The 55,645-nt window shown below is 69.4% G+C and carries 58 protein-coding genes (2 of these 58 only partly in view); 42 read left to right on the top strand and 16 right to left on the bottom strand.

What is annotated here, in order from left to right:
- Positions 1-190, bottom strand: the beginning of a protein-coding gene (locus NBT67_RS12655) for a 23S rRNA (uridine(2552)-2'-O)-methyltransferase (RefSeq protein ID WP_251342098.1). Its footprint begins 575 nt before the window's first position; only the first 190 of its 765 coding nucleotides appear in the window; it begins with the start codon at positions 188-190; the stop codon falls past the left edge of the window.
- A gap of 168 nt (positions 191-358) precedes the next feature.
- On the opposite strand from NBT67_RS12655, the gene NBT67_RS12650 reads away from it, so the two are divergent.
- The 6 genes from NBT67_RS12650 to NBT67_RS12625 all read left to right on the top strand — a co-directional run bounded on the left by NBT67_RS12650 (position 359) and on the right by NBT67_RS12625 (position 4,073).
- A complete protein-coding gene (locus NBT67_RS12650; protein ID WP_251342096.1) occupies positions 359-610 on the top strand; it encodes an NUDIX domain-containing protein in 252 nt (83 codons plus the stop codon).
- Between the two features lie 682 nt (positions 611-1,292).
- Positions 1,293-1,760 (top strand): hypothetical protein, encoded by a 468-nt coding sequence (locus tag NBT67_RS12645; protein WP_251342094.1) that lies wholly within the window; start codon positions 1,293-1,295, stop codon positions 1,758-1,760.
- A 462-nt stretch (positions 1,761-2,222) separates the two neighbouring features.
- On the top strand, positions 2,223-2,516 hold the full coding sequence (locus tag NBT67_RS12640) for a UPF0175 family protein (protein WP_251342093.1): 294 nt from the start codon (positions 2,223-2,225) through the stop codon (positions 2,514-2,516).
- Positions 2,516-3,004 carry a PIN domain-containing protein gene (locus tag NBT67_RS12635; protein ID WP_251342091.1) on the top strand — a complete coding sequence of 163 codons (489 nt, stop codon included), beginning with the start codon at positions 2,516-2,518 and terminating at the stop codon, positions 3,002-3,004. The genes NBT67_RS12640 and NBT67_RS12635 overlap by 1 nt, the downstream gene beginning before the upstream one ends.
- Before the next feature lie 336 nt (positions 3,005-3,340).
- Positions 3,341-3,619, top strand: a complete 279-nt coding sequence (locus tag NBT67_RS12630) for an AbrB/MazE/SpoVT family DNA-binding domain-containing protein (RefSeq protein WP_251342090.1) — start codon at positions 3,341-3,343, stop codon at positions 3,617-3,619.
- Entirely contained in the window at positions 3,612-4,073 is a 462-nt protein-coding gene (locus tag NBT67_RS12625; protein WP_251342088.1) for a type II toxin-antitoxin system VapC family toxin, read from the top strand. The genes NBT67_RS12630 and NBT67_RS12625 overlap by 8 nt, the downstream gene beginning before the upstream one ends.
- 238 nt (positions 4,074-4,311) lie before the next feature.
- Here NBT67_RS12625 and NBT67_RS12620 read toward each other — a convergent pair whose 3' ends face one another.
- Together NBT67_RS12620 and NBT67_RS12615 are read right to left on the bottom strand one after the other, a co-directional pair.
- Positions 4,312-4,677: a DUF7344 domain-containing protein gene (locus NBT67_RS12620; protein ID WP_251342087.1), complete on the bottom strand. Its 366-nt coding sequence runs from the start codon at positions 4,675-4,677 to the stop codon at positions 4,312-4,314.
- A gap of 82 nt (positions 4,678-4,759) precedes the next feature.
- Positions 4,760-5,413 (bottom strand): helix-turn-helix domain-containing protein, encoded by a 654-nt coding sequence (locus NBT67_RS12615; protein ID WP_251342085.1) that lies wholly within the window; start codon positions 5,411-5,413, stop codon positions 4,760-4,762.
- A 221-nt stretch (positions 5,414-5,634) separates the two neighbouring features.
- Here NBT67_RS12615 and NBT67_RS12610 point away from each other — a divergent pair, with 221 nt between their 5' ends.
- The 3 genes from NBT67_RS12610 (at position 5,635) to sufU (ending at position 8,125) form a co-directional block, all read left to right on the top strand.
- Positions 5,635-6,378: a DNA polymerase sliding clamp gene (locus NBT67_RS12610; protein ID WP_251342083.1), complete on the top strand. Its 744-nt coding sequence runs from the start codon at positions 5,635-5,637 to the stop codon at positions 6,376-6,378.
- Between the two features lie 278 nt (positions 6,379-6,656).
- Positions 6,657-7,643, top strand: a complete 987-nt coding sequence (locus NBT67_RS12605; protein ID WP_251342081.1) for a transcription initiation factor IIB — start codon at positions 6,657-6,659, stop codon at positions 7,641-7,643.
- A 62-nt stretch (positions 7,644-7,705) separates the two neighbouring features.
- Positions 7,706-8,125, top strand: coding sequence for a Fe-S cluster assembly sulfur transfer protein SufU (gene sufU / locus NBT67_RS12600; RefSeq protein ID WP_251342080.1), 420 nt, complete (start codon positions 7,706-7,708; stop codon positions 8,123-8,125).
- On the opposite strand, the gene radA is transcribed toward sufU, so the two are convergent.
- From radA to htpX, 3 genes are all read right to left on the bottom strand, one after another.
- Positions 8,126-9,157, bottom strand: a complete 1,032-nt coding sequence (radA, locus tag NBT67_RS12595; protein WP_251342079.1) for a DNA repair and recombination protein RadA — start codon at positions 9,155-9,157, stop codon at positions 8,126-8,128.
- 136 nt (positions 9,158-9,293) lie between these two features.
- Positions 9,294-9,905 carry a PspA-associated protein PspAB gene (gene pspAB / locus NBT67_RS12590; RefSeq protein ID WP_251342077.1) on the bottom strand — a complete coding sequence of 204 codons (612 nt, stop codon included), beginning with the start codon at positions 9,903-9,905 and terminating at the stop codon, positions 9,294-9,296.
- Positions 9,906-10,778, bottom strand: coding sequence for a zinc metalloprotease HtpX (gene htpX, locus NBT67_RS12585; protein WP_251342076.1), 873 nt, complete (start codon positions 10,776-10,778; stop codon positions 9,906-9,908).
- 179 nt (positions 10,779-10,957) lie between these two features.
- On the opposite strand from htpX, the gene NBT67_RS12580 reads away from it, so the two are divergent.
- Positions 10,958-12,106, top strand: coding sequence for a 60S ribosomal export protein NMD3 (locus tag NBT67_RS12580; protein WP_251342074.1), 1,149 nt, complete (start codon positions 10,958-10,960; stop codon positions 12,104-12,106).
- Here the strand turns inward: NBT67_RS12580 and NBT67_RS12575 are convergent.
- The 4 genes from NBT67_RS12575 to NBT67_RS12560 form a co-directional block, all read right to left on the bottom strand.
- Positions 12,103-12,294 carry a DUF7317 family protein gene (locus tag NBT67_RS12575; RefSeq protein WP_251342073.1) on the bottom strand — a complete coding sequence of 64 codons (192 nt, stop codon included), beginning with the start codon at positions 12,292-12,294 and terminating at the stop codon, positions 12,103-12,105. The genes NBT67_RS12580 and NBT67_RS12575 overlap by 4 nt on opposite strands.
- 122 nt (positions 12,295-12,416) lie before the next feature.
- A complete protein-coding gene (locus NBT67_RS12570) occupies positions 12,417-14,261 on the bottom strand; it encodes a helicase C-terminal domain-containing protein (RefSeq protein WP_251342072.1) in 1,845 nt (614 codons plus the stop codon).
- Positions 14,262-14,348: 87 nt separating this feature from the next.
- Positions 14,349-14,558 (bottom strand): DUF7561 family protein, encoded by a 210-nt coding sequence (locus NBT67_RS12565; protein WP_251342071.1) that lies wholly within the window; start codon positions 14,556-14,558, stop codon positions 14,349-14,351.
- 56 nt (positions 14,559-14,614) lie between these two features.
- Entirely contained in the window at positions 14,615-15,469 is an 855-nt protein-coding gene (locus NBT67_RS12560) for a hypothetical protein (protein ID WP_251342070.1), read from the bottom strand.
- A 212-nt stretch (positions 15,470-15,681) separates the two neighbouring features.
- Here NBT67_RS12560 and NBT67_RS12555 point away from each other — a divergent pair, with 212 nt between their 5' ends.
- Together NBT67_RS12555 and NBT67_RS12550 are read left to right on the top strand one after the other, a co-directional pair.
- Entirely contained in the window at positions 15,682-16,590 is a 909-nt protein-coding gene (locus tag NBT67_RS12555) for an NAD(P)H-binding protein (RefSeq protein ID WP_251342069.1), read from the top strand.
- Positions 16,587-17,339, top strand: a complete 753-nt coding sequence (locus tag NBT67_RS12550; protein WP_425498850.1) for a DUF7530 family protein — start codon at positions 16,587-16,589, stop codon at positions 17,337-17,339. The genes NBT67_RS12555 and NBT67_RS12550 overlap by 4 nt, the downstream gene beginning before the upstream one ends.
- 3 nt (positions 17,340-17,342) lie before the next feature.
- Here the strand turns inward: NBT67_RS12550 and NBT67_RS12545 are convergent, their stop codons facing one another.
- Positions 17,343-17,516, bottom strand: a complete 174-nt coding sequence (locus tag NBT67_RS12545) for a DUF5786 family protein (RefSeq protein WP_345780655.1) — start codon at positions 17,514-17,516, stop codon at positions 17,343-17,345.
- A gap of 98 nt (positions 17,517-17,614) precedes the next feature.
- Between NBT67_RS12545 and NBT67_RS12540 the strand changes: the two genes are divergently transcribed.
- Entirely contained in the window at positions 17,615-18,607 is a 993-nt protein-coding gene (locus NBT67_RS12540) for a DUF5784 family protein (RefSeq protein WP_251342067.1), read from the top strand.
- On the opposite strand, the gene NBT67_RS12535 is transcribed toward NBT67_RS12540, so the two are convergent.
- Positions 18,602-18,886, bottom strand: a complete 285-nt coding sequence (locus tag NBT67_RS12535) for a DUF5789 family protein (protein ID WP_251342065.1) — start codon at positions 18,884-18,886, stop codon at positions 18,602-18,604. The genes NBT67_RS12540 and NBT67_RS12535 overlap by 6 nt on opposite strands.
- A 165-nt stretch (positions 18,887-19,051) precedes the next feature.
- On the opposite strand from NBT67_RS12535, the gene NBT67_RS12530 reads away from it, so the two are divergent.
- Both NBT67_RS12530 and NBT67_RS12525 read left to right on the top strand, forming a co-directional pair.
- Positions 19,052-19,843 carry a PHP domain-containing protein gene (locus tag NBT67_RS12530; protein ID WP_251342064.1) on the top strand — a complete coding sequence of 264 codons (792 nt, stop codon included), beginning with the start codon at positions 19,052-19,054 and terminating at the stop codon, positions 19,841-19,843.
- Between the two features lie 25 nt (positions 19,844-19,868).
- Entirely contained in the window at positions 19,869-20,033 is a 165-nt protein-coding gene (locus tag NBT67_RS12525; RefSeq protein ID WP_251342063.1) for a DUF6757 family protein, read from the top strand.
- 20 nt (positions 20,034-20,053) lie between these two features.
- Here the strand turns inward: NBT67_RS12525 and NBT67_RS12520 are convergent, their stop codons facing one another.
- On the bottom strand, positions 20,054-20,602 hold the full coding sequence (locus tag NBT67_RS12520; protein WP_251342061.1) for a DedA family protein: 549 nt from the start codon (positions 20,600-20,602) through the stop codon (positions 20,054-20,056).
- A 67-nt stretch (positions 20,603-20,669) separates the two neighbouring features.
- Between NBT67_RS12520 and hemB the strand changes: the two genes are divergently transcribed.
- The 11 genes from hemB (at position 20,670) to NBT67_RS12465 (ending at position 35,820) form a co-directional block, all read left to right on the top strand.
- A complete protein-coding gene (hemB, locus tag NBT67_RS12515) occupies positions 20,670-21,653 on the top strand; it encodes a porphobilinogen synthase (protein ID WP_251342060.1) in 984 nt (327 codons plus the stop codon).
- Between the two features lie 298 nt (positions 21,654-21,951).
- Complete coding sequence (locus tag NBT67_RS12510; protein ID WP_251342059.1) at positions 21,952-23,625, top strand: ammonium transporter; 1,674 nt, start codon at positions 21,952-21,954, stop codon at positions 23,623-23,625.
- Between the two features lie 95 nt (positions 23,626-23,720).
- Positions 23,721-25,055, top strand: a complete 1,335-nt coding sequence (gene hemL, locus NBT67_RS12505; protein ID WP_251342058.1) for a glutamate-1-semialdehyde 2,1-aminomutase — start codon at positions 23,721-23,723, stop codon at positions 25,053-25,055.
- Positions 25,056-25,090: 35 nt separating this feature from the next.
- Positions 25,091-26,185 (top strand): hydroxymethylbilane synthase, encoded by a 1,095-nt coding sequence (gene hemC / locus NBT67_RS12500; protein WP_251342056.1) that lies wholly within the window; start codon positions 25,091-25,093, stop codon positions 26,183-26,185.
- Entirely contained in the window at positions 26,182-26,931 is a 750-nt protein-coding gene (locus tag NBT67_RS12495; RefSeq protein WP_251342054.1) for a uroporphyrinogen-III synthase, read from the top strand. The genes hemC and NBT67_RS12495 overlap by 4 nt, the downstream gene beginning before the upstream one ends.
- A gap of 16 nt (positions 26,932-26,947) precedes the next feature.
- Positions 26,948-28,444 (top strand): RecJ family nuclease, encoded by a 1,497-nt coding sequence (gene recJ / locus NBT67_RS12490; RefSeq protein WP_251342053.1) that lies wholly within the window; start codon positions 26,948-26,950, stop codon positions 28,442-28,444.
- A 50-nt stretch (positions 28,445-28,494) separates the two neighbouring features.
- The gene (gene cysK, locus NBT67_RS12485) at positions 28,495-29,427 is read left to right on the top strand and encodes a cysteine synthase A (RefSeq protein ID WP_251342052.1); all 933 of its coding nucleotides are present in this window, start codon (positions 28,495-28,497) and stop codon (positions 29,425-29,427) included.
- A gap of 43 nt (positions 29,428-29,470) precedes the next feature.
- Entirely contained in the window at positions 29,471-29,806 is a 336-nt protein-coding gene (locus tag NBT67_RS12480) for a DUF5783 family protein (protein WP_251342050.1), read from the top strand.
- 25 nt (positions 29,807-29,831) lie between these two features.
- Positions 29,832-30,209, top strand: a complete 378-nt coding sequence (locus NBT67_RS12475) for a NifU family protein (protein WP_251342048.1) — start codon at positions 29,832-29,834, stop codon at positions 30,207-30,209.
- Positions 30,210-30,319: 110 nt separating this feature from the next.
- Positions 30,320-30,715, top strand: coding sequence for a PPC domain-containing DNA-binding protein (locus NBT67_RS12470; RefSeq protein WP_251342046.1), 396 nt, complete (start codon positions 30,320-30,322; stop codon positions 30,713-30,715).
- On the top strand, positions 30,712-35,820 hold the full coding sequence (locus tag NBT67_RS12465; RefSeq protein ID WP_251342044.1) for a DNA polymerase II large subunit: 5,109 nt from the start codon (positions 30,712-30,714) through the stop codon (positions 35,818-35,820). The genes NBT67_RS12470 and NBT67_RS12465 overlap by 4 nt, the downstream gene beginning before the upstream one ends.
- A gap of 15 nt (positions 35,821-35,835) precedes the next feature.
- On the opposite strand, the gene NBT67_RS12460 is transcribed toward NBT67_RS12465, so the two are convergent.
- Positions 35,836-36,789: an NAD-dependent epimerase/dehydratase family protein gene (locus tag NBT67_RS12460; RefSeq protein WP_251342043.1), complete on the bottom strand. Its 954-nt coding sequence runs from the start codon at positions 36,787-36,789 to the stop codon at positions 35,836-35,838.
- A gap of 140 nt (positions 36,790-36,929) precedes the next feature.
- Here NBT67_RS12460 and NBT67_RS12455 point away from each other — a divergent pair, with 140 nt between their 5' ends.
- Both NBT67_RS12455 and NBT67_RS12450 read left to right on the top strand, forming a co-directional pair.
- A complete protein-coding gene (locus NBT67_RS12455) occupies positions 36,930-37,217 on the top strand; it encodes a DUF7130 family rubredoxin-like protein (protein ID WP_251342042.1) in 288 nt (95 codons plus the stop codon).
- 74 nt (positions 37,218-37,291) lie between these two features.
- Positions 37,292-39,472, top strand: a complete 2,181-nt coding sequence (locus NBT67_RS12450; RefSeq protein WP_251342040.1) for a hypothetical protein — start codon at positions 37,292-37,294, stop codon at positions 39,470-39,472.
- 39 nt (positions 39,473-39,511) lie between these two features.
- Here NBT67_RS12450 and NBT67_RS12445 read toward each other — a convergent pair whose 3' ends face one another.
- Both NBT67_RS12445 and NBT67_RS12440 read right to left on the bottom strand, forming a co-directional pair.
- Positions 39,512-41,059, bottom strand: coding sequence for a sulfatase (locus tag NBT67_RS12445; protein WP_251342039.1), 1,548 nt, complete (start codon positions 41,057-41,059; stop codon positions 39,512-39,514).
- Positions 41,060-41,117: 58 nt separating this feature from the next.
- Positions 41,118-41,282 (bottom strand): DUF7556 family protein, encoded by a 165-nt coding sequence (locus NBT67_RS12440; protein ID WP_251342037.1) that lies wholly within the window; start codon positions 41,280-41,282, stop codon positions 41,118-41,120.
- A 145-nt stretch (positions 41,283-41,427) separates the two neighbouring features.
- Between NBT67_RS12440 and NBT67_RS12435 the strand changes: the two genes are divergently transcribed.
- From NBT67_RS12435 to NBT67_RS12370, 14 genes are all read left to right on the top strand, one after another.
- Entirely contained in the window at positions 41,428-42,276 is an 849-nt protein-coding gene (locus NBT67_RS12435) for a CBS domain-containing protein (protein WP_251342036.1), read from the top strand.
- Entirely contained in the window at positions 42,273-44,090 is a 1,818-nt protein-coding gene (gene glyS, locus NBT67_RS12430) for a glycine--tRNA ligase (RefSeq protein ID WP_251342035.1), read from the top strand. The genes NBT67_RS12435 and glyS overlap by 4 nt, the downstream gene beginning before the upstream one ends.
- A 2-nt stretch (positions 44,091-44,092) precedes the next feature.
- A complete protein-coding gene (locus tag NBT67_RS12425) occupies positions 44,093-44,683 on the top strand; it encodes a diacylglycerol/polyprenol kinase family protein (protein ID WP_251342033.1) in 591 nt (196 codons plus the stop codon).
- A gap of 215 nt (positions 44,684-44,898) precedes the next feature.
- Positions 44,899-45,726: a formate/nitrite transporter family protein gene (locus NBT67_RS12420; RefSeq protein ID WP_251342031.1), complete on the top strand. Its 828-nt coding sequence runs from the start codon at positions 44,899-44,901 to the stop codon at positions 45,724-45,726.
- 296 nt (positions 45,727-46,022) lie between these two features.
- The gene (locus tag NBT67_RS12415) at positions 46,023-47,789 is read left to right on the top strand and encodes a nitrite/sulfite reductase (RefSeq protein WP_251344380.1); all 1,767 of its coding nucleotides are present in this window, start codon (positions 46,023-46,025) and stop codon (positions 47,787-47,789) included.
- A 3-nt stretch (positions 47,790-47,792) separates the two neighbouring features.
- Complete coding sequence (locus tag NBT67_RS12410) at positions 47,793-48,095, top strand: DUF6360 family protein (protein WP_251342030.1); 303 nt, start codon at positions 47,793-47,795, stop codon at positions 48,093-48,095.
- 32 nt (positions 48,096-48,127) lie between these two features.
- A complete protein-coding gene (gene cobA, locus NBT67_RS12405) occupies positions 48,128-48,949 on the top strand; it encodes a uroporphyrinogen-III C-methyltransferase (protein WP_251342029.1) in 822 nt (273 codons plus the stop codon).
- 114 nt (positions 48,950-49,063) lie between these two features.
- Positions 49,064-49,675, top strand: coding sequence for a hypothetical protein (locus NBT67_RS12400; protein ID WP_251342027.1), 612 nt, complete (start codon positions 49,064-49,066; stop codon positions 49,673-49,675).
- 443 nt (positions 49,676-50,118) lie between these two features.
- A complete protein-coding gene (locus tag NBT67_RS12395; protein WP_251342026.1) occupies positions 50,119-51,351 on the top strand; it encodes an argininosuccinate synthase in 1,233 nt (410 codons plus the stop codon).
- The gene (gene lysX, locus NBT67_RS12390; protein WP_251342024.1) at positions 51,351-52,211 is read left to right on the top strand and encodes a lysine biosynthesis protein LysX; all 861 of its coding nucleotides are present in this window, start codon (positions 51,351-51,353) and stop codon (positions 52,209-52,211) included. Before NBT67_RS12395 ends, lysX begins: the two co-directional genes overlap by 1 nt.
- The gene (gene argC / locus NBT67_RS12385; protein ID WP_251342023.1) at positions 52,208-53,245 is read left to right on the top strand and encodes an N-acetyl-gamma-glutamyl-phosphate reductase; all 1,038 of its coding nucleotides are present in this window, start codon (positions 52,208-52,210) and stop codon (positions 53,243-53,245) included. The genes lysX and argC overlap by 4 nt, the downstream gene beginning before the upstream one ends.
- Entirely contained in the window at positions 53,245-54,069 is an 825-nt protein-coding gene (locus NBT67_RS12380) for an acetylglutamate/acetylaminoadipate kinase (RefSeq protein WP_251342022.1), read from the top strand. Before argC ends, NBT67_RS12380 begins: the two co-directional genes overlap by 1 nt.
- Positions 54,066-55,187, top strand: coding sequence for an aspartate aminotransferase family protein (locus tag NBT67_RS12375; protein WP_251342021.1), 1,122 nt, complete (start codon positions 54,066-54,068; stop codon positions 55,185-55,187). The genes NBT67_RS12380 and NBT67_RS12375 overlap by 4 nt, the downstream gene beginning before the upstream one ends.
- A gap of 2 nt (positions 55,188-55,189) precedes the next feature.
- Positions 55,190-55,645 carry the start of a [LysW]-lysine hydrolase gene (locus tag NBT67_RS12370; RefSeq protein WP_425498922.1) on the top strand. The gene runs 609 nt beyond the window's last position, so 456 of the gene's 1,065 nt are visible here — the first part of the coding sequence; its start codon is at positions 55,190-55,192; the stop codon falls past the right edge of the window.

Here is a 55,645-nt window from a genome sequence, read left to right as displayed (position 1 = left end):
CGGTCCCACCCTCGCCGACGGCCTCGGCGGCGACCTGGAGCCACCCGCCGGGGGCCGCGCCCAGGTCGACGACGACGTCCCCGGGGGCGAACAGCCCCGCGGCCTCGTCGAGTTGCTTGAGTTTGTAGGCCGACCGGGCGCGATACCCCTCCTGTTTCGAGCGGTTGTAGTACTCGTCCCGGTCCGTCATACGTCCCTCACCAAATTCCGTGATACGTTCCGCGGGGGAACTGCCGGCGAATTCGCGTTCATACGGGGGGAAACGCCGTCGAAGCGGAAAGGGACATCGGATGGTGTCGGCAGCGTCACGGTTCGAGCACTCGCGACCGACGCGGTGATCGTGCCCGGCGGGGAGGTGATGCTCCTCGAACGGACACACTCACCCTTCGAGGGTAGTCGGGTGCTTCCGGGCGGTCTTGTCGACCCCGACGAAACCGCACGAGAGGCCCGTGTCCGCGAGGTGAGTGAGGAAGCCGGCAGGTGGGACCGTTCGACCCGGCCGATCTGCCAAAGATGGGCTTCGACCACGAGCGGATCGTCACTGACGCGCTCCTCGACTGACAGGCGCATCGACGAGTCAAACCGAGAACTCGCTGTTCGGCCTCGTTGAAACCATCGATAGGTGACAGAGATCAGCAGTCCTGCCGAATAGAGGGCGCGTATCTCGTACAAAATCAGTTTCCCATTCGGTCAGATCAGATCGGTCGATACAAGCGAGCCACGAACCACTCGGTGAACTTAGTTCGCCGAGTCTTGGTTCGCACTTGGTCGAAGCATTGTGTAAAAGAAAAGCACAACTCCTGCAAGTACGACTACACCTCCGATTGAGCGAGCAGCAGTCGATATCCCTGTCGTGTAACCACGTACCGCAACAGCGATATCACCGAGTGCCGCGACTCCAAGTCCGAGCAAAAATACGATTATGAGGAGCAGATGGCGAACCGATCTAAGTAGTTCATTCGTTGTGGAGGGCATCAAAACCAGTTCGAGTGGTGTTTGATATAAACTCCCCGAAACTGTAAACGGCTGACCAATTCGCAGGCACGTTCTATCGGCTGCTTCGGGATCGGGATAGAGAAAATACGGTATTTCCGGTGATGATTACACGCTATATCGGTCACGGCGTTGCTGACGGCGATCGAGTAGTTGTGTAGCCGTTGCCGTGTACACAGCACCCATCCCGTACTCACCTCGAGCAGGATTCGGCTCACCCTCTTTTTCGCTCGATAGCTATGTTCGGTCAGGTGTGTCCTAGCCCAGAATTCATATCGAATCGAGATGAGTACACGACTGTGCCCTCCACCCAGTCGCGCCGGATGCTACTGCTGTCCGCCGGAACCGCACTCTCGACTCCGCTTTCCGGGTGCTTGTCTGTCTCGGAGTTCACCCGAGAGTCGAAACTCGTCTCCATTGCGGAGGTGTGGATCAAGAATCTCGGCGATAGCCCAGTTGTCTTCGATGTCGTTATCGAAGACGTAACCGATAACGAGGTGGTGTTCTGGGAAACACATCCAACGCGACCGATGGCCGACCGAGACGATGACGGGAACGAGGAAATCGACATGCACTCGTGGAAAAATCCCGTTCAGTCACCCGGGAACTATGCGCTCCACGCTCGCGCTGAGGCGGATGACCCAGCTGGTGGGAAGCAGGTAACATCCACTCGGATACAGACCGACGTGGACTGTCCGAGTATTCTGGTCGAAATCGGTATTATGGGCGAACTCTCGATCGACGTGGATGCAGAAGACGTTTGCTGACAGAAGCAGGGATCGACTCCCAAATCGCTACTGCTCTCACACGTCGATTCTCCATATGTGCGTTCGAATCGGGAGTTCTCCAGGGAATTATCGGATCGCTCTGCTGAACTCACCACACGGCCTTCAAGTGCGACAGGCAGTACCTCCACCAGTACGAGCGCCTCTGGCCGTACCTACGCGGCCTCTACGGGACGCCCGGTGTCGCGGCGACGGTGCGGACGAGGCACATCAAGGTCAGGGCTACTATCAGGGCGAGATCACGCCCATCGGCCCGGATATCGACGTCGACGCGCCGCACGACCGCGACCGATTGTCGGCTGAGCCATCGAACAGTCCATCAGCCGAGTAGCTCACAGGCGCCTGTTCCGGGAGAGACGAAACCCACCTTCTACCTTTTGAGGAACACAGGGGCGTGACTGTCCGTTACATCTATTCTGTATCGTAACGTAGTGGATCGTAACGATGAAGACGGTCACCACGCGCATACCGGAAGACGACGAAGAGGCACTCGCTGAACTGGAGGAGGAGATGAGTGCCGACCGGTCGGAGGTGCTTCGGCGACTCATCCGACAGGGGCTGGACGATTGGCGCAGGGAGCGGGCGCTGGATCAGCTTCGCGATCACAGCACCACTCTGCGAAAGGCAGCGGAACTCGCGGACGTCTCGTACGTCGAGATGCTGACGTTGGCGGCCGAGGAAGGCATCGACATCGGGTACACGACCGACGACCTCGAGCGCGACCTCGACCGCATCTGATGGTCGTCGTCGACTCCTCCGCGCTGATTCCGCTCGCGTGGGTCGGCCGGCTCGATCTCATCCCGACCGCCTTCGACGAGGTTCGGACGACCGAAGAGATCCGAGCGGAAGTTCTCACCGAGGGGAAGCGTGGTACCGCGACTCTCGAGGGATTTCTGGCGGACGTGACCGTTCACGACACGCCGACTCGATCCGAGAACGTAGCGTCGATGGAGGGAATCGCGGTGGCCGACGCGTCGGTGATCCTGCTGGCAGAAGACGACGAGGAGATCCTCCTCGCCAACGACAAGGGGCCGATCGAGGTCGCCCGGAGCCACGGCGTCGAGTGCTGGTGGGTGACGACGCTGTTGCTCAGTTGTACCAAGAACGGTGACCTGACAGCAGACGAGGCGACCGACCTCCTGTACGATCTCGTTGACGAGGGGATGAACCTGCATCCGAAGGTCTACTCGCAGGTACAGAAGAAGCTCCGCGAACTCGGGGACTGACCGGGAGAGACAGCTCCGTCAACCCGCTGTCACCGAGAGGGCGAGAACTGAGACTACCTGTCCTCCATTCGTGATTTCGGATAGGGGTGGAGAAGTACGGACGGACGAGCAGGGGAGAGTGACGATCCCGAAGGCGGTGTGTGACCGGTACGGCGAGCGGTTTCGACTTATTCGAGCGACCGGGCGTACGACGAACCAACTGGCGTGAATCGTATCCGGCTCGAACCCGACGAGAACGAGGATTCCACGGCCTGAGTTCGACGGCGTTCAGGTAATCAGAGTGGTTGTGTTACAGGTCGGCAAAACACTCATGTGATTCCCACTAATAGTGGGAATATGGTCACGGTGGACTCCAAGGGGCGGATCGTGCTGCCACAGGAGGTGCGAGAACGCCTCGGAATCGAGCCCGGGACCGAAGTCGACATCCGCGAGGAAGGCGGGAAGGCAGTCGTCGAGCCTGAAGACGATCCCGAGACGGTTATCGAGCGGATGGAACAGCTCATCTCCGAGGCGGCGACCGACCGCGACGCCCCCGACGAGGAGATGCATCCGATTGCAGCGGATCACGCCGAGACGATCCGCCGTCAAGCGACCAGCGACGCTGCCGATGAGTGATGGCCCATATCTCTTCGACGTCGGTGTGGTCGCCCTCGCCCACGCGGGAACGCCCGTCAGCGAGACGGCACTCTCGTACGTGAAAGATGCCATCGAGGGTACCATCGACGCCGTCGTGCCGTATCCGGCCCTCTTCGGTGCTCACGTCGTTCTGACGAACTACTACGGGTTTTCGAACGCTGATGCCTCTCGTCTGATGGGGAATTTCGCGGACGCGAGCCGAGTTCACTGGTACGACGAACTGCCAGAGTCGACAGTCAGGGCAGGATTCGATCTGGCGGCAGAGTACAACATCGACGGCTGGGACGGGTATTACGCACGAGTCGCCCTCGAGGAAGGGGTACGGACGATTCTGACGCTCGACGACGACTTCGAGGACGTTGACGACGTTACCGGGGAGGTCATCCTCTCCCCAGAGGAGTTTGACACGCTGAACGAATATATCGACGGCTGATACTGCCCTTCGTCCACCAGAACCGCGGGACGATCCATTTGCTCCGTCACCGGCGAGCGAAGCGGGCGGTGAGTGCGGTCAGTTAGTAGTCACAACAGACCGGGCCGAGTAGTTGTAGTACTCGTCCCGTCGTGCGTCCCTCACCGTCGGTGTCGCGGGCCGCCACGGGGCGGCCGACGGATCCGCGTTCATGCTCCGGTCGATCCGGAACGGCCGGTCGGACCCGCCGGCGACGGGCTCAGAGTTGCGCCAGCAGTCGTTCGGCGAGCGGCGCCCCCTCGTAGCGAACCCGCGAGCGGTCGGGGGCGTAGTCGACGACCCCCGACGCGTCGAGTTTCGGCAGGTGGACGTGTCTGAGCGAGACGACGAGTCGGTCCGTCGGCGGCCGCTCGGGTTCGCGCGCCGAGAGCGCCTCGGCGAGCGCCGGGACGGTCGTCGCGTCCTCGTCGGCGTCGATCAGGACGCGGAGGATGCGTCGCCTGCGCGCGTCCGCCAGGACGTCGAAGACCGCGTCCAGCCGTTCCGCCTCGGCGTCGCGGGTTCGGTCACACCCCGATTCGTCGACCGCCGTCGCGTCGTGTGTGTTGGCGTTGGATCCGTTCATCTGCTCCCCCCCAGGAACGCGACTCCGGGTTCGACGGGAACACTCAAGAAGGTATTGGATAGAAATACTGTCACTCCGGCTGTCACTCCTCGGCGAACAGCAGGGCGTTGGTTACGAACGTCACGATGCCGCGGCGAAGCCGTTCGGTCACGGCCTGATCGGAGATGCCGAGTTCGTCGGCGAGTTCGATGGTCGTACACCGGCGGGGAATGTCGTAGTAGCCACGCTCGACGGCGAGTTCGAGCGTCCTGCGCTGACGGGGTGTCAGCCCGTACCAGGCGCCGGTGCCCGTACTCGTCGGGTTGTAGACGCGCCGGATCTCGACGGACGTGTCGAGGTCCTCGGCGGCCGACCGAAAGGTCGAGAAGTCGTCGTGGCTCGGGAACTCCGCCTCGAACGTCCACGCCTCGGAATCGCCGGTTCCGCGACGGATCGAGCCACCGTGGTCGTCGAGGAGCCGAAAGAAGGGATCGGCCTCGGGGCGCCACGAGACGAGACAGAGTTCGTGGTCGTCGGGTGCGTCCACGAATTCGAGTCGGTAGCCGTCCGCGTCCGCGAACGGATCGCCCTCTTCGAGTCGACCGTCGGCAGGCTCCGAGAACGAGAAAACCGGGACGGAAGCATCCCCCCGCGCACTCACCCGCTCGAACTCCGCCGCGTCCCCCGACTGTGTCGGGAATCGGCGCCCGAATTCGAACTGGTGAGTCGGTATCTGTAGTTCTACGATGACACCCATGGAATCCGTTAGTGGGATTATGACGGAGGTTCATAGACCGTATGCCTGGTTAACCAAGTTTCCTTCGTCGAGCGAGGAGCCGTCATAAACATTGCGAACTGCCGTGCCCCGGTCCGGGGCGTGACGTGACGACGGCGGCCGGGTCACGTGGCCGCGGCGGCGCGCGCTCGCCCGCGGCGAACAGCGGGTATTTTTAACGCCCGGGGCGTACCACTGGATACATGTTCAAGGCCATCGTGAGCGCGTCGACGCTCCGGGACGCCCTCGACTCCGTGAGCGTGTTGGTCGACGAGTGCAAGGTGCGACTCAACGAGGACGGCCTGTCGATTCGGGCGGTCGATCCGGCGAACGTCGGGATGGTCGACCTCTCGCTGGATTCGGCGGCGTTCGAATCCTACGAGGCGGACGGCGGCGTCATCGGCGTCAACCTCACTCGGCTGGAGGACATCGCGGGCATGGGGAACGCCGGCGACCTGGTCCACCTCGAACTCGACGAGGAGACCCGCAAACTCCACATCCGCATCGACGGCCTCTCCTATACGCTCGCGCTGATCGATCCGGACTCGATCCGACAGGAGCCGGACATCCCCGACCTCGACCTGCCGGCCCGGATCGTCGTCGAGGGCAACCAGCTCGACCGCGGGATCACGGCCGCCGACATGGTGTCGGATCACATCAACCTCCGCGTCGACGAGGCGGCGGAGACGTTCCACATCGAGGCCGAGGGCGACACCGACGACGTGGACTTCGAACTGGGGACCGACGACCTCATCGCGCTGGAGGCCGGTCCGGCGGACTCGCTGTTCTCGCTGGACTACCTCAAGGACATGAACAAGGCGATCCCCGGGGACGCCGAGGTGACCATCGAACTCGGCGAGGAGTTCCCGGTGAAACTCCACTACGAGTTCGCCGAGGGCCTCGGCAACGTGACGTTCATGCTCGCGCCGCGCATCCAGAGCGACTGACCGCCGCTCCGTCGCCGCTCACGACCGCCGCACTTCTCCGCTCGGCCGACCGACGACCGGCGGGACCGTCCCGCGCGCCTCGCACCCGACCCAATGATTTATCAGTGAGTTCGTTTCACAACCGATCGTGACGGATTGGCGTCGCGTCAAGAACCGACACGGTTATGACGTTCCGTGCATTTCTGCGAAATACTTATATGTTTTACTACCTAACGACTCGTTAAGGAGCTACGACGGCTGGATCCCCCGCGTCGGCCGTCCGTGGCGACCACCCCATCATGTCAGAGACACGCGCGTGGACGTCCGGGAGTACCGGCGTTCGAGAACGGGAGGAATCGACGACCGAACGGGAGGCGGAACACGTCTGTCCCGAGTGTGGCGGCGCGCTGGTGACCGACGAGGAACACGGCGAGACGGCCTGTAGCGAGTGTGGCCTCATCGTCGAGGCGGACGAGGTGGACCGCGGCCCCGAGTGGCGGGCCTTCGACGCCCGGGAGCGCGACGAGAAGGCCCGGGTCGGCTCGCCCACGACGAAGATGATGCACGACAAGGGGCTGTCGACCACCATCGACTGGCAGAACAAGGACGCCTACGGCAAGGCGCTCTCGGCCACTCAGCGCGAGAAGATGCAGCGCCTGCGCACCTGGAACCGCCGGTTCCAGACCCGCAACCACCAGGAGCGCAACCTGCGACAGGCCCTCGGCGAGATCGACCGCATGGCCTCGGCGCTGGGCCTCCCCGAGAACGTCCGCGAGACCGCCTCGGTCATCTACCGGCGCGCGCTGGAGGACGACCTGCTGCCCGGCCGCTCCATCGAGGGCGTCGCCACCAGCGCCCTCTACGCCGCCGCCCGACAGGCCGGCGTCCCGCGGACCATCGACGAGATGGCCCGCGTCAGTCGGGTCGACGAGGAGGAGTTCAAGCGCACCTACCGCTACGTGGTTCGGGAACTCGGTCTCGAAGTCGCCCCCGCCGATCCGGTGAGCTACGTCACCCGGTTCGCCTCGGAACTCGACCTGTCGGACGAGGCCGAACGGCTGGCCCGGGAGATGCTCGACGCGGCCAAGGAGCGCGGCGTCCACAGCGGCAAGAACCCGGTCGGGCTGGCGGCCGCCGCCGTCTACGCGGCGCCGCTGCTGACCAACGAGCAGATCACCCAGAAGGCGGTGAGCGAGGTGGCGGACATCAGCGAGGTCACCATCCGCAACCGGTACCGCGAACTGCTGGCGGCCTACGAGGACAGCGGCCGGACGGTCGCCGTCTGAGCGCCTACACGCCTCGTACCCCGGAATCCTTTTAGGTAAAAGCGCCCTACCCGGACGCAGTTATGGGAATGGGCTCGGACATGTACCGACAGCAGATCCTCGATCACTACAAGAACCCCCGGAATCACGGGGAACTCGAGGATCCGACGTTCTCCCACGTCGGTGAGAACCCGTCGTGTGGCGACACGATCAAGATGGACGTCCGCCTCGACGACGACGGCGAGACCATCGACTACGTCAGTTTCTCCGGCGACGGCTGCGCCATCAGTCAGGCGAGCGCGAGCATGCTCACCCAGCGACTCCCGGGCACGACGCTCGACGAACTCGCGGAGATGGACCGCGACGACGTGGTGGAGATGCTCGGCGTCGACATCAGTCCCATGCGGATCAAGTGTGCCGTCCTGGCCGAGAAGGTGGTTCAGGACGGGGCGAAGATCCACGAGGGCGAACTCGACATCGAGGAGACGACGACCGAGGAGTAGTTACTCGGGGACGAGTCCCTCGTCCTGGACGCGCATCACGGCCTCGCCGTCGGCGAGGTTCGGCGCGTCGACGAGGCGGACGATCCGCTTGTCGCCCTTCGACTTCCGGAGGTACATCCGGAACGTCGAGGTGTGACCGAGGATGTTGCCGCCGATGGGCTGGGTCGGGTCGCCGAAGTAGGAGTCGGGGTTCGAGGCGACCTGGTTGGTGACGAGGACGGCGGTGTTGTAGAGGTCGCCGATCCGCATGAGGTCGTGCAGGTGTTTGTTGAGCTTCTGCTGGCGCTCGGCGAGTTCGCCCCGGCCGACGTACTCGGCGCGGAAGTGAGCGGTGAGGGAGTCGACGTTGAGCAGGCGGACGGGCCACTCGGTGTCCTCGTGTTCGCTCGCGAGCTCCTTTGCCTTCTCCGCGAGCAGGATCTGGTGGTTGGAGTTGAACGCCTTGGCCACGTGGATCTTGTCGAGGACGTCGGTGACGAGTTCCTCCATCGCGTCCTCGTCGCCGGGCGAGCCCTCGATGCCGCGGTCGTCCATCGTCGCCTGGATGGTTTCGTCGTCGAGGCCACGGACCATGTCGTCGATGCGTTCGGGACGGAAGGTGTCCTCGCTGTCGACGAAGATGGCGCTGCCGCGGAGGCCGCCGTACTCCTCTGGAAGCTGGACGTTGACCGAGAGCTGGTGGGTGACCTGGGACTTGCCGGCGCCGAACTCGCCGTACACCTCGGTGATCGACTGCGTTTCGACGCCGCCGCCGAGCAGGTCGTCGACCTCGGGAACGTTCCAGGTCAGCTTGCCGATCTGCTCGCGGCGTTCGAGGACGGTCGCCCCCGTCTCGAAGCCGCCCACGTCCGCGGCGTCGCGGGCCGCGTTGATGATGTCGCTCGCCGTCGACTCGCCGATGTCCGCCGTGTTGGAGAGTTCCGCCGGACTGGCGACCGCGATGCTCTGGTAGCTCTCGAAGCCCGCTTCGACGAGTTTGTCCGCCGTCGCCGGCCCGACGCCCGGAAGGTTCTCGAGGTCGTCTTCTGCCATGTGCCTCGGCTTGTGCCCCTCCGCACATAAAGCCTCGTTAACACCGGAGTGGAAGTGGAAATGGGGAGCCGGCGAGGGGGCTCTCGGGGGCGTCGAGCCGGCCGTTCAAGCCCGAAGACGGGGCGTCACGCCGCGCTCACTCCCACGGGTGACCGCCCGGCCGGTCGGGCCACAGCGGGTACCAGTAGCGCTCGTCGTCCTCGACGTCGAGTTCGCCGTCGAGGACCGAGGCCAGTTTGAACTCGCTCCCGTTGTCGCGCTCGTGGTCGCCGGTGGGGACGAAGGGGTAGTACGCGCCCCGACGGAAGGAGTAGACCCAGTACGCTCGCCGGTCGTCGCGGGGGCGCTCGAACCCGAAGACCGCCGCGAGGAGTCGCGAGCCGTACCCCCGTTCGACGAACGTGTCGGCCGCGAAGTGGACGCTCGTCACCAGATCCTCCGGATCGCTGTCCTCGAGGACGACCCAGTGGTAGCCGTGGTCGTCCTCGTGGCGGCGGAAGGTCGTCCCGGTGTCCTCCTCGCCGGCACGGAGGATCGCCTCCACGTCGTCGACGGCGCCCGCGAAGTCGGTGCTGTCGACCGAGGAGAAACAGAGGGCGGCGGCGCCGACGGGAGCGAAATCGAGATCCGCCTCCATTGTGAGGTAGGCCGTCGACATCCCGAACAGGTCCTCGGGGTCGGCCTCGCGCGTGGCGTCGGCCTCGGCGCCGAACCCGAGGGCCGACCGGAGGGAGTCGAACAGTCCCATCTATCGCCGTTCCATCTCCGCAGCCATCTCGCGGAGGCGTTCGACGCGTCGCTCGGTCGGGGGGTGCGTCGAGAACACCCGGCCGACGAACCCGCTCCGGATGGGGATGACGAAGAAGGCGTTCATCTCCGACTGCTCGCGGAGGTCCTCCTGGGGGACGCGGTCCATCCGTCCGGAGATGGTGAGCAGCGCGGAGGCGAGCGCCGTCGGGTTGCCCGTGATGGCGGCGCCGCCGCGGTCGGCGGCGTACTCGCGGTACCGCGAGAGCGCCCGGATCAGGACGAAGGAGACGATCCAGACGACCAGGGAGACGAGGACGGCGACCACGACGCCGCCACCGCCCTGTCGGTTGCGGCCGCCGCCGAACAGCCACCCCCAGCGAACGATCATGAAGGCGATGGTCGAGAGGAAGGAGGCGATCGTCATCACCATCACGTCCCGGTTCTTGACGTGGGCGAGTTCGTGCGCCAGCACGCCCTCGAGTTCGTCCTCGTCGAGGACGTCGAGCAGCCCCCGGGTGACACAGACCGTCGAGTGCTTCTGCGACCGGCCGGCGGCGAAGGCGTTCGGCACGCGCGTGTCGGCGACGGCGACGTCCGGCTTCGGCAGGTCGGCCTGCTGACAGAGGCGGCCGATCGTGGCGTGGAGCTTCGGGTACTCGTCGGCGTCGACGCGACTCGCCCCCATGCTGTACAGCGCCAGGCGGTCGCTGAAGAAAAACTGGCCGAGCGAGAACAGCCCCAGGACGATGACGATACCGAACAGCCCCACGAACCGAGAGAGGACGGCGACGAAGACGATGTAGAGGGCAAAGAGGAGGAACATGGTCAGGACCATCCGACCCCGAAGCCCCCAGTCGGGTTTCCACTCCATGTGCGAAGTACAGGCGGGCGGCGCTAAACGTTGTCGGCGCGACTTCGTCGCGGGGCTTGTCGGCGCGACTCCGTCTCGGGGCTTGTCGGCGCGACTCCGTCGCGGGATCTGTCGGCGCGGCTCTGCCGCGGGGCTTGTCGGCGCGACTTCGTCGGCAACGTCGCTCGGGCGGGCGGGCGATGTCGCGGCGCTTAACCGCCACGAGCGACTACGAGGCGTCGATGACCGACGCCGAGTCCCGGGAGTTCTGTCCGCGTTGTGGCGATCCGGTGCCGACGCGAGCGGAGCCGCTGCCCGGCGAACCGCGGGACCGGGACCGCCGGCTCTGTGACGCCTGTTACTTCGAGGACTTCGCGCTCGTGGACGCCCCCGACCGGATCGAGGTGCTGGTGTGTTCGGGGTGTGGCGCCGTCCACCGGGGGAACCGCTGGACGGACGTCGACGCCCGCGACTACACCGACGTCGCCGTCGACGAGGTGCGGGAGGCGCTCGGCGTCCACGTCGACGCCCGGAACGTCACCTGGGCGGTCGACCCCGAACAGGTCGACGAGAACACCATCCGGATGCACTGCCAGTTCACGGGAATCGTCCGCGAGACGCCGCTGGAGGAGGCGGTCGTCGTGCCCGTCAAGATCTCGCGGGGGACCTGCGACCGGTGTGGGCGCATCGCCGGCGGCTACTACGCCAGCACCGTCCAGGTGCGGGCGACCGACCGGACGCCCACCCCCGAGGAGCGATCCCGCGCGGTCGAAATCGCCGAATCGCACGTCGCCGACAAGGAGGGCGACGGCGACCGGGAGGCCTTCGTCACCGAGGTGAAGGAGACCGACGACGGGCCGGACGTGAAACTCTCGACCACCGGGCTGGGGGAGGAGGTGTCGCGGCGCATCGTCCGCGAACTCGGCGGGAGCGTCGAGAGCTACCCCACCCTCGTCACCGAGGACGGCGACGGCAACGAGGTGTACCGCGTCACCTACGCGGTGCGACTGCCGAAGTTCACCCCGGGGGACGTGATCGACCCCGACGACGGCGAGGGGCCGGTCCTCGTCCGGAGCGTGAGCGGGAACCTGAAGGGGATCCGCCTCGCCTCCGGCGACGCCTACGAGGAGCCGTTCGACGACGAGGACCGCGACGCCCGACGGCTGGCCACCCGCGACGACGCCGTCGAGACGACGGTGGTGACCGTCGAGGACGACCACGCGGTGCAGGTGCTCGATCCGGAGACCTACGAGGCGAAGACGGTGCCGCGACCGGACTTCTTCGACGCGGACGCCGAGACGACGACCGTCGTCAAGACGCGGGCCGGCCTCCACGTCCTGCCCGACTAGACGTCGACGAGGAGGCGACGGTCGGACGCGTCGGCGTCGTCGATCCGCGCACGGCGGGAGCGCGTCCGCGCCCCGAGCGCCGACGCCATCGCCGTCTCCGAACAGCCCGCCTGTCGCGCCGCCTGCGCGAGGGAGAGGGTTCCGCTACGGTACAGGGTCAACGCCGTTCGAAACGAGTGGGTGCTCATCGGGGGCCACCCGAAGCTACCCGGCGCGCGGTCCTAAGGCTTCCGTGAGATGGAACCGCAGCCCACGGAATCGGAGGGTTCGTGGGCGCTACGTACGGGAACGGTTGCCGAAGGAGGGCGGGTCACTCCCCCCACACGTCGGAGAGGGGGTGGTCGTCCGCGTCGTCGTCGCCAGCGGGGTCGGGAGTGCCGGACCCGTCGGCGCCGCCGCGGGGGGTACCGCCCGCCCCGCCGGACGCCCGGCGCCCGCCGGACGCACCTCGGGACGCCGACCGGCCGGCGGATCCGCGACTCGCGTTCGGTGATCCGTCGACGCCGGCGAGCGCCGCCGCGGGGTCGAAGTCGGGGAGGTCCGGGCGGTCCATTCGGTCGACGGCGTCGGCGAACCAGTCTGGCATGTCGCTCCGGGCGCGGTCGAACAGGTCCAGCAGGCTCGAATCCGCGAGGTAGGTGGCGCCGTGGTCGTCCGGCGCGCGGACGACGCGGCCGGCGGCCTGGATCACCGTCCGGAGGGCGACCCGGTAGTACCACGCCCACTGGCCGTCGTCGAGGCGGCGGGCGACCCGCGAGTCGCCCGTGTTGAGGTAGGGCGCCTTGCAGAGCACCTGCCAACGGGCCAGGTCGCCCCGCAGGTCCAGCGCCTCCTCCATCTTCACCGAGAGGAAGACGTCGGGGTCGTCGCTCGCCGTCCACGCCTCCAGCGCCCGGTCCCGATTCTCCCGGTCGTGGCTCCGGACGCGGGCGTCGACGCCGAAGTCGGCGAGGCGGTCGGCGACGCGCTCCTGGATCGCGTAGGAGTGACAGTGGACGAGCCCCTTCTCCGCCGGGTGACGGGCCATGAGGCGAACGAGCAGGCGCGCCACGTCCGGCAGCGTCTCGTCCCGGCGCTCGTAGGTCATCTTCCCCTGGGTCACGTCGTAGAGCGGCCGGTTGTCGAGGGGGAAGGTGTGGGGGACGTCGACGAGGGCGACGTTCGCGGGGTCGAGGCCGACGCCGCGACAGAACGCCGCCTTGTCGAGGATGGTCGCCGAGAGGAGGGCGAACGTGTCCCCCCGGTCCCAGACGGTGTGCTGGAGGTAGCGCCCGGGGTCAAGCGGCTTGATGGTGATGGGGGTCCCCGCGCCGTCGGGCTGGTCGACGACCCAAGTGGTCGCGCTGGTCGGGTCGCGGTAGTCGGAGACGAACCACGCGAGGTCGGAGCGGAGGTCCTGCAGGCGGTCCCGGCGGGCGGCCTCGGCCGGCGTCAGTTCGGCGCTCGCGGTCAGATCCGACGCCGCGCGCTCGCAGACGTCGGCGAGCGTCTCCGCGAAGCGTGCCGTGCGGTCGAGGGGGTCGTCGGCCGACGCCAGGTCGGGAACCCCCACGTCGTCCCACACGGGGACGGTCGACGGCCGCAGGTCGACGGTGGCGTACATCTCCGCCCACTCCGCGAGGCCGTGGGCCTCGTCGATCACCACGACGTCGCGCTTGCCGAACACCTCCGAGCCGGCGGTCTGCATGAAGTAGGCGAGCGTCATCGCCGCGACGGCGCGGTTCGAGGCGACGGCGCGGTCGGCGTAGTACGGACACCGGTGCTGGATCGAGCAGTCGTAGCCCGACTCGCGGGCGCAGGGCGCCCGGTCCACGGGCGTCGTCGTCTCGTCGGGGAGGATGCAGGTGTAGTTCGACTTGCCCCGGATCACGTTGAGGTCGTCGAGGAGTTCGTCCGCGGCCACGTCGTCGAGTTGCGACACCTGCGGCGTGGTGTAGTAGGCGCCGGTCGCCTGGGCCGGATCGGCCTCCTCGGGCGTCCGGGCCGCACCGGCGACGGCGCGCGCGAGCAGGGATTTCCCGCTCCCGGTCGGGGCGCGAACCAGCACGGCGTCGTTGCCCGCGGCGAAGGCGTCACGGATGTCCGCCAGGGCCTCGCGCTGGTTGCCGCGGAACGAGGGCGCGGGGAACGAGGGGAGGATTCGCTCGGGGTCCACGGTGACCCCTGCCGGGCGGCGCAAGTAATACTGTCGAACGGACCCGCCGCCCGTCGTCCACCGGCGGCGAACCGGTCCGTCGACGCCCTACTCCGACAGCGCCGCCACGTCGGCCGCCGTCACCTCGCGGTCGTCGGGGAGTCGCTCGATGCAGTCGAAACAGAGGAAGTGTTCGGTCCCGTCCGCGAGTTCGAGCGTGACGCCGCCGGTGGTCGCCGCGTCGAACGTCCAGAAGTCCCCGGCGCCGCCCGCGACGGGAACCTCCGTCCCACAGCCGTCACAGGGGTCGGAGCTCATACGCGGAGTCCGCGGGGAAGCGGGGAAAGCCCTGCGGTCACGCGCACCCCCTGCGGTCACGCGCACTCGCTCGCGTCGGCGGCGACGCCCAGCGAGAACGACGCCGAGTCCGTCTGGACGACGTTCGGCGCGTCCGCCGGCAGGTCCCACCGGAAGCGGACCGTGTGGGTGCCCGGCCCGACGCAGGCGTCGGTCAGGGGCGTCCACCCGGAGACGGCGTCGAGGCCGGCGAGCGGCCCCTCGTAGATCAGCCGGTCGCCGGCGCCGACGGCACCGTCGCGGTCGGCGTCGTACCACAGGCGGACGCGCACGTGCGCCTGCAGTTCGCCCGCCGAGTCGTCGTCCGGCCGCTCGGCCTCGGTCACCCCACCTTCCTCGAAGTCGGTCGCGGTGCCCCGGACGAAGAGACGGGCGGGCGTCCCCGACAGCGAGAGCGAGAGGTCGACGACCCCGCCGTCGCCGGGGGAGACGTCGGCGAGCGAGACGGGCGGGATCGCGGACGCGATCAGTTCGCTCGACGGCGCCGACGCGACGCGGACGGGGCGGTCGCCGCCGTCGACGGATCGGTCGCCGTCGGGGGTGGCGTCGTCGGTAGCGTCGTCGGACGGCGGCGTGGTGGCGTCGTCGGACGGCGGCGCGGTGGCGTCGTCGGACGGCGGGCGGGTCGGACCGGTCGCGCCGGCCCCGTCGCCACCACCCGGCGTCGGCGTGGGCGTCGGGACGGGGCGGTCCGGCGTCACGCGGTACTCGACGGAGAGGTTCGGCCCCGACACCTCGTCGTCGTCGCCGGCGAGGGGGTTCGACCCGCCGGTCCCCGCGCCGACGACGGCGAGCAGGACGGCGCCGAAGAGGGCGAGCAGACGGCGGCGGGAGGAGTCCTCACCCTCCTCCGCGGGAGCGTCGTCGGTCACGGGGCGTCACCGCCGGTGTCGAACCGCCAATCGAGGGGGGACGAGGTCACTGACACGGCTCCCGATACGCGGTCGGGGAGGATAGGTAATCGGGGACTAACGGTCGGTCGGGGGACGACGCCCACCGTCAGGGTGAGCCTGAAGCCGCGTCGCGGGGTCCGTGGCGCCGCCGACCGCGAACGGTTAATCCCCCGCCCGCCCTTCGGGGAGGTATGCGCGTACTCGTGACCGGAGCCACCGGGTTCGTCGGCCGCCGTCTCGTGCCCGCCCTCGTCGACGCGGACCACGAGGTGACCGTCCTCGTCCGCGACGCCGGGCGCTACGACCCGCCGCCGGGCGTCCGGGTGGTCGAGGGTGACCTGCTCGACCCGCCGTCGTACGCGGCCGCTCTCGACGTGGACGCGGCGTACTACCTCGTCCACTCGATGACGGCTCGCGACGACTTCGCGGCGCGGGACCGGCAGGCTGCGTCGGGGTTCGCGCGGGCCGCGAGCGACGCGGGCGTCGAGCGGGTGGTCTACCTCGGCGGCCTGGGCGAGGACCGCGACCACCTCTCGACGCACCTCCGGTCGCGCCGCGAGGTCGAGCGGGTGCTGGCGACCGGGACGTACGCGCTCACGACGCTGCGGGCGGCCATCGTCGTCGGCGCCGGGAGCGCCGGCTTCGAGACCATCCGCCAACTCGCCACGCGACTGCCGGTGATGGTGACGCCGCGGTGGGTGCGGACGCCGTGTCAGCCGGTCGCCATCGACGACGCCATCGCGTACCTGGTCGGCGTCCTCGACGTCCCCGAGACGGCCGGGGAGACCTACGAAATCGGCGGACCGGAGGTGTTGACCTACGCGGAGATGCTGCGCCGGACGGGTCGACAGCTGGGCCGCGAACCGATCGTCCTCCCGGTTCCGGTGTTGACGCCGCGGCTGTCGGCGTACTGGGTGGGACTGATGACCGACGTCTCCCCGCGGGTCGCCCGGGCGCTGATCGCGGGGCTGAAGAACCCGGTCGTGGTCCGCGACGACCGGCTCCGCGACCTGGTGCCGGTCGAGCCGACGCCGTTCGACGAGGCCGTTCGGCGGGCGCTCTCACGGGAGGGACCGCGCGCCGACGCGGCGCCGGCGTGACGGGGGGCGACGACGGCGGGGGACGGCCACCGGACGACCGCCCCCCGGCCGTCGACGGCGACCCGACCTTCGGGGACACGTGGGTGTACGAGGGGCTCGTCGGCGGGATTCCGGGGCTGGGACTCACCGCACGGGGAGCCGTGGCCGTCCAGGTCGCCGTCTTCGAGGCGCTCGTCCTCGGGGTCGGCGTCGGCTACGGCCTGTCGGGACGGGCCCTCGCGGCGGGAACCGTCGCCGTCGCCGTCGCGGCGGCGGGGAGCGTCGCCATGCTTCGGATCGGCGCGGCGGCACGCGGGGTCGACCTGCCGTCGGCCCACAGCCGCCTCCTGTTCGGGTCGAGCGTCGAGGTGCTGTTCGGGGTGCTCTCCTTCGCCGCGCTGACGACCTACCTGCTCGCCGGCGGGCGGCCGACGCCGCTGGCCGCGCTGATCGGCGCCGGGGGCGATCCGCCCGCGCCCGTGGTGTTCGTGGCGCTGTTGTTGCTCTGGGACGTCTGTTATCGCTCGGGGACGGCGTGGTGGACGGCGCTGGTGTCGCTGTGGCGGTCGCTGCGCTATCGGGTCGACGGCGAGACGGCACGGCGGTGTCGCCGGATCGACGCTGCGACCGCGGGGTTCGCACTGCTGGAACTGGCGCTCGTGCCGGTGGTGTGGGGGGACCCGCTGCTGGTCGGTGCGGTGGTCGGTCACGTCGTCGCCGTGGCGGCGGTGTCGACGGCGGCTACGGTCCTGCTCGGACGGAACGAATAGGCGTCATTCGCCCTGGAGCTGCTTGAACTGGTCCAGGAGCGCCTCGGTGGAGTCGCCGGATTCGTACGAGAGGGTCCCTCGGAACTCCGACCGGTCGTCGTCGAAGTCCGCGTCGACCTGCCCGGTTTTCTGCGCGCGCCGCTCGTGTTCGTCCTCGTCATAGGCACCCATTGACATGGTACACGTTGGCTTTGATACCTCCGAATATATATGTAACGGACGTTTCGGACGGAGCGACGCGGAACGCGTAAATCGTCCGGGGTCGTACTACCGGCGTGGCACGACCCCTTCGGTTTCGACACGCCCCCGGTCGCTGGACGGACGGCCGCGTCCGCGCCGAGGTGTTCGAGCCCCTGGACGACAATCTGGGCGCGACCAGCCGTCGCCCGTGGTTCAAGCCCCCGGACGGCTACGCGGCCCGCCGGTTCGACGTCGACAACGGCGACACCGCGCTCTTCTGCTGGAACGACGACGGCGGCTACTGGCTCGGCAACACGGAGACGCCGTCGAGCCTCTGGCGAACCGAGAAGTACGGCTTCACCGAGGTGCCCGGGCCGGTCGCCGACTGGGCCGAGCGGGAACTCCTCGCGGAACTGCACGAACAGTCCCCCTGGCTCGAACCGTACCCGCACCTCTCGTGGTTCTTCCTGCCCGTCTTCCTCTCGAAGGACGGCCGGTGGACGACACGCGAGTTCTTCGACGACCACGCCGCGGGGTTCCCGGACGCCGACCGGGACGACGCGCTGGCGTTCTACGAGGAGTTCCTGTCGACGGGCGTCCTCGACGACGACCGCGAGACGATGGCGGGCAAACTCGGCACCTCGGAACGACTGGATCTGACGCGCATGGCGGCGACGATGGGCGAGTTCCACGCCGCGAAACTCCTCGTGGACGCGGGCTACGATCCCCGGCCCGAGATCGAGGTGACGACGGGACACTCCATCGACTTCCAGGCGCGCACCGACGGCGGCGAACAGCCGCTCGTCGAGGTGACGCGACCGCTCCCGCCGAACCGGCGCTCGGCGGGGACGCCGGCGGCAGCGGTGCGCGACACGGCGAAGACGAAGACGGACGGCCAGCTATCGGCACACGCGGGCGGCGTGGTGCTGTTCGTGGACTGCTCGTCGTTCCCCGACGACGACTGGCTGGCTATCGACGGGGAGCGGCCGGACGTCGGCCACCGACCGGCGGTGGTCTATCGGCTCCGGCCTGACGGGAGAACGATGGGGTACACGAAGGGAGCGGTTCCGCTCGAACTGAACCTATAGCGACAGCGGCGTCGGCCCGGACTCGCCGAGCGCGGTCGGATCGCGGTCGCTGTAGAAGCGACGGCCGATGGCCTTGTGACCGACCGCGGAGCGAACCGAGAGGCGGACGTCCTCGGGCGTCTCGAACTCCTCGGTCTCCAGTCGTTCGAGGACCTCGCCGACGCGTTCGGTCCCGCGCTGGAGTTCGAGTTCGTGTTCGCCGTGGTCGTCGATGATTTCGTCTGTCGTCGTCGGGTATTCGAGGGCTTCGATCATTTCGCCGGTGCCGTTGAACTTCATCACCGGGTTCCACACGGTCGATAACTATAATGGTTTTCCATGTACGACCTTAGTTCCGGTCAAGTCTTTAATCATCCTTAATTGAGAATCGGTGCCGCGTGAGACGGTCCCACGCGGGTGGCGTGCGGGCGGAAGGTCTATCGGCGGCGGTGGCGAGGGGAGGACATGGACGTGGTCGCGGATCTGCACGTACACACACCCGTCTCCGACGGGCGACTACCCCTCTCGGCGCTCCCGGCGGCCGCGCGGCGGGCGGGCGTCGAGGCCGTCGCCGTCACCGACCACGACCGCCTCCACCCGGACCTTGGGGCGCCGGTGACCGTCCGCGAGGGCGTGACGGTGATCCGGGGGATCGAACTCCAGGTCGAGACGGGATGGGGACGGATCGACCTGCTCGGCTACGGCGTCGCGGAGACGGCGGCGCTCCGGGCGGAACTCGACCGCCTGCAGGCCGATCGGATCGACCGGGCGCGGCGGATGACCGAACGGATCGAGGACCGCCTCGGCGTCGATCTGAACGTCGCCCTCGAACCCGGCGTGGGGCGCCCGCACGTCGCACGGGCGGTCGAGGAGAGCGACGCCGACTGCGACTACGCGGGCGCGTTCGAGCGGTTCATCGGCGACGACGGGCCGTGTTACGTCCCCCGCGAGGTGCCGTCGGTGGACCGCGGCCTCGAACTGCTGGGCGAGGCCTGTCCGGTCGTCTCGCTGGCCCACCCGTTCCGGTACGCCGACCCCGACGCCGCGCTCGAACTCGCGCCGCGGCTGGACGGGATCGAGCGGTACTACCCGTACGAGGGGCCGGTCGACGAGGCGCGTCTCGACGAGGTGATCGAGGCGGGCGACCTCCTGGCGACCGGGGGGAGCGACGCCCACGACCGGCGGCTGGGGATCGCGGGCCTCGACGCCGCGGGATACGAGCGCGTCGCGTCGCGTCTGCCGGATGCGCAGGGTTAAACCGGAGGGAGCACCTACCGCGGGTATGAACTGCCACTACTGTGATCGCGAGGCCGCCTACGCGGCGGAGAAGGAGGGGATCCGCGTCGGCCTCTGCGAAGATCACTTCCGCGAGCGGCTGGAGGAACTCGCGGAGTCCGACGACCTCGCCGCCCTGCGCGAGAAGATCGACATCGACCGCACCGAGTAGCGTCTCTCTCCTCGTCCCGCTCACAGCACCGTCCCGAACCAGAGGTACAGTCCGGCCAGGATCGACTCGAAGGAGAGGGTTCCGAGCGCCGACAGGGCCACGAACCGGCGGTCGTCCATCCCGGCGAGGCCGGCGGGAACCGTCACCATCCCCCGCGTGAACAGGAGCGTGTTGCTGACGGGGACGACCACCGGTCCCCAGCGGTCGAACCAGCCCTCGAAGCGGTCGAGGGCGTCGTCGCTGACGCGGAACCAGCGCGACGCCAGCAGGCGCTCCCGGCCGGCGCGCTTGGCGACGGTGAACAGGGCGAACTGGCCGACCGTCGCGCCCGCGACGGCGACGGCGACGACGACCACCGCGTTCGTCACCGTCCCCCCGAGGAGGGCGAGCGCCCCCGGGACGACGAGTTCGCTCGGCACGACGTACAGCAACATCGCCCCTTCGAGGACGAAGACGCCGAAGAGGACCAGCAGGCCGTAGTCGGCGGCCAGGAGTTCGCGGAGGGAGGCGGGCAACTGCGCGACCTGGAGCGGGACGGACACGTCACCCTCTGCACCGCGGGGGACCATATCGGTTGCGTGTGCGCGTCGTGAGCGGGAGCGACGGGGTTTTGACCGTCCCGGGCGAGGCGCCCGTATGGATCAGGCAGACCGCCCCCGGCGACTGCGCCGGGACGGCCTCCGCTCGCTGGTCAGCGAGACCGAACTCCGCGCGGCCGACCTCGTGGCGCCCGTGTTCGTCGACGCGACGACCGACGAACGGGTGCCCATCGAGTCGATGCCCGGCCACGAACGGGTCCCCGTCGACGAGGCGGTCCCCCGCGTCGAGGAGATCACGGAGACGGGCGTCGAGGCAGTCATCCTGTTCGGGATCCCCGAGTCGAAGGACAGCGAGGGCTCGCGCGCCTGGGCGGCGGACGGCGTCGTCCAGCGGGCGACGCGGGCCGTCACCGCGGAGACGGACGCGACGGTCATCACCGACGTCTGTCTCTGTGAGTACACCGACCACGGCCACTGCGGGATGCTGGAGGCCGACGCCCGGGACGATCCGACCCTGACCGTCGACAACGACGCGACCCTCGATCCCCTCGCGCGGACGGCCGTCTCCCACGCCGAAGCGGGGGCCGACGTGGTCGCCCCCTCCAGCATGACCGACGGGATGGTCGGGGCGATCCGGACGGCCCTCGACGACGCCGGCTTCGCCGACGTGGCGATCATGTCCTACGCCGCGAAGTACGAGAGCGCCTTCTACGGCCCGTTCCGCGACGCCGCCGACGGCGCGCCCGCCTTCGGCGACCGGCGCCACTACCAGATGGACCCCGCGAACGGCCGGGAGGCGCTCCGGGAGGTCCGCCTCGACGTACAGCAGGGCGCCGACGTGTTGATGGTCAAACCCGGCCTCCCCTACCTCGACGTGGTGAGCGCCGTCCGCCGGGAGTTCGACCGGCCCGTCGCCGCCTACAACGTCAGCGGCGAGTACGCGATGCTCCACGCCGCGGCGGAGAAGGGCTGGCTCGACCTGGAGGCCGCGGCCAGGGAGTCCCTGCTCTCGCTCAAGCGCGCCGGCGCCGACCTGATCGTGACGTACTTCGCGGAGGACGTGGCGCCCGACTGCCGGTGACCGGCCCGCGGCCGCCCGCGGAAGTATAGATAGTCCGACACAACGTTCGTGGAGTTATCCGGCAACAATTGTCCGCCGAGTGCCGATTTTACGTCCTTATACAACCCTTATCTGCTATTAAATCGGACGAACATTCACGCGACCCCTGATATATAGACATTTGTAAACGCCAATCCTTATACTATGTCGTAACAGTAGCTTCTATCGCAACTCGGAGAACGAACATGGTAGAAGAATTCGGAAACGCGAACGTCTGTCCAAGCACCGATAGCGAAGTACCGTCAGGGGAGGTGGCCGGATGCTGACGCCGCTCCAGATCGACCCGTCGGCGATCACGGCCGGCGTCAACAACGCCTGGATCCTCACCGTCAGCTTCCTCATCTTCTTCATGCACGCTGGCTTCGCCATGCTGGAGGCGGGGCAGGTGCGCTCGAAGAACGTCGCCAACCAGCTGACGAAGAACATGCTGACCTGGAGCGTGGGCGTCATCGTCTACTTCCTGATCGGCGCCGGCGTCTCGACCATCGTCGGCGGCGGCTCGAACCCGTTCGGTTACATCACCGGGAGTTCGGCGGGCTGGGTCGGCTGGCTGTACGGCGCGGTGTTCGCCATGACGGCGGCGACCATCGTCAGCGGCGCGGTGGCGGGTCGCGCGAAGCTCCGCGCGTACGTCGCCTACACCGTCCTGCTCTCGGCGGTCATCTACCCGGTCGTCACCGGTCTCACCTGGGCCGGCGGCTTCCTGACGACGATCGGTCCGGGCTTCCAAGACTTCGCGGGCGGCATGATCGTCCACGGCATGGGCGGCATCGCCGGCCTCACGGCCGCGTGGGTCCTCGGCCCCCGGATGGACCGCTACAACGAGGACGGCTCGGTGAACATCATCCCCGGCCACTCGCTCACCTTCGCGGTGCTGGGGACGCTCATCCTCTGTTTCGGCTGGTACGGCTTCAACGTGGGCACGTCAGCCATCTTCAGCGACGGCGGCCTGCTCGGTGACCAGCTCGGTCGCGTCGCCCTCACGACCACGATGGGCATGGCCGCGGGCGCCATCGGCGCCGGCGCGGCCTCGCTCGGCAAGACCGGCAAGGTCGACACCCTCTACGTCGCCAACGGCATGCTCGCCGGGCTGGTCGGCATCACCAGCAACACCAACGCGATCACCTGGATCGGCGCCCTCGTGATCGGCGGGCTCGCCGGCGCGCAGCTCCCCGTCGTCTTCGAGTTCGTCGAGAAGCGCCTCAAGATCGACGACGTGTGTGCGGTCTTCCCCGTCCACGGCAGCGCGGGGGTCCTCGGCGCGGTCCTCTTCCCGCTCTTTGCCGTCCCCGGCTACTCCGTGAGCTTCGTCGGCCAGCTCGCCGGCGTCGTCGTCATCGGCGCCTGGACGATAGCCGCGACGGCGCTGGTGTTCGGCGTCATCAAGGCGATGGGCCAGGCCCGCGTCTCGCCCGAACACGAGCGTGAGGGCCTCGACGTGGCCGAACACGGAGTCAACACCTACCCCGAGTTCGGCGAACCCGACGTGGTTCCCGACGGCGGCCAGAGCCAAGAGATCCGCACCGACGGCGGCCAGAGCCAGGAGATCCGCACCGACGGCGGCGAACCCGTCCGCACCGACGGCGGCAGCGGGATCAAGATGGTCGTCGCGATGCTCCGCCCGGAGAAGCTGGGCGACGTGAAACAGGCCATCGCCGAGGTGGGCGCGCCCTCGATCACCGTGACGAACGTCTCCGGCCGCGGGTCCCAGCCCGCGAAGAAGGGCCAGTGGCGCGGCGAGGAGTACACGGTCGACCTCCACCAGAAGGTCAAAATCGAGTGCGTGGTCGCGGACGTGCCCGCCCAAGACGTCGCCGACGCCATCCGCGAGAGCGCGAACACGGGCGAACCCGGCGACGGCAAGATCTTCATCCTGCCCGTCGAGAACGCCATCCAGGTCCGCACCGGCAAGGAGGGACCCGACGCCGTCTGAGACTCCGCCCTCGACTGCGGCCCGCGGTGAGCACCGGTGTGGACTCCTTTTCGCGACCCAGTACATTCTTTCCGACGCCGCACACAGCGGTAGGTATGAACCACGACGAATCGCGGGAACTGTACGACCGGGCGCTGTCGGTGCTGCCCGGCGGCGTCAACTCGTCGGTGCGGGCGTCGATGCCGTACCCCTTCTTCGTCGAGCGTGGCGACGGCGCACACGTCGTCGACGCCGACGGCAACCGCTATCTCGACTACGTGATGGGCTACGGCCCGCTGCTGTACGGCCACGACCTCCCCGATCCGGTCGAGGCGGCGGTGCAGTCACACGTCAGTTCGGGGCCGATGTACGGCGCGCCCACCGAGGTCGAGGTCGACCTCGCGGAGTTCGTCACCCGGCACGTCCCCTCGGTCGAGATGCTGCGCTTCGTCAACTCGGGGACCGAAGCGACCGTCTCGGCGGTCCGCCTCGCGCGGGCCTACACCGGGCGCGACAAGATCGTCGTCATGCAGGGGGGCTACCACGGCGCCCAGGAGTCGACGCTCGTCGAGGGCGGCCCCGAGGGCGCGACGCCCTCCTCGCCGGGCATCCCCGAGTCCTTCGCCGAACACACCATCCCCGTCCCGTTCAACGATCCCGACACCGTCGCGGACGTGTTCGAGGAACACGGCGACGACATCGCCGCGGTCCTCACCGAACCCATCCTCGGCAACATGGGCGTGGTGATGCCCGTCGACGGCTTCCACGAGACGCTCCGCGAACTCTGTGACGAACACGGCGCGCTGCTGATCTTCGACGAGGTCATCACCGGCTTCCGCGTCGGCGGCCTCGGCTGTGCGCAAAGCGAGTTCGGCGTCACGCCCGACCTGACGACGCTTGGGAAGATCGTCGGCGGCGGCTTCCCCGTCGGCGCCGTGGGCGGCCGTGCCGAAATCGTCGAACACCTCACCCCCGGCGGCGACGTGTTCCAGTCGGGCACCTTCTCGGGCCATCCCGTCACGATGGCCGCCGGCCTCGAAACCCTCCGGTACGCCGCCGAGAACGACGTCTACGACCACGTGAACGCGCTCGGCGAGCGGTTGCGGGCGGGGATCACCGACATCCTCGAGGAGCAGGCCCCGGAGTACACCGTCGTCGGCACCGGGAGCATCTTCAAGACCATCTTCACCCGCGACGGGGAGGGCGGCGAGGGGCGCTGTGAAGCCGGCTGTCGCCAGCGCGAGGACTGCCCCAACTTCGACGCCTGTCCCAAGACGGGCGCGGACGTGGCGGCCGCCGAGACCAACCGCTGGGAGCGGGTGTTCTGGCAGGAGATGAAGGATCGGCGGATCTTCCTCACCGCCAACCAGTTCGAGGCGCAGTTCGTGAGCTACGCCCACACGGAGGAGGACATCCAGCGGACGCTGGACGCGTATCAGGAGGCGCTATAGCGGGGCTTTTCACCCTCGGGAGCGAGACGTCGGATATGAGCACGCGCGGGACCATACGGCTAGCGACGCGCGGATCCGACCTCGCCCGCCGACAGGCGGCGAGCGTCAGCGAGCGCCTCGACGGGCCGCGGCGCACCGTCGAGACGGTGGAGGTGTCGACCCGCGGCGACGAGATCCGGGACGAACTCATCCACCGCCTCGGCAAGACGGGAGCGTTCGTCCGCGCCCTCGACGAGAAGGTGCTGGACGGGGACGTCGACGCCGCGGTCCACTCGATGAAGGACATGCCCACGGAGTCGCCCGAGGACCTCGTGGTCGCCGGCGTCCCGGAGCGCGCGCCCGCGGGCGACGTGCTGGTGACGCCCGACGGGGCGGAACTGGAGGCCCTGCCGGAGGGCGCCGTCGTCGGCACCTCGTCGCTCCGGCGGGGCGCGCAGTTGCGCCGGGCACGGCCGGATCTCGACATCGAACCGCTCCGTGGCAACGTCGACACCCGGCTGGAGAAACTGCTGGCGCCGAGCCTCCAGCGGGAACACGAGCGGCGACTGGAGGCCGCGGAGGCGGACGGGGACGACGCCTTCGATCGGTCGGTCGACGAGTGGTTCGACGGGCTCTCGGAACTGGAGCGGAGCGCGATGGAGCGAGCGGTCGACCGGGAGTACGACGCCGTCGTCCTCGCGGAGGCGGGACTGGAGCGGAGCGGCCTGCTGGGGACCGTCGAGACGACCCGGCTCCCCCGGGACGCCTTCGTCCCCGCGCCGGGGCAGGGCGCCATCGCGGTGACCGCCCGGGCCGACGGCGAGATGACCGGAACGATCCACGACCGGATCGACGACCCCGTGACGCGCGTCGAGACGACCGTCGAGCGGACGATCCTCGCGGAACTCGGCGGCGGCTGTATCGCCCCCATCGGCGTCTACGCCGTCGTCCAGGGGGAGTACGTCCACGTCACGGTGCAGGTGCTCTCCCTCGACGGCGAGGAGGGCGTCGAGCGGACGGCCGACCTGCCGATCACGGACCACGCCGACGCGGCGGCGTCGCTCGCCGCCGAGTTGCGCGAGGAGGGCGCGGCGGCGTTGGTCGAGCGCGCCCGCGAGGAGGCGGACGCGGGGACGGGGGCGTCGGAGTGACCGGGGGGACGGACGGCGACCGCCCGCGCGTCGCGGTCTTCCGCCCCGACGACGACCGACTGGCCGCGGCCCGAGCCCGCCTCGACGAACTGGGCGCCGAGGCGGTCGGCGACCCGATGCTCGCGGTCGAGCCGACGGGCGAGACGCCGCGTGACGCCGACTACGCCGTGTTCACGAGCAAGACGGGGGCGGAACTCGTCGCGGCGGCGGGGTGGGAGCCGGGACGAGCGACCGTCGTCGCCATCGGCCCGAAGACCGCCGAGGCGCTGGAGGCGGCGGGCTACGCCGTGGATCTGGTGCCCGAGGAGTTCTCCTCGACGGGGCTGGTCGACCTGCTCGCCGACCGGGCCGCGGACGCGACGGTCGAGGTGGCACGGAGCGACCACGGAAGTCCCGTCCTGCTCGACGGCCTCCGGGCGGCCGGCGCCGACGTCCACGAGACGGTGCTCTACCGGCTGATCCGCCCGGAGGGGGCCGGCGAGTCGGCGGCGCTCGCCGCGGCCGGTGACCTGGACGCCGCCTGTTTCACCTCGTCGCTGACGGTCGAACACTTCCTCGACGCCGCCGCGGAGCGCGGGATCCGCGACGCGGCGGTCGCGGGCCTGAACGCCGCCGTCGTCGGCGTCATCGGCGAGCCGACGCGCGAGACGGCCGCGGGGAAGGGCATCGACGTGGACGTGGTGCCGGACGAGGCGACGTTCGAGGCGCTGGCCCGGGAGACGGTCGCCCGCCTCCGGGGACGCTGACGAGGGTTTATCCCCGATGGCGACCGAACCGACGACGATGGGTCCCGTGCCCGAACTCGCGGAGCGGGCGGCGAGGTGTGCCGACCGCCTCCGGGCGGCCGACGCCGTCCTGCTCGCCTCCCACATCGACGCCGACGGCCTGACGAGCGCCGCCGTCGCCGCCACGGCGCTGGAACGCGCGGGGATCCCCTTCGAGACGGTGTTCGAGAAACAGCTCGACGAGGACGCGATCCGCTCCATCGCGGCGACCGACTACGACACCGTCCTGTTCACCGACTTCGGGAGCGGCCAACTCGACGTCGTCACCGAGTACGACGACGCCTTCACCCCCGTGATCGCCGACCACCACCAGCCGGCGGACGCGGAGGTCGAGTACCACTGCAACCCGCTGCTCGTGGGGCTCGACGGCGCGAGCGAACTCTCGGGGGCCGGCGCGGCGTACGTCCTCGCGCGCGCCCTCGAACCGGAGGGCGTCGACAACCGCGACCTGGCGGCGCTGGCCGTCGTCGGCGCCGTCGGCGACATGCAGGGCGGGGTCGACGGCCTCACCGGCGCCAACGAGGGCGTCGTCGCCGAGGGCATCGAGGCGGGCGTCCTCGCGGAGGGGACGGACCTCGCGATGTACGGCCGGCAGACCCGCCCGCTCCCGAAACTGCTTCAGTACGCGAGCGACGTGCGGATCCCGGGGATCACCGGCGACGAGGCCGGCGCGGTGTCCTTCCTCTCGGAACTGGACGCCGACCTCCGTGTCGACGGCGATGCGTCGGGGACGCCCGGGGCGACCGGCGACGCCGGTGGCGGCGGGTGGAAGCGATGGGTCGACCTCACCGACGACGACCGGCGGACGGTGGCGAGCGCCCTGCTCAAGCGCGCGGTGGCGAGCGGCGTCCCGGCCGACCGGGTGAACGACCTGATCGGGACGACCTACACGCTCACCGCCGAGGCGGAGGGGACGGAACTGCGCGACGTGAGCGAGTTCTCCACCCTGCTGAACGCGACGGCTCGCTACGAGCGCGCGGACGTCGGGCTCGCGGTGTGTCTGGGCGACAGGGGCGAGGCCCTGCAGCGCGCCCGGACGCTCCTGCGCAACCACCGCAAGAACCTCTCTGAGGGGCTGGAACTCGTGAAGTCGGAGGGCGTGACCGTCGAGGAGCACGTCCAGTGGTTCGACGCGGGCACGCGGATCCGGGAGACCATCGTCGGCATCGTCGCGGGGATGGCCCTCGGCGCGGACGGCGTGCGCCGTGACCTGCCCATCGTCGCCTTCGCGAGCGTGGCGGGGAGCGGTGAGGGGAGCGAGAGCGGGGGCGGGGAGGTGAAGGTGTCAGCCCGCGGCTCACACGCGCTGGTCCGGCGGGGGCTCGACCTCTCGGCGGTCATGCGGGAGGCGGCGCGGGCCGTCGGCGGCGACGGCGGCGGGCACGACGTGGCCGCGGGGGCGACCATCCCCGCCGCCGAGCGCGAGGCGTTCGTGGCCGAGGCGGATCGGATCGTCGGCGAGCAACTCGGGTAGCGAACCGGTTCGGGTCAACGCTTACCGGTGGCGGCGGGGTAGCCGCGTCCATGAGCGACTCCACGACGGCCGAGCGGCGTGGCCCGGACGTGGTCGACTCCGTCGAGGGGTTGATCGGCGACACGCCGCTGGTCCGCCTCGACGGCTTCGCCGACAACCTGCTCGGGAAGGTGGAGGCGGCCAACCCCTACTCGGTCAAGGATCGCATCGCGCGGGCGATGATCGACGCCGCGGAGCGGGCGGGCGACCTGCCGCCGGGCGGGACGGTGGTGGAGGCCACCAGCGGCAACACGGGCATCGGGCTGGCGGCGGTGGCGGCCGCCCGGGGGTACGACTGCACCCTCGCGATGCCGGAGTCGATGTCCGAGGAGCGGCGGACGGTCCTCGCGGCCCTCGGCGCGGACCTGGAGGTGACGCCGGCCGAGGAGGGGATGGGCGGCGCGAACCGCCGGGCCGAGGAACTGGCGGCGGCGGACGACGCCGTCCTCGCCCGGCAGTTCGAGAACGCGGCGAACCCGCGGGCTCACCGGGAGACGACGGGCCCGGAGATCGAACGGGCGACCGGCGGCGACGTCGACGCCGTCGTCGCGGGCGTCGGCACCGGGGGCACCATCACGGGGGTCGCGGAACACTTCGAGGAGCGGGGGATCGAGGTGACGGCCGTCGCCGTCGAACCCGCGTCGTCGCCGACCGTCTCGGCGGTGTGTTCGGACGGCCACGACATCCAGGGCATCGGGCCGGGGTTCCGGCCCGACGTGTTGCGGACGGCCCTGATCGACGAGGTGCGGGCGGTGACGGCCGCGGAGGCGCGGGAGGCCGCCCGCCGCCTCGGCCGCGAGGCGGGACTGCTCGTCGGCGTCTCCTCGGGGGCGGCCCTGGCGGCGGCGACGGCGTACGCCGCCGACCACCCGGCGGAGACGACGGTGGTGATCCTCCCCGACACGGGTGAGCGGTACCTCTCGACGGGGCTGTTCGAGGCCTGACGGCGACCGTCCGACTTTTGCCCGCGCCGGCGCAAGGGCGCGCATGGCCGAGTTCGACCCCGAGAAGTTCGAGGACAAGTACGCCAACTACTTCACCGAGCTCCAGCGGGCGTACAAGAACGCCTTCGAGACGATGAACGACCGGTTCGACTCGGAACTGGTCCACGCCATCGACCAGCAGGTGCTCAACGAGTCCGAACCGTTCTACGAGGACGGCGAGTTCCGGATCGAACTCCCCGAGAACCCGACCGACCGGGTGACCGCCGTGGTGGTGGACGACGAGAAACTGGAGGCGACGCTCTCGCGGTACGTCGAGGAGATCCGGGCGGAACTCCGGGCGGTGTTCGGCCTCGACGAGCGGGACGAACCAAAGGCCTAAGCCCGTCGGAATCCAAGCCCCGCGCATGAGTACCGACGCTCAGGACGCCGACGGCGAGGACGACCTCCGCGAGCGCATCACCAACTTCCTGCGGCGGAACTTCCCGCAGATCCAGATGCACGGCGGCAGCGCGGCCATCCAGAACATCGACGCCGAGAGCGGCGAGGTGAGCATCCAGCTCGGCGGCGCCTGTTCCGGCTGTGGCATCTCCCCCATGACGATCCAGGCGATCAAGAGCCGGATGGTCAAGGAGATCCCCGAGATCACGAAGGTCCACGCCGACACCGGCATGGAGGGCATGGGCGGCGAGGGCGGCCACGGCGGCGGCATGGAGCCCTCGTTCCCCGGCGAGACGAGCGACGACGGCGACGGTCGCGACGAAGGCCCGCAGGCCCCGTTCTAACGTCCAGTTCGCCGCGGTGTTTTCTTGCCGCTCGATCAGCCGCGGCGCCGCCCCGCCCGGCGGTCGGCGAACCGAGTAAGGTTTAATCCGGGGCCGACCGTGTCGCGTCTATGGACGCTCGTGAACTCGCCGTGAGCGCGGAGTACCGCGTCGCCGTCGAGGAGGGCGACGACTGGCGGGGGGCCATCGAGGCCGTCGCCGCCGACGAGGGGGTCGACGCGGCGTGGTTCACCGGCGCGGGCACGGTTCGGGACGCGGACGTGTGGCACTACGACCCGGACGCCGACGAGCATCGCGCGGTGCGGTTCGACGAGACGCTGTCGGTCGCGGCCTGCACGGGCGAAGTGCGGGCGGTCGACGGGGGCGGGGAGCCGGAGGCCCGCCCCTACGCCGTCCTCACGCGGCCGAGCGGGCAGGCGGTCGGCGGCTACCTCAACGCCGCCGACGCCGTCGAGGGATGGCTGTACCTCCGGGCCTTCGAGCAACGCGGGGCCGAGGAACCGTGACGCCGGACGACGAGCGCTACTTCGAGCGGATGGAACACCGCCTCGACGAGGCGTTCGACCTGGCGGAGCGGGCCAAGCGGCGGGGGGTCGACCCCGAACCCGAGGTCGAGATTCCGGTCGCGCGCGACATGGCCGACCGGGTCGAGAACATCCTCGGCATCGACGGCGTCGCCGAGCGGGTCCGCGAACTCGACGGGAAGATGAGCCGCGAGGAGGCCGCGCTGGCGCTCGTCACCGACTTCGTCGAGGGCGAGGTCGGCGACTACGAGACCGACGCCGGGAAGATCGAGGGCGCGGTGCGGACGGCCGTCGCCCTCCTGACGGAGGGGGTCGTCGCCGCGCCCATCGAGGGGATCGACCGCGTCGAGGTGCTGGACAACGACGACGGCACCCGGTTCGTCAACGTCTACTACGCGGGGCCGATCCGCTCGGCCGGCGGCACGGCACAGGCGCTCTCGGTGCTGGTCGCGGACTACGCCCGCTCGCTGCTCGGCATCGAGGAGTTCAAACCCCGCGACGACGAGATCGAGCGCTACGCCGAGGAGATCGACCTCTACGACTCCGAGACGGGACTGCAGTACACGCCCAAGGACGAGGAGACGAAGTTCATCGCGGAGCACATGCCGATCATGCTGGACGGGGAGGCGACGGGCGACGAGGAGGTGTCGGGCTTTCGCGACCTGGAGCGGGTCGACACCAACGCCGCCCGCGGGGGGATGTGTCTCGTCCTCGCGGAGGGCATCGCGCTGAAGGCGCCGAAGATCCAGCGCTACACCCGCGACCTGGAGGAAGTGGAGTGGCCGTGGCTCCAGGACCTCATCGACGGCACCATCGGGGAGGACGACGAGGTGGACGAGGCCGACGCCGACGCGGAGGCCGACGACGATCCGGACGATCCGGACGGGACGGACGAGACGGGACCGCCGCGGGTCGATCCGTCCGGCAAGTACCTGCGGGACCTGATCGCCGGGCGGCCGGTGTTCGGCCACCCCTCGGAGTCCGGGGGCTTCCGCCTGCGGTACGGCCGCGCCCGGAACCACGGGTTCGCGACGGCCGGCGTCCACCCCGCCACGATGCACCTCGTCGACGACTTCCTCGCGACGGGGACGCAGATCAAGACCGAGCGCCCGGGGAAGGCGGCCGGGGTGGTCCCCGTCGACACCATCGAGGGACCAACCGTCCGCCTGGCGAACGGCGAGGTCCGCCGCATCGACGACCCCGCGGAGGCCCTGGAGATCCGCAACGGCGTCGAGGCCATCCTCGACCTCGGCGAGTACCTCGTCAACTACGGCGAGTTCGTCGAGAACAACCACGCCCTCGCACCCGCCTCCTACACGTTCGAGTGGTGGATTCGGGAGTTCGAGGGGAGCGGTGCGGACGTGCAGGCGCTCCGGGACGACCCGCGGGTCGACCTCGCGGAGCCGACGGCCGCCGAGGCGATCGAGTGGGCGACCGAGTACGACTGCCCGCTCCACCCCGCCTACACCTACCTCTGGCACGACGTGAGCGTCGCGGCGGTGGACACGCTGGCCGCGGCGGTCGCGGAGGGCGACCCCGTCGCCGTCGAGAGCGACGGCGGCCGCGGGGTCGTCCGCGGGAGCGACGGAGACCACGAGGACGTCCTCCTGATTGAGCGAACCGAGGGGATCCGACGGACGCTCGAATCCCTCCTCGTCGAACACGTCGCGACCGACGAGGGGGTCAGGATTCCGGACTGGCGGCCGCTCGCCCGGTCGCTCGGGCTGACGCCGGACCTCGACCGGACGTGGTCGGTCGCGGACCTCTCGACGGCGGCCCGGGAGTACGGCGACGGCGACAACGCGGTTCGCGCGGTCGACGAGGTGGCGCCGTTCACCGTGCGGGAGCGGGCGCCCACCCGCATCGGCAACCGGATGGGTCGCCCGGAGAAGTCGGAGCGGCGCGACCTCTCGCCCGCGGTCCACACGCTCTTTCCCATCGGCGAGGCCGGCGGGAGTCAGCGGGACGTGGGCGCCGCGGCCAGCGCCCGCACCGACGAGGGGAAGGGCGTCGTGAGCGTCGAGGTGGGCCGACGGGCGTGTCCCGACTGCGGGACGACCACCCACCGGACGGGCTGTCCCGACTGCGGGAGCCACACCGAACCGGTCTACGAGTGTGACTCCTGTGGGCGCCCCGTGGACCCGGACGAGTCGGGGCGGGTCCACTGCGAGCGCTGTGATCGGGACGTGACCAGCGTCGAGCGACGACGGCTCGACGTCGGCGAGCGCTACCGGGAGGCGCTGGACGCCGTCGGCGAGCGGGAGTCGGCGTTCGACATCCTCAAGGGTGTCAAGGGGCTCACCTCCGCGAACAAGACGCCCGAGCCGATGGAGAAGGGCGTGTTGCGGGCCAAACACGGCGTCAGCGCGTTCAAGGACGGCACGGTCCGCTACGACATGACGGACCTGCCGGTGACGGCGGTCCGCCCCGAGGAACTCGACGTCACGGCCGCGGACTTCCGCGAACTCGGCTACGAGACGGACGTCGACGGCGACCCCCTCCGGTTCGACGACCAACTGGTCGAACTCAAGGTGCAGGACATCGTCCTCTCGGACGGCGCGGCCGAACACCTCCTGCAGACGGCGGACTTCGTCGACGACCTGTTGACGGAGTTCTACGACCTGCCCGCGTTCTACGAGGTGGACGAGCGCGAGGACCTGGTGGGCGAACTCGTCTTCGGGATGGCGCCACACACCTCCGCCGCGGTGGTGGGGCGGGTGGTCGGGTTCACGTCGGCGTCGGTGGGCTACGCGCACCCGTACTTCCACGCGGCGAAGCGGCGGAACTGCGACGGCGACGAGGACTGCGTCATGCTCCTCATGGACGGGTTGCTCAACTTCAGTCGGGAGTTCCTGCCCGACCAGCGGGGCGGGAGCGTCGCCGACGACTCGCGGCTCGTCGCGGTCTCGCCCGAGGGCGACGTTCGATTCCTGACCGTCGAGTCGTTCTGGGAGGAACTCGACGGCGAGGTCGTGCGTGAGGGCAAGTTCCGGAAGAAGCCGTGTCTCTCGGAAGGCTGGCAGACGTACGTCTTCGACGACGACCATCGATCGTCGCTCGCCCCCATCGAGAAGGCGATCCGGTATCCCGCCGCCGAGGACGAGACGCTGCTCCGGGTCGAGACGCAGTTCGGTCGGTCTCTGGACATCACCGCCGATCACAGTCTCTTCCGTTACGACGACGGAATCGAGGAGGTCGCCGGCGCGGATCTGGAGGAAGGTGATCTCGTTCTGGCACCCCGACAACTCGATATCGACCCGGTCGAGACGACGGTCGACGTCGTCGAGGCGGTCGACGATCCGTACGTCTTCATCGACGACCACGTGGAGGATTTGCTCCGGACGGTCTGGGAGTCGACGGAACACGGAAGCGACGCCCACGGCGAGTTCATGCGGGGGCTGTCGTACCGCCTCGCCAAGCGCAAGATCGGCTACGAACGGTTCGAACGCATCCTCGATTCGGGTGGCTTCGAGGGCGTTCCGGACGACGTGACTGTCGGATTACCGGGGTCCGAAACCGGAATCGACCGCGAGATCGGGGTCGACGAGGAGTTCGCGTGGCTCCTCGGCCTGTTCGTCGCCGAGGGGACGCTGTCGAGTACGTATCCAGCGATCTACAACGGCGACGAGGAGATCATCGAACGAGCGCGTTCGCACGTCGAATCGACGCTGGGTAACGACCCCTCGATCAGGTGGTCGAACCGGGCGTACGAGATCCGGCTTCCCGCGGTCTTCCGCGACGTGCTCTACGACCTCGGATTCGTCGACGCCGAGTCGTACGACTCCAGCGAGAAGCTGATCCCCGATTGCATTCGTCGAGCGCCACGGGAGGTCGTACTGGCGTTCCTTCGGGGGTTCATCGCTGGGGATGGAAGCGAGAAGACGGACGACAACGCCACGACGATAGCCTTCCACTCGACCAGCGAGGAGGTCAAGGACGGTCTCGTGTTCCTGCTCCACCGACTCGGGATCGTGGCCAACGTTTCGGTCACGACGGAGCGAACCGGGAACGGACAGGACATCTACACGGTCACGGTCTCCGGTGGTGCGACCGACAACCCGCTCCGTAGGGTTCTCGGCGGCGATGAACCGTACCATTCGGAGAGTCTCGTCGTCACGATCCCGGACGCCCTGATGGAGATCCGCGAGATGGACATTGAGGGGGTCACGCAACTGATTCCGAAGTACCTCAAACGCCGCGAGAACGTCTCGTTGGAGAAACTTCGGGAGACGATCACGGCGCTGGAGAACCGTGATCTGCCGGCAGCCGCGAAGACGCGGCTCGACGACCTTCGGCCGCTCGTCGACGGGGATCTCTCGTATCTTCGGGTGCAGAGCGTCGAAGAAGTCGATTACGAGGGCCACCTCTACGATCTTCAGGTCGGCGGCGAACCCATCTTCACCGCGAACTGGCTGTACGCCCACAACTCGATGGACGCCCCCCTCGTCATGTCCTCCCGCATCGACCCCACGGAGATCGACGACGAGGCACACAACATGGACGTGGTGCGGGAGTATCCACAGGAGTTCTACGAGGCGACCCGCGAGATGGCCGACCCGGAGGCGGTGGACGTCGAAATCGCGGAGGCGTCGCTGGGGACGGAGTCGGAGTACCACGGCTTCGACCACACCCACGACACCTCGAACATCGCGCTGGGACCGGACCTCTCGGCGTACAAGACGCTGGGGTCGATGATGGAGAAGATGGACGCCCAGTTGAACCTGGCGCGGAAGCTCCGCGCGGTGGACGAGACGGACGTGGCCGAGCGGGTCATCGAGTACCACTTCCTCCCGGACCTGATCGGGAACCTCCGGGCGTTCTCCCGGCAGGAGACGCGGTGTCTGGACTGCGGGACGTCCTACCGGCGGATGCCGCTGTCGGGGGACTGCCGGGAGTGTGGCGGCCGGGTCAACCTCACCGTCCACGAGGGGTCGGTGAACAAGTACATGGACACCGCCATCGAGGTGGCCGAGGAGTTCGACTGTCGGCCGTACACGAAACAGCGGCTGGAAGTGCTCGAGAAGAGCCTCGAGAGCGTCTTCGAGAACGACCGGAACAAGCCGTCGCGGCTCGACGACTTCATGTGAGCGGCGGGGCGGCGCTCACGCGTCCGCGCCGGCGTCGCCGCCAGCGATTTCGGCGACCAGCTGGTCGGTCGCGCGCCGAACGGCCTCGTCGCTCGACAGGTCGGGGTCCCACCCCAGCGCGGACAGCTTCTCGACGGAGAGTCGCATCTTGGGGACGTCGCCCGTCCACCCGCGGTCGCCGCCGGTGAACTCGTAGACCGGATCGAGCCCCATCCGCTCGGCGACGATGTCGGCGATGCGGGTGACCGAGGTGGTCGTCCGCGTCCCCAGGTTGTAGACGTTCAGGTCGTCGTCCGCGTGCTCGACGACGTGTCGGATGGCGTCGACGCACTCCTCGACGTGGAGGTAGGACTTCTCCTGGCGGCCGTCGCCGAGGATCTCGAGGGTGTCCGGATCCGCGACGAGTTTCTCGACGAAGTCGGGGATGACGTTACCACGCTGGTGCGGGCCGACGATGTTGGCGAACCTGAAACACCAGACCGTCATGCCGTGGGAGTGGGCGTACGTCGAGAGGAGCGCCTCGTCGGCGAGTTTCGCGGCCCCGTACACCGAGATGGGTTCGAGCGGGGCGTAATCCTCGGGCGTCGGCCGCGGGGCCTCGCCGTAGACCGTCGAGGAGGAGGTAAAGGCGAGGTTCGAGACCCCGACCTCGTCCATCCGTTCGAGGACGTTGTAGGTCATCGCGGCGTTCTCCTCGAACAGTTGTCGGGGGCGGTCGTGGTTCGTGTCCGTGTACGCCGCGAGGTGGAAGACGACGTCGACGTCGGGGGTGATGACGTCGGCGACGTCGTCCCGGTCGGTCACGTCGGCGCGGACGAGTTCGGCGTCGTCCGGCACGTACTCGGCGCTCCCCTTCGAGAGGTCGTCGGCGACGACGACGCGGTTGTCGGGGACGAGCGTCTCCGCGAGGTGGGTGCCGATGAGTCCGGCGCCGCCCGTGATCACGACGTCGCGATCGGTGAGTCTCATACCCTCGGATCCGCCGGTAGGAGAAAAGAGGTTGCGGATCGCTCCGACCCTCCCGCGCCGCACCGACGACGGGCCGGACTCCCCGCGGGGCCACCAATCAGCCGAGTAACCATTAATCCGCCCGAGCCCGAAGGTCGGGTATGGGTGGAGAGAGCGACCTCACCGTCGGACGGACGGTGTACGACAGCGAGGGGACGGCGCTTGGGACGATCCGCGGCTTCGACGAGGACGGCTTCTTCGTCACGACGCGGGAGGGGATCGAGGCGCTGTCCATCGAACACGAACGCGCCGGCCACGAGTTCGGGGAGGCGGAACTGGTGTGGCGGTGTTCGCGATGTGGTGCCGTCGGCGACATCGACGACATGCCAGAGGCGTGTCCGGACTGTGACGCGCCGCGGGAGGACCTCTACTACTGGACGGAGGACTAGGGTCACCGCGGAGGAGTCCGCGGGTTTCTCCCCGTCCGGAACACTTAGTGTAGTCGGTTCTACACCCGTATGGTATGGGGAGACGCATACGGGGACGCGTCGTAGCCGCGGTGATCGTGTTGCTCGTCGTCTCGGGGGTCGCGCCGACCGTCGCGGCCGCTCCGAGTCTCAGCGTCACGGTGGACGGAACGTCCGTCCAGGGCGGCGAATCGATCACCGTCACCGACGATCCACGGATCGGCATCGAGGCGTCCGGCGACGCGACGATCGAATCGGTCGAGGTCAGGGTCGACGGCGAGACCCGCCACTCGTTCCAGCCCGGGTCGGAGTCGTTCTCCGAGTCGCCCACGGTCGACCTCGACGACGGCGAACACGAGGTGACCGTCGTCGCGGAGGGATCGGGAACGACGACGCGGACGGCGACGGTGGTGATGGACTCGGACGCCCCGGAGGTGAGTTACACGTCGCCGTTCACCACCGATCGCACGAGGCCGTCGGATACCGTGACCATCGAGGAGGCGGACACGCGGATCGCGGGCGAACTGTACGACCGGAGCGGCGTGCAGATGGTGCGGATCGAGCGGAACTACGAGTGGAAGTTCGCCGGCCAGACGAGTCGTGACCGAACCACCTACCGCATCGAGGATCCGGGCGAGAACTTCTCCCGGCCCATCCTGTTCGGACTGGGGGAAAACTCCCTGCGGGTCGAACTGATCGACGTCCACGGTCAGCGCGCCACCCACGACATCACCGTGAACGTGGTCGACGACACGCGACCGTCGATCGACATCGACCGGTTCGAGCGAAGCGGGAGCACGCTCGAAGTCGCGGGCGTCGTCAGCGACAACGTCAAGGTCGAGAGCCTCGGCGTCCGCACGGGAAGCGGACGGAAGTCCGTGCTGACCGAGACGTCGAACGAGCCCAACCCGGAGCGCATCGCGGCCGACTTCGAGTTCTCGACGCGGGTGAGCGACGGCGCCCAGGAGATCACGCTCATCGCCACGGACGTGGCCGGCAACACCCGGACGTGGGACGTCCCGCTGGACTACCGGGGACACCTGGTCCCGACCATCAGCATCGACCGCGAGGCCACGCAGGTCCGGGGTGACTCCGTCGCCGTCTCGGGGACGGTCACCGACGGGCGGGTCACGCGAGTCGTCGTCGAGACGGTGGGGCCGGACGGCTCGACGCTCTCGACGGCCACCGTCCACGAGGGCGAGGTGACCGACCGGGTCCCCGTCCGGGCGCGCCTCCCGACCGCCGAAGGGGAGACGACCGTCGTCGTTCGCGCCGTCGACGCCGACGGACGGGAACACGAGGGGACGCTGACGCTGGATACGGGCGGCGAGGCGGCGACGACGACGACCGAGGCGCGGGCGACGACGGCGGCGGCGACCACCGCCGCGCCGTCGACGCCAGCCGCGACGACCGCCGCCCCCGACGTGACGGCGGCGGCCGTGCGGTCGGACCCCGTGTCGCTCGGCGTCGCGTCGACCCACCTCCCGGTCCCGGCACCGGTCCCGTTCCCGCTCTCGATTCCGCTTCCCGTCCCCTTCGCCGGATCGCTGGTCGTCGTCGCCGTCCTCGGACTCGCGATGGCGATCAGCGGCGTCACGGCGACGGAGGCCGCCGAGTCGGCGACCGCCGAGGACCGCGCGTCGGCGGGCGACGCCGGCGCGGCGACCGCCGGGCGCGGCGAGGGCACCGGTGGAACCGGCGCCGGCGCTCCCGGCGACCCACAGGCCGGCCGCCGGAGTGACCCCCGGACCGCGGGACAGCCCGCCGAATCGGCCCCGGAGACGGCCGGCCACGCCGCGGGACGGGGAACGCCCGCCTCGGGTCCCGGCGGGCGGCCGTCGGACCGACCGCCGGGCGAACCGCCCGCGGACGAGCCGCCGGAACGGCCGGGGGCGGACGGCTCGGCCGACGACCCCGCGGGGAGCGAAGCGGCGGGGGTGGACGGCGACCCGGAGCCCGAACCGGCGTTCGACGTGACCGATCACCTGGACGTGGCGTCGGTGGCCGACGTCGACGCGGACGACGTGGCGACGCTGGCGGACCGACTCGACGCCGACGACGCGGAGCGGGTCGCGAACGCGGCCCGCGGACTGGCTGACGTCGCCGGCGAGCGACCGGAACTGATCGCGGGGACGGAGGCCGAATCGCGCCTGCGCGATCTCCGCCTCGACCCGGACCCCGACGTGAGCGACGCGGCGAGCACGGCGGTGCGACGGCTCGCGGACGCGGACGGCTGATCGACGGTCGCAAGCCGTCGCCGCGAGACGGACCGGTCGTCACTCCAGATAGCCCAGGTCGCGCAGGCGCTCCTGGGCCTCGTCGTCCATGTCGGCGACGGCGTCGTCGGTCACGTCGGCGTCGTCGGCGCCGGTCCACGCGCCGCCGACCCTCGACTCGAAGTCCGCGAGGGTCCGCTCCGTCGCCTCGACGGCGGGGTCGGCGTCGCCCGCGACGTTCGTCGTCTCGCCGGGATCGGCGTCGAGGCGGTAGGCCTCGTCGTCGATCCGGTCGATCCGGACGTACTTCGCGTCGGGGCGGCGGGCGGCCCGCATCCGGGCGTAGAACCGGGAGTCCTCGGGGATCTCGATGCCGGCGTCGGCGGCCTTCTCCTCCAGTTGCTTGAGTTCGACCACCGGCCGGGAGTACTCGACGAAGCCGAACTCGCCGCCGGGGGCGGCCGCCTGTCCGGGGTCCGGATCGGCCGCGTCGTCGAAGGCGCGGTAGTCGTCGGCCAGCAGGGAACGGGTGGGATCGCGGGCGACGGCCGTGTCGCCGGCGGCCGCGGGGTCGCCGCCCTCGACGCCCAGCGCGTCGAGGACGGTGTGGTACAGGTCGACGAGTTCGACGGTGTCCGTCCGGCGGTCGGCGTCGAGGGCCGGGTGTTTGACCATGAGCGGGACGTTCACCAGCGGGTCGTAGAGGCAGAACTCGTGGCCGTAGAGGTCGTGTTCGCCGTGGAGTTCGCCGTGGTCCGCACAGACGACGACCGCGGTGTCCTCCCACTCGCCACGGTCCTTCAGCCAGTCGAACAGGCGGGTGAGCTGGGCGTCGATGTGGGCGATTTCGGCGTCGTAGAGGTTCCGGATGTCGGCCCACTCGTCGGCGTCGATGTCGCGGGCGCCGGAGTTGTACTCCTTGGAGTTCTGGCAGACGGCGGTCGAGTCGACGCCGGGGGCGAACTCCGCGGCGAACTCGTCGGGCGGGTGGTAGGGGAGGTGGGCGTCCATCAGGTTGACGAAGGCGAACCAGTCCTCGGAGTCGGCGACGAACTCCTGGGTGCGGTCGATCACGGCGGGCGTCTTGGAGTCGGCCCCCTCGCCGCCCGCGAGGTACTCGTGGGCGACGTTGCCGAGGGAGACGAGTTTGTCGGCGACGGCGCGCAGCCGGTCGCTGTCGTTCATCGTCTTCCACGCGCGGGCGAGGGGACCGGAGAGCAGGTCGCCGGGCATCACCTCGAAGAAGTTGTCCTGGTGGTCGAAGCCGTCGGTGAGGTGGGTGTAGGGCGTGATCCAGGCGTTCGAGGAGTAACACGCGGTGTCGTAGCCGGCCGCCGACAGCGTCTCGGCGAGGGTGGTGGCGCCCTCCAGATAGGGGTTCTCCTGGTCGGCGCCGTGCTGGCTGGGGTAGAGACCGGTAAAGAGGGAGGCGTGAACGGGAAGGGTCCAGGGAGCGGGCGCCACCGCCTCCTCGAAGACGGTGGCCTCGTCGGCGAAGTCGGCCAGACCGGGCGTCGTCGGCCGGTCGTAGCCGTAGGGTGTCAGGTGATCCGCCCGAACCGTGTCCATGACGACGAAGAGGACGTTCCCGGGGGCGTCGCTCGACATGTCTGCTCGTGCGTGGGTCGAGCGAATAAAGCCCGCGGATCGTCGCGGAGGGCCGCGACTACCGCCAGTCGTCGAGGCCCGTCGCGTCGGTCAGCGGGACGGAGAGCCAGGCGTCGTCCCGGGAAATGTCGGCGATGACGAACTCCGGGAGCCCTGGACCCTCGTCGACCGCGGCCATGACTTCCGAACCCTTCCCCCCTGCCGTCGTCACGTCGGGCGCCATGTATGGTACGTAGTGACAATCTCATATAAATACGTCGATATGACGGCGAGGGGATAGCGGTGGCGCGGGTGGGCGGGACGCCCGTCGATCCGACGGCGAGTCGGTGTTCGCAGAGTATTAGAGGGTGGGCGGCGGAACGGGGAGCATGCACGTAGCCGACGCGATGACGCCCCGCGCGGACGTCGTGACCGTCGACCTCCCGGGAACCCGGGACGACGCCCTCGAATATCTGCAGGAGCGGGGCTTCTCCTCGGTTCCCGTCGTCAAGCCGACGGACGACGGCGAAGCGTACCGCGGTCTGGTCTCGCGGGACGACCTCATCGAGAACCCCGACGAGGATCAACTGGCCCTCCTGATGCGGGAGGTGCCGACGACGACGGCGGGGGCCGACCTCGTGGAGGTGGCTCACACGATGGTCGCGGAGGGGGCCCGCCGGATCCCCGTCGTCGACGGCGACGGCCTCGACGGCATGCTCACCGTGACCGACGTGATCCGGGCCATCGCCCGGGGCGACGTCGACGGCGAGACGGCGGTCGAGGCGCTGGCGACCCGCGACGTGAACACCGTCTACCGCGAGACGCCGCTGCCGGTCGCGGAGCGGGAGATCAACTACGCGAACGTCCCCTACGCGGTCGTCCTCGACGACGAGGGCGAGATGACGGGGATGCTCACGGAGGTGGACATCATCGAGGTGGCCCGCGTCGTCGAGGGCGAGGACGACACCGGCGAGAGCATCGCCAACCAGGACGACGAGTGGATGTGGGAGGGGATCAAGGCCGTCGGCAACCGCTACTACCCCACCCGGAACGTCGAGATTCCGCGCGAACCCGTCAGCACGTTCATGACCGAGGATCTGGTGACGGTCTCCGGGAGCAAGACGGCCAAGGAGGTCGCCCGCCTCCTGCTCTCGAACGACATCGAACAGGTGCCGCTGGTCGACGGCGGGTCGCTTACGGGCATCGTCCGGGACGTCGACCTGCTGGAGGGCATATGAGCGACGCCCGCGCCATCACCGAACTCGCGAAGCGACGCGGCTTCTTCTTCGGCGCGAACGAGGCTTACGGCGGCGTCGCCGGCTTCTACACCTTCGGTCCCGAGGGGGCCGCCCTCAAGCGCAACGTCGAGGCGGCGTGGCGCGACCGCTTCACGGTCCGCGAGGGCAACGACGAGATCGAGGCGCCGACGGTCGCCCCGGAACCCGTCTTCGAGGCCTCCGGCCACCTCGACGGCTTCGACGACATGCTCGTCGAGTGTGGGGAGTGCGGCGAGAGCCACCGCGCCGACCACCTGATCGAGGACGCGACCGACGTCGAGGAGGCCGAGAGCCTGCCGATCCCCGAGGTGGAGGAGCTGATCGGGACGTACGAGATCGCCTGTCCCTCCTGTGGCGCGCCCCTCGCCGGCCGGTCGGTCGAGGAGTTCAACCTCATGTTCGAGACGGCCATCGGCCCCGGATCGGGGCAGCCGGGCTACCTCCGCCCCGAGACGGCCCAGGGCATCTTCGTCGAGTTCCCCCGACTGAAGGAGTACGCCCGCAACAAGCTCCCGTTCGGGATCACGCAGATCGGCCGCGCCTACCGCAACGAGATCAGTCCCCGGAAGGGCATCGTCCGCACCCGCGAGTTCACGCAGGCGGAACTGGAGCAGTTCGTCCACCCGGACGGGGACGAACCGCCGCTCTCCCGCGTGGCGGACGTCACCCTCCGGCTCTATCCCGCCGACGAGCAGGAGGATCCCGAGGGCGGCTACGTCGAGCGCACGGTCGCCGAGGCGGTCGAGGAGGGCGTCGTCGCCAGCGACTGGGTGGCCTACTACCTCGGCGTCGCCCGGGAGTGGTACGACCGGATCGGCGTCGACGGCGACCGGTTCCGGTTCCGCCAGCACCTCCCCGGGGAGCGCGCGCACTACGCCGCGGACTGCTGGGACGCGGAGAGCGAGGTGAGCGGGGCGGCCGACGACCTCGCGGACCCGACGGCGGGCGACTGGATCGAGATCGCCGGCTTCGCCTACCGCGGCGACTACGACCTCTCGAAACACGCCGAACACAGCGACGACGACTTCACCGTCTTCGAGCAGTACGACGAGGCCCGGACCGTCGAGCGGGCGGTCGCCGACCCCGACATGAGCGTCCTCGGGCCGGAGTTCGGCGGGCGGGCCGGCGAGGTGGCCGAGGCCCTCCGCGACCTGGCGGAGCGCGACCCGTCGGCCTTCGAGAGCGACGCGGTGACCGTCACCGTCGACGGCGAGGACGTGACCGTCGACGCCGACGTGGCCAACTTCCGGATCGAGGAGCGGACCGAGGCCGGCGAACACGTCACGCCGCACGTGGTCGAGCCGTCCTTCGGCGTCGACCGCACGGTCTACACCCTCATCGCGCACGGCTACGACGAGGACCTGATCGACGGCGAGGAGCGGACCTACCTCTCGCTGTCGCCGGAGGTGGCGCCGACCGACGTGGCCGTCTTCCCGCTGGTGAGCGACGCGGCGCTGGAGGCGCTGGCCGACGACGTCGTCGCCGACCTGCGCGCCGCGGGGCTGTCGGTCACCCACGACGACTCCGGCAACATCGGGCGGCGCTACCGCCGACAGGACGAGGTGGGCACCCCGCTCTCGGTGACCGTCGACCACGAGAGCGTCGAGGCGGACCCGGCGACGGTGACGGTCCGCGACCGGGACACCACGGCACAGGTCCGCGTCCCGGTCGACGAACTCGCCGAGGGGCTGGAGGCGGTGCTCGAGACCGGCGGCGGCTTCGAGGACCTGCTCGAAGCGTACGACCGCGTCGAGACCGACGTCACGCGCTCCTGACGATGGGCGGCGAGCTCCGGCGACGGGCCGTCCACGCCAGCGGCACCGGGTTGCCGGCGCTCTACCTGCTCGATCTCGTCGAGTGGCGGACGCTGGGCCTCCTCCTCGTCGTCGGCTCCGTCGTCGCCGGGGTGCTGGAGGCGGTCAGGCTCCTCGTCGGCCTCGACTGGGCCGTCTACGAGGCGCTCACCCGGGAGTACGAACGCGACAACGTCGCCGGCTACGCGCTCTACATGTTCAGCATGACCGCCGTGGCGTGGGTCTTCGATCCCCGGATCGCGGTCCCCGGGATGCTCATGCTCACCGTCGGCGACCCGGTGAGCGGCCTCCTCGGCACGAACGAGGCGGGGCGGGCCAAACGCGTCGGCGTCCTCGCGGCCATGTTCGCGGTCTGTTTCTCGCTCGCGGCGCTCGTGCTGGCGGCCCACGTCGCGCTCCCGACGGCGCTTCTCGCCGCGGCCGTCGGCGGCGCCGGCGCCACCCTCGCCGACGGCTACACGCCCGTGATCGGGGGGTACGTGATCGACGACAACCTCACCATCCCGCCGGTCGCCGCAGTCGGCATCTGGGCCGTCCTCCGGCTCGTCGGGTAGGCGTCGGCCCGCGGCCGAGCGCGAGTACGCCATTATATGCCTTAGAAAAGATAATATGTGGAATGGACAGAGTTAAATGTAGACGTTCGGTTTCCAGAACCACACACAGATGAACAAACAGGTAGTTGCTTCGGATTCGGAAGCCGAATCGGCCACATTCCGGAGAGAATCGGTGACGGACGGGCAGCGCGGGCGGATCGCGGGGAGCGTCTGAGATGTACGACGACGAACTCGCCGACATCGCGGACGCCGCGGCGGCACAGGTGGAACTGATCGACAAGCGGCTGCCGGCGTACCTGATCCACGCCGCGATGGCGGGGGCGTACATCGGGCTGGCCATCGTGCTGGTGTTCGTCTTCGGCACCTCGCTGCTGGGGACGCCGTTCGAACCGCTCACGGGCATCGTGATGGCCGCCACCTTCGGGCTGGCGCTCAGCCTCGTCCTCATCGCCGGGTCGGAGCTGTTCACCGGCAACGCGATGATCATGGGCGTCGGCGCGCTGGAGGGGGCGACGGACTGGTTCGACCTCGGGCGGGTCTGGACCTACTCGTGGATCGGCAACCTCTTCGGGTCGGTGCTGGTGGCCGGGATGGCGGCCTACGGCGGCGTCTTCGCCGACTCGACGCTCGTCGCGTCGGTGGGGGCGACCAAGATGACGCTCACGCCGCTGGAACTGTTCATTCAGGCGGTGTTCTGCAACTGGCTGGTGGTGCTGGCGGTGTGGTGCAACTTCCGGCTGGAGAACGCCGTCGCCAAACTCGTGATGGTGTGGTGGTGCCTGCTGGCGTTCATCGGCGCGGGCTTCGAACACAGCGTCGCCAACATGACCGTGCTGACGCTCGCGAACCTCCTGCCACATTCGACGGCGGCCGTCTCCTGGGGCGGGTGGCTCTACAACATCTCCATCGTCACCGTCGGCAACGCCTTCGCCGGCGTCGTCATGATGGGTGCGGCGTACTGGTACATCAACGAGTCGTACAAGCTGGAGCTGCCGAGCGGGTCGCCCGCGACGCCGAACTTCAGTAGCGCCGACGACGACTGAGCGGCGCGCGCCGCCCGGCGCTCGCGCGGGGCGGGCCGGCGGCGCGACCCCGACGACGACCGGAAATAGGTGGACGAACGTCCATCGAACGGGGATTTCGTGAACGTATTACAACCTTATACACGGGGTATTCCATAATAAACCGGACGACTATCGACAGAGACGAGATGAAATACCCGTTTGTAAACGGATATGCTTTTACTTCGCTATCAACAGTAACTCTCGTATGCCAAACGTTGAACGTACTGGGCAGATCGATGGAAAAGATGGACGGACACCGAACCGAGGTGGTCGCGGTGAGTAACGAGAAGGAGACGTGGAAAGAGGGGATGTACGGCGACGAGGTTCGCGAGAAACTCGTCGAGTTCGCCGAGGAGGGGTGGGAGTCCATCCCCGAGGAGGAGCGGGACAAGTGGTTCTCGCGGTTCAAGTTCTGGGGGGTCTTCCACCAGCGTGACGGGCAGGAGAGCTACTTCATGATGCGCCTGACGAACGCGAACGGGCAGCTGACCGCCGAACAGCTCCGGGCCATCGGCGAGGTGGCCCGGGAGTACGCCACGGGACCGGTCGACAACCCCGAGTTCGGCGACGCGTGGATCGACCTGACGACCCGGCAGTCGATCCAGCTCCACTGGATCAACCTGGAGGACGTGCCCGCCATCTGGGAGAAGCTGGAGTCCGTCGGCGTGACGACCCGGTCGTCGGGCGGCGACACGATGCGCAACATCGTCGGCTGTCCGGTCGCCGGGAAGGACGAAGCGCAGTTGATCGAGACGAGCGACCTGCTGGAGCGCCTCCAGGAGGACCTCCGTGGCGACGACGCCCTCGCCAACATGCCCCGGAAGTTCAACATCAGCGTCACGGGCTGCCGCGAGGGGTGTGCCCAGGACGCGATCAACGGCATCGGACTCGAACCCGCCGAGAAGGAGATCGACGGCGAGGTCGTCACGGGGTTCAACGTCCGGATCGGCGGCGGTCTCGGGGGACGCGAACCGCGCCGCGCCCGCGACCTCGACGTCTTCGTCCGGCGGGAGAACGCCTACCACGTGGTCCGCGGGTTCGTGGAACTGTACCACGAACACGGCCGCCGGGACAACCGCCAGCAGAACCGCAGTCGGTTCTTCGTCGACGAGGAGGGGACGGAGGCGATCCGGGACCTGCTCCAGGCGGAGTACGTCGACGTCGACCTCCACCGCCGGGGTCGGAACTTCCGCGAGGAGTACACGTACAACGCGGGCAGGCCGCCCGAGGCGGGCAAGCACGACCACGTGGGCGTCCACGAGCAGCCCAGCGGCGACTACTACGTCGGCCTCTCGGTGCCCGTCGGACGGCTGACGGCCCGGGAGACCATCGCGCTGGCCGACCTCGCGGAGGCGTACGGCTCCGGCGAGATCAGGCTCACCCGCCGGCAGAACCCGCTCGTCATGGACGTCGACGAGGAGTCGGTGGACGTGCTCCTCGACGAACCGCTGCTTTCGACCCACCGTCCCGAGCCGACGCCGTTCGAGCGGGGCGGGATGGCGTGTACCGGCACCGAGTTCTGCGGGCTGGCGCTGACCGAGACGAAGTTGCGGCTGACGCGGACGCTGCGCTGGCTCAACGAGAACGTCGAGGTCCCCGACGACGTGGAGACGATCAAGATCCACTACTCGGGCTGTACGGCCGACTGCGGGCACGCCTACACCGCCGACATCGGGTTGCAGGGGATGCGCGCCCAGAAGGACGGCGAGATCGTCGAGGCACTGGACGTGGGCGTCGGCGGGGGGCTCGGCCCCCACCCGGGCTTCGTCGAGTGGGTGAGCCAGCGCGTGCCCGCCGACGAGGTACCCGGCGCCATCCGCAGCCTGATCGGCGCGTTCTCGGCCCACCGCGAGGAGGGCCAGACGTTCCGCGAGTGGGTCGAGGCGTTCGGCACGGAACCCATCGTCGACCTCTGTGAACCCGAGGAGACGGACTACGAGGACCCCTACATGCACGACGCCAAGCAGTCGTGGTACCCCTTCGCGGAGGGGGAGAGCCCGGCGCCGACCACCGTCGACGACGTCCCCATCTCCTCGGACTGAGCCATGCCCATCAGACTACTCGACGTGAACGCGTACACGACCTTCGACTTCGTCTCCGGGCGGGCCGTCGGCCCCGACTGGAGCGACGAGTCGGCGGCCGTCGTCGACGTCGACCGCCCGGAGGAGGCGCCGGGGACGGTCAGGCTCCGACTGGAGTTCGACGGCGCGGATCTCGATCACGTCGCGCCCCACGCCGACCACCTGACGCTGTCGCCCGAACAGGCCCGCGGCCTCGCCGCGGCACTGGAGCGTCACGCCGCGAGCGCCGAGGCCGGCGACGAGGTTCCCGGGGGGCGGGGCCGGTGACCGGCGCGGCGCGGCCACGGGGGGACCGGTAGATGCGGCCCGGAACGGTGTCTCTCGTCGGCGCGGGACCGGGCGACCCCGAACTCGTGACGGTGAAGGCCCGGCGCCTGCTCGACGAGGCCGACGCCGTGCTGTACGACTCGCTGGTGCCCGAGGCGATCCGGGACCTGGCGCCGTCGTCGGTCGAGCGGATCGACGTGGGCAAGCGGGGCGACGGCGAGCGGACGACGCAGGCGGAGATCAACCGCGTGATGGTCAGGCGGGCGAGCGCCGGCGAGGACCTAGTGCGACTCAAGAGCGGCGACCCCTGCGTGTTCGGCCGCGGCGGCGAGGAGGCCGAACACCTCGCGGCGGCGGGGATTCCCGTCGAGGTCGTCCCGGGCGTCACGAGCGCCGTGGCGGGGCCGGGGCTGGCGGGCGTGCCGGCGACCCACCGCGACCACGCCTCCAGCCTGACGGTCGTGACGGGCCACGAGGACCCGACCAAGGCCGACAGCGCCCTCGACTGGGACGCCCTCGCGCGGACGGTCACCGCGGGCGGGACGCTGGTGATCCTGATGGGCGTGGGGCGCCTGCCCGACAACGTGGCGGCGCTCCGGGCGGGTGGCGTCGACGCCGACACGCCCGTCGCGATGATCGAGCGCGCCTCCCGTCCGGAGGAGTTCGCGGTCACGGGGACGCTCGATTCGATCACGGAGCGCGCCCGGGAGGTGGGGATCGATCCCCCGGCCGTCACCGTGGTCGGCGACGTGGTCTCGGTACGGGATCGGGTGACGGACGCCCTGCGGGCGGCGGGCACCGCCCGCTCCTCCGGCGGGGCGGTCCGCGACGATCCGGCGGTGCCGACCGAGTGAGAGGCAGTCCGTAGATTCTCGCCGGACGGTCGCGGCGAGAATCGTTGGTGGCTTCCGAGACGCCCGACGAGTCGCGCAGCGAGGCTTATCGCCGCCGCCGACGTCGGATCGGGTATGGCAACCGACGACGCGGAGACGCTGGCGGGGCTCGAAACGAGTCTGGCGGAGGCGCGGCGCTTCCTCGACGAACAGCTCTCGACCATCGACAACGTCGACGGGAAGGCGATCCAGCTGTTCCAGGTGGTCACCGTCCTGGTCGGCCTGCTGTTGAGCGTGTTCTCGCTGGTCCTCGACGGTGGGGAGACGGCGGCCGCCGACTTGCTCAACGGGTTCACGCTGGCCGGCGTGGCCTGCCTCGTCGGGGCGATGGCGGCGGCGGCCGTCACCTACGCCACCGGCGAGTACCACGTCGGCATCGGCTCGGACGACATCCGCTGGATTCTGGACGAGGGCGTCGACGACGAGGCGTTCCGGATCACGCTCCACCGGAACCTCCTGGCGGGGTACGCGGACTGGATCGACGCGAACCAGCGCGCGAACCGGCGACAGGGAGCGTTCATCACGGCGACCATCCTCGCTATCGTCTACGGAATCGCCTCGCTGTCCGTCGGCGTCGTCGCCGTGTTCCTCCCGGCGCTGTGGGTGCCGTTCGCGACGGTCCTGCTCGTCGTACTCGCCGGAATCACCCGGGAACTCGCTCCCCTCTCCCGTCCGCGCCGGGCGTGAGCCGTCGGTCGCCGCCCCCGTTCGGCCGAGAACCCGACAATAGAGCTATATCCTCCGGCGACGTCTCCAGTAGCATGCCCGACGACGAGCGACGGTTCACCGGCGGGACGGTGTACAAGCGGTTCACGCCAGCGGACGAGGAGGAAGAAGAGGAAGAGGAAGAGGAAGAGTAACCTCCGCGGACGCCGTTCGCAAGATATTTGTATCGAGACGGGCTGTAATCCGACAATGGACCGGACGGTGACCCCCTCGTCCGAACTCGTCCGCCCGACGTCCGCGGTCCGTCGACCGCGACGACTGGGCCGTTAGGCCCACCCACTCCACTCCTCCAGTCCCGTGTTTCCCGACCCCCCAGCGATCGTGTCCGTGAGCGTCCCGTTTCGCATTTAATTTCAATAATAAAAGCGTAGAATATAAGTCCGAGAAGGGCGAAGTCGCCGGTAATGACACGTGTTGCACTCGCGTTCTCCGGCGGACTCGACACGACAGTATGCGTCCCGCTCCTCGAGGAGGAGTGGGGGTACGACGAGGTCGTCGGCGTCACGGTCGACGTCGGCCAGCCCGACGCGGAGTTCGCCGAGGCCGAGGAGACGGCCGAGGCGCTGGATCTGGAACACTACGTCGTCGACGCCAAGGCGGAGTTCGCGTCGCAGTGTCTGGAGTCGGTCCGGGCGAACGCCACGTATCAGGGCTATCCGCTCGGGACGGCGCTCGCGCGCCCGGTCATCGCCGAGGCCATCCTCGACGTGGCACGGGAGAACGACTGCGACGCCGTCGCCCACGGCTGTACGGGCAAGGGCAACGATCAGTTGCGCTTCGAGGCGGTCTGGCGCGCCTCCGACCTCGACGTGATCGCGCCCGTGCGCGAACTCGGCCTCACCCGCGAGTGGGAGATGGAGTACGCCGCCGAGAAGCAACTCCCGGTGGAGGGCGGCAACGAGGGCGTCTGGAGCATCGACACGAACCTCTGGAGTCGCTCCATCGAGGGCGGCGATCTGGAGCAGCCGGGGCACGTGCCGGGCGAGGAGATCTACGACTGGACGCGCTCGCCGTCGGGCGACAGCGAGGAGGTCGAGATCACCTTCGAGAACGGCTACCCCGTCGCCGTCGACGGCGAGGCGATGGAGCCCATCGCGCTCATCGAACACCTCAACGAGGTGGCCGGGGAGTACGGCGTCGGGCGGACGGACATGATGGAGGATCGGATGCTCGGGCTGAAGGTGCGCGAGAACTACGAGCATCCGGCGGCGACGACGCTCCTGAACGCCCACGAGACGCTGGAGAGCCTCGTCCTGACGAAAGAGGAGCGCGACTTCAAGCGGCGCGTCGACGACGAGTGGTCCCAGAAGGGCTACGAGGGGCTGGTCGACGCGCCCCTGATGGAGGCTCTGGAGGGCTTCATCGACGCGACCCAGACCCGCGTCACCGGCACCGTGACGATCCGGTTCGAGGGCGGACAGGCCCGCCCGGTCGGCCGCGACAGCGAGTACGCCGTCTACGACGAATCCTTCGCCTCCTTCAACACGGAGGACGTGGGGTCGATTACGCAGGCCGACGCGACGGGCGTCGCGAAGTACCACGGCTTCCAGGAGCGTCTGGCGGCGAAGGTGCTCGCGGAAGCGAAAGGCGACGGGACCGAAGCGGTGACCGACGGCGCGGACTGGAGCGAGGAGTGATGCACGTCGGACTGCTGTACTCGCGGATCCGGCGGGACGAGAAGCTCCTGCTCTCGGAACTCCGGGACCGCGACCACGAGGTGACGAAAATCGACGTCCGGAAGGAGCAGTTCAACATCGGCGAGGCGCCCGAGGCGTTCGACGACGTCGACATCGCGGTCGACCGCTGTCTGGCGACGAGTCGGAGCCGCTACGTGACGCGCTTCCTCGACGCCTACGGCGTGCCCGTGATCAACGCGGCCGACACCGCCGAACTCTGTGCGGACAAGGTGAAAAACAGCCTCGTGCTGGAGGACGCGGGCGTGCCGACGCCGAACACCGACGTGGCCTTCACGACCGACAGCGCCCTCGAATCCATCGAGGCCTTCGGCTACCCCTGCGTCCTCAAGCCGGTCATCGGCTCCTGGGGGCGGCTGATGGCCAAGGTGGACTCCCGGAGCGCCGCCGAGGCCATCCTCGAACACAAGGCCACCCTCGGCCACTACGAGCACAAGGTGTTCTACATCCAGGAGTTCGTCGAGAAGCCCGGGCGCGACATCCGCGTCGTCGCCACCGACGGCGAACCGGTCGCGGCGATGACGCGCAGTTCCGACCACTGGCTCACCAACGCGGCGAAGGGCGGCGAGGTGAACGAGTTCGAGGTGACCGACGAGGTGGCGGACCTGGTGAAACGCGCCTCCGACGCCGTCGGCGGCGGGTTGCTCGGCGTCGACCTGATGGAGACGGGCGACTCCTACACCGTCCACGAGGTGAACCACACGGTGGAGTTCAAGGCGCTCGACTCCTGTGTCGACTTCGACGTGCCCGCGACCATCGTCGACTGGCTGGAGACCAAGGCGGCACAGGAGGCGACGGCGTGACCCACGCCGCGAGCGTCGTCGGCGCCAGCGGCTTCGCCGGCGGCGAACTCCTCCGGCTGCTCGACGGCCACCCGGAGTTCGAGGTGGCCCAGGCGACGAGTCGGAGCTACGAGCGCAAGACGGTGGGCCACCAACACCCCAACCTCCGCGGGATGGACCTCCGTTTCACCTCGCCGACGGACCTCGAGTCCGTGGACGTGCTGTTCGCGGCGACGCCCCACGGCGTCTCGATGGAGCGCATCGACGACTTCCGGGACGCGGCCGACACGGTGGTCGACCTGAGCGCGGACTTCCGGCTCGGGAGCGAGGAGCAGTACGACGAGTGGTACGACGGCCACGAGCGGCCCGAACTGCTCGCCGAGGCGGAGTACGCCCTGCCGGAGCTCAACCGCGAGAGCCTCGCCGGCGCGGACCTGATCGCCTCCGGCGGCTGCAACGCGACGGCGACCATCCTGGGGTTGAAGCCCCTGTTCGACGCCGGGATCCTCGCGGGCGACGAGCGGGTCGTCGTCGACGTGAAGGTGGGCTCCTCGGAGGGGGGCGCCGGCGGCGGCGCGGCCTCCTCGCACCCCGAGCGGTCGGGGATCGTCCGCCCGTACGCCCCGACGGGCCACCGCCACGAGGCCGAAATCGAGGAGTTCCTGGGGCTCTCCGTCTCCTTCACCGTCCACGCGGTGGACATGACCCGCGGCGCCGCCGCGACCTGTCACGTCTTCCCGGACGGGCCGGTGAAGAAGAAGGAACTGTGGGGCGCCTACCGCGAGAGCTACGGCGACGAACCCTTCATGCGCACCGTCGCCGGCGGTGGCGGCGTCTACCGCTACCCCGAACCGAAGGCGGTGGCGGGCACCAACTACGGCGAAGTGGGCTTCGAACTCGATCCCGGGAACCGCCGGCTCGTGGTCTTCTCGGCCATCGACAACATGATGAAGGGGTCGGCCGGGCAGGCGGTCCACGCCGCGAACGTCGCGCTCGGCATCGAGGAGACGGCCGGCCTGGAGTTCCAGGGACTCCACCCCGTGGGGGCGCCGTAATGACGGTCGTGGTCAAGATCGGCGGCGCGAAGGCGGTCGATCCGGCCGGCGCCGTCGGCGACGTCGCGGACCTCGTCGCGTCGGGCGAACCCGTCGTCGTCGTCCACGGCGGGTCGACGGCGGTCGACGACCTGCTTTCCCGCCTCGACATCGACCCCACGTACGTCGAGACGCCGGACGGCGTCGTCGGCCGGTTCACCGACGAGGCGACGATGGAGGCGTTCACGATGGCGATGGGGAAGGTGAACACCGACCTCGTGGCCGCGTTCCGCGAGGCGGGCGTCGACGCCGTCGGCCTCTCGGGGGTCGACGGCGGCCTCGTCACGGGCGCGCGGAAGTCCGCGGTGCGGGTGGTCGAGGACGGCAAGAAGAAGATCAAGCGCGGCGACCACTCGGGGAGGATCGAGTCGGTCAACGCCGAATTGCTGGAGACGCTGCTGGCGGACGGCTACACGCCCGTCACCGGGCCGCCGATGCTCGCCGACGACGGCGTGCCGGTCAACACGGACGCCGACCGGGCGGCCGCGGCCGTCGCGGGCGCCCTCGGCGCGCGGCTGGTCGTCCTCACCGACGTGGCCGGGGTGTACGCGGATCCGGAGGATCCGGCGACGCTGATCGAATCGGTGACTACCCCCGCGGAGTACGACGCGCTGACCGACGCCGCGGAGGGGTTCATGAGGAAGAAGGTGATGGCCGCGACGGAGGCCCTGGAGTCGGGGTCGCCCGAGGTGGTCGTCGCCGACGCCAACGCCGACGCGCCCGTGACGGGGGCGCTCGGGAGCGGCGGAACACACGTTCACGCGAGCGCACTGGAGGACACATGAGCGGGTTCGTCTTCTCGGAGAAACCGATCGGCATCGAACGCGGCGAGGGGGTCACCCTCTACGCCGACGACGGCACCGAGTACCTGGACTTCGGCGCGAGTTACGCCGTCGCGTCCGTGGGCCACTGTCACCCGCGGGTCGTCGACGCCGTGCGGTCGCAGGCCGAGGACCTGCTGTACGTCCAGGCGTCCTACCCGGTCGCGGCGCGGACGGAACTGTACGAGAAGCTGGCGGCGGTGTCGCCGCCCGGCCTCGACAACGTCTGGCTGTGTAACTCCGGCACGGAGGCCAACGAGGCGGCGATGAAGTTCGCGCGCAACGCCACCGGGCGGTCGAAGATCGTCGCCACCCGCCGGGGGTTCCACGGCCGCACCCTCGGCGCCCTCGCGATGACGTGGAAGGACAAGTACAAGGCGCCGTTCGAACCGCTCGCGGGTGACGTGGAGTTCGTCTCCTACGGCGACGCCGAGGAACTCGCCGACGCGGTCGACGAGGAGACCGCGGCGGTCTTCCTCGAACCCATCCAGGGCGAGGGCGGCATCCACCCCGCGGATCCGACGTACCTGCGCCGGGCGCGCGAGGTGACCGAGGAGGCGGGCGCGGCGCTGGTCTTCGACGAGATCCAGACCGGCGTCGGCCGGACGGGGACGCTCTGGGCCTGCGAGCGCGCCGAGGTCGAGCCGGACATCCTCACGACGGCGAAGGGGATCGCCAGCGGCCTGCCGCTGGGCGCGGCGGTCTGTGCGGACTGGATCGCCGACGCCGACCCCGAACACGGGTCGACGTTCAGCGGGGGGCCGGTGGTCTGTGCCGCGGCCAACGCCACCCTCGACGTCGTCGTCGAGGAGGACCTCCCGACCCACGCCGCCGACGTGGGGAGCTACCTGATGGAGGAGCTCGAGGCGGCCGACCTCCCGATCCGCGACGTGCGGGGACGGGGGCTGATGATCGGCGTCGAGGTGAAGCGGGGGTCGAACCGCCTGCTCCGCGACCTGGCGCTGGAGGAGGGGATCCTCGCGCTCCCGGCTGGGCGGACGGTCCTGCGCCTGTTGCCGCCGCTGATCGTCGAGGAGAGCCACGCCGACCGCTTCGTCGACGCGCTGGAGGCGGTACTGTGACGGTGAGCGAGTCGGCGGCGGCGGAGTTGACCGACGCCCAGCGGCTGCTGGTCGACCTCGTCTCCATCCCCTCGCCATCGGGCGAGGAGGCGGCGGCGGCCCGGCGGCTGGTGGACTTCTTCGAGGCCCACGACCGCGACGTGTGGATCGACGAGGTGGGCAACGTCCACGCGCCGGCGAACGACGACGTCCTCCTGACCTCCCACATCGACACGGTGCCGGGCGACATCCCGGTGGAGATCGAGGGCGAGGGCGAGGACCGCGAACTGTGGGGGCGCGGCAGCGTCGACGCGACCGGGCCGCTCGCGGCGATGGCCGTCGCCGCGGTGGCGACGGGCGTGAGCTTCCTCGGCGTCGTCGGCGAGGAGGTCGACTCCCGGGGCGCGCGCCACGTGATCGAGAGCGACCGCGCGGAACCCGGCGCGGTCGTCAACGGCGAGCCGAGCGGGTGGACGGGC

Origin of the sequence: Haloplanus sp. GDY1 (assembly GCF_023703775.1) — an archaeon.
Lineage (GTDB): Archaea > Halobacteriota > Halobacteria > Halobacteriales > Haloferacaceae > Haloplanus > Haloplanus halophilus.
This window is presented reverse-complemented; position numbering and strand designations above follow the sequence as displayed.

What these genes read in the sequence shown, in the direction of transcription:
- NBT67_RS12650 (WP_251342096.1), top strand. Translation starts at nt 359, where the DNA reads ATGCTCCTCGAACGGACACACTCACCCTTCGAGGGTAGTCGGGTGCTT.
- NBT67_RS12640 (WP_251342093.1), top strand. Translation starts at nt 2,223, where the DNA reads ATGAAGACGGTCACCACGCGCATACCGGAAGACGACGAAGAGGCACTC.
- NBT67_RS12635 (WP_251342091.1), top strand. Translation starts at nt 2,516, where the DNA reads ATGGTCGTCGTCGACTCCTCCGCGCTGATTCCGCTCGCGTGGGTCGGC.
- NBT67_RS12630 (WP_251342090.1), top strand. Translation starts at nt 3,341, where the DNA reads ATGGTCACGGTGGACTCCAAGGGGCGGATCGTGCTGCCACAGGAGGTG.
- NBT67_RS12625 (WP_251342088.1), top strand. Translation starts at nt 3,612, where the DNA reads ATGAGTGATGGCCCATATCTCTTCGACGTCGGTGTGGTCGCCCTCGCC.
- NBT67_RS12620 (WP_251342087.1), bottom strand. Translation starts at nt 4,677, where the DNA reads ATGAACGGATCCAACGCCAACACACACGACGCGACGGCGGTCGACGAA.
- NBT67_RS12615 (WP_251342085.1), bottom strand. Translation starts at nt 5,413, where the DNA reads ATGGGTGTCATCGTAGAACTACAGATACCGACTCACCAGTTCGAATTC.
- NBT67_RS12610 (WP_251342083.1), top strand. Translation starts at nt 5,635, where the DNA reads ATGTTCAAGGCCATCGTGAGCGCGTCGACGCTCCGGGACGCCCTCGAC.
- NBT67_RS12605 (WP_251342081.1), top strand. Translation starts at nt 6,657, where the DNA reads ATGTCAGAGACACGCGCGTGGACGTCCGGGAGTACCGGCGTTCGAGAA.
- sufU (WP_251342080.1), top strand. Translation starts at nt 7,706, where the DNA reads ATGGGAATGGGCTCGGACATGTACCGACAGCAGATCCTCGATCACTAC.
- radA (WP_251342079.1), bottom strand. Translation starts at nt 9,157, where the DNA reads ATGGCAGAAGACGACCTCGAGAACCTTCCGGGCGTCGGGCCGGCGACG.
- pspAB (WP_251342077.1), bottom strand. Translation starts at nt 9,905, where the DNA reads ATGGGACTGTTCGACTCCCTCCGGTCGGCCCTCGGGTTCGGCGCCGAG.
- htpX (WP_251342076.1), bottom strand. Translation starts at nt 10,778, where the DNA reads ATGGAGTGGAAACCCGACTGGGGGCTTCGGGGTCGGATGGTCCTGACC.
- NBT67_RS12580 (WP_251342074.1), top strand. Translation starts at nt 10,958, where the DNA reads ATGTCGCGGCGCTTAACCGCCACGAGCGACTACGAGGCGTCGATGACC.
- NBT67_RS12575 (WP_251342073.1), bottom strand. Translation starts at nt 12,294, where the DNA reads ATGAGCACCCACTCGTTTCGAACGGCGTTGACCCTGTACCGTAGCGGA.
- NBT67_RS12565 (WP_251342071.1), bottom strand. Translation starts at nt 14,558, where the DNA reads ATGAGCTCCGACCCCTGTGACGGCTGTGGGACGGAGGTTCCCGTCGCG.
- NBT67_RS12555 (WP_251342069.1), top strand. Translation starts at nt 15,682, where the DNA reads ATGCGCGTACTCGTGACCGGAGCCACCGGGTTCGTCGGCCGCCGTCTC.
- NBT67_RS12545 (WP_345780655.1), bottom strand. Translation starts at nt 17,516, where the DNA reads ATGTCAATGGGTGCCTATGACGAGGACGAACACGAGCGGCGCGCGCAG.
- NBT67_RS12535 (WP_251342065.1), bottom strand. Translation starts at nt 18,886, where the DNA reads ATGAAGTTCAACGGCACCGGCGAAATGATCGAAGCCCTCGAATACCCG.
- NBT67_RS12530 (WP_251342064.1), top strand. Translation starts at nt 19,052, where the DNA reads ATGGACGTGGTCGCGGATCTGCACGTACACACACCCGTCTCCGACGGG.
- NBT67_RS12525 (WP_251342063.1), top strand. Translation starts at nt 19,869, where the DNA reads ATGAACTGCCACTACTGTGATCGCGAGGCCGCCTACGCGGCGGAGAAG.
- NBT67_RS12520 (WP_251342061.1), bottom strand. Translation starts at nt 20,602, where the DNA reads ATGGTCCCCCGCGGTGCAGAGGGTGACGTGTCCGTCCCGCTCCAGGTC.
- hemB (WP_251342060.1), top strand. Translation starts at nt 20,670, where the DNA reads ATGGATCAGGCAGACCGCCCCCGGCGACTGCGCCGGGACGGCCTCCGC.
- NBT67_RS12510 (WP_251342059.1), top strand. Translation starts at nt 21,952, where the DNA reads ATGCTGACGCCGCTCCAGATCGACCCGTCGGCGATCACGGCCGGCGTC.
- hemL (WP_251342058.1), top strand. Translation starts at nt 23,721, where the DNA reads ATGAACCACGACGAATCGCGGGAACTGTACGACCGGGCGCTGTCGGTG.
- hemC (WP_251342056.1), top strand. Translation starts at nt 25,091, where the DNA reads ATGAGCACGCGCGGGACCATACGGCTAGCGACGCGCGGATCCGACCTC.
- recJ (WP_251342053.1), top strand. Translation starts at nt 26,948, where the DNA reads ATGGCGACCGAACCGACGACGATGGGTCCCGTGCCCGAACTCGCGGAG.
- cysK (WP_251342052.1), top strand. Translation starts at nt 28,495, where the DNA reads ATGAGCGACTCCACGACGGCCGAGCGGCGTGGCCCGGACGTGGTCGAC.
- NBT67_RS12480 (WP_251342050.1), top strand. Translation starts at nt 29,471, where the DNA reads ATGGCCGAGTTCGACCCCGAGAAGTTCGAGGACAAGTACGCCAACTAC.
- NBT67_RS12475 (WP_251342048.1), top strand. Translation starts at nt 29,832, where the DNA reads ATGAGTACCGACGCTCAGGACGCCGACGGCGAGGACGACCTCCGCGAG.
- NBT67_RS12470 (WP_251342046.1), top strand. Translation starts at nt 30,320, where the DNA reads ATGGACGCTCGTGAACTCGCCGTGAGCGCGGAGTACCGCGTCGCCGTC.
- NBT67_RS12460 (WP_251342043.1), bottom strand. Translation starts at nt 36,789, where the DNA reads ATGAGACTCACCGATCGCGACGTCGTGATCACGGGCGGCGCCGGACTC.
- NBT67_RS12455 (WP_251342042.1), top strand. Translation starts at nt 36,930, where the DNA reads ATGGGTGGAGAGAGCGACCTCACCGTCGGACGGACGGTGTACGACAGC.
- NBT67_RS12450 (WP_251342040.1), top strand. Translation starts at nt 37,292, where the DNA reads ATGGGGAGACGCATACGGGGACGCGTCGTAGCCGCGGTGATCGTGTTG.
- NBT67_RS12445 (WP_251342039.1), bottom strand. Translation starts at nt 41,059, where the DNA reads ATGTCGAGCGACGCCCCCGGGAACGTCCTCTTCGTCGTCATGGACACG.
- NBT67_RS12440 (WP_251342037.1), bottom strand. Translation starts at nt 41,282, where the DNA reads ATGGCGCCCGACGTGACGACGGCAGGGGGGAAGGGTTCGGAAGTCATG.
- NBT67_RS12435 (WP_251342036.1), top strand. Translation starts at nt 41,428, where the DNA reads ATGCACGTAGCCGACGCGATGACGCCCCGCGCGGACGTCGTGACCGTC.
- glyS (WP_251342035.1), top strand. Translation starts at nt 42,273, where the DNA reads ATGAGCGACGCCCGCGCCATCACCGAACTCGCGAAGCGACGCGGCTTC.
- NBT67_RS12425 (WP_251342033.1), top strand. Translation starts at nt 44,093, where the DNA reads ATGGGCGGCGAGCTCCGGCGACGGGCCGTCCACGCCAGCGGCACCGGG.
- NBT67_RS12420 (WP_251342031.1), top strand. Translation starts at nt 44,899, where the DNA reads ATGTACGACGACGAACTCGCCGACATCGCGGACGCCGCGGCGGCACAG.
- NBT67_RS12410 (WP_251342030.1), top strand. Translation starts at nt 47,793, where the DNA reads ATGCCCATCAGACTACTCGACGTGAACGCGTACACGACCTTCGACTTC.
- cobA (WP_251342029.1), top strand. Translation starts at nt 48,128, where the DNA reads ATGCGGCCCGGAACGGTGTCTCTCGTCGGCGCGGGACCGGGCGACCCC.
- NBT67_RS12400 (WP_251342027.1), top strand. Translation starts at nt 49,064, where the DNA reads ATGGCAACCGACGACGCGGAGACGCTGGCGGGGCTCGAAACGAGTCTG.
- NBT67_RS12395 (WP_251342026.1), top strand. Translation starts at nt 50,119, where the DNA reads ATGACACGTGTTGCACTCGCGTTCTCCGGCGGACTCGACACGACAGTA.
- lysX (WP_251342024.1), top strand. Translation starts at nt 51,351, where the DNA reads ATGCACGTCGGACTGCTGTACTCGCGGATCCGGCGGGACGAGAAGCTC.
- NBT67_RS12380 (WP_251342022.1), top strand. Translation starts at nt 53,245, where the DNA reads ATGACGGTCGTGGTCAAGATCGGCGGCGCGAAGGCGGTCGATCCGGCC.
- NBT67_RS12375 (WP_251342021.1), top strand. Translation starts at nt 54,066, where the DNA reads ATGAGCGGGTTCGTCTTCTCGGAGAAACCGATCGGCATCGAACGCGGC.